The organism is Janthinobacterium lyxosi (assembly GCF_051380665.1).
Lineage (GTDB): Bacteria > Pseudomonadota > Gammaproteobacteria > Burkholderiales > Burkholderiaceae_D > Janthinobacterium.
In genome coordinates, this window is the sequence record NZ_JBNYXM010000011.1 from 172154 (window position 1) to 226929 (window position 54776).

The following is a 54776-nucleotide window of genomic DNA, read 5'->3' on the forward strand; positions in this document are numbered from 1 at the left end:
TGATGCTGAACCAGCGCAGCTGGCCATCGCGGTCTTTCATCGCATATTCGAGGTTGGAAAAGGGCAGGTGCGCTGCCAGGTTGGCGATATGCTGCTTGCCCCAGCGCGAATTGCGCATCTCCGGGTTGTTGTCCCAGCGCGTCATGCCGATGAAGCGTTCCAGCGGCATGTTCGACTTGTCCGTAAAACCGCTGGTGATGTGGGTGAAGCAAAAGTTGGCATCCTGTTCCCAGTACCAGTCCGAGGACAGGGCCAGCAGACGGCGGAAGCGTTTCTCGCTTTCCTGCAAGGCGCGTTCCGTGCGCTGGCGCGCCCGCACGTCGGCGCTGAGCAGTTCATTGCTGCGCTTGAGGTCGGCCGTGCGCTGTTCCACCAGCAGCTGCACGCGGCGCGAGCGCTGCGTCAGTGTCTGTACGAAGGCGGCCGTCAGCACGCTGAACAGCAAGCCCGTGATCAGGGTGAACAATGAACCCAGGTGGTCGGCCAGGAAGGGGCGCGGATGGGCCACCACGCGCACATGCCAGGGCCGGCCGGCGGAGGCAAAGGCCCGGTCATAATGGCTGTGATAGGCAAACTGCAGCCAGCGTGGCAGCGATTCCCAGGCGCCGCCCGCTTCGTCGGCAGGCGCCTGGCCATGCCGGAAGATCATCTGGCGCGGGTCGGCGCCAGCGTCCGCGTAGACGCTGAGTTCGAGCTGCGGGTCGCCCAGCAGGTCGGCGCCGGCAAGGATTTTCTGCACCAGTTCGCCGGCACGGACGATGGCCGCCGTATCGCCGATCAGCGCAGCGCGCCGCTGCTGCACCGTTTGCAGCGGCATGCCGTGGCGGTACACGGGGCGCACGATGACGAAGCCCTGCTGCGGTCCCTGCGCCAGGGCCAGCAGGCCGGTGGCGGTGGTCTGGCCGCTGATGATGGCCTGTTCCAGCGCGCGCGCCAGCAAGCCGTTCGGGCTGACGTTCAGGCCGAAGGCGGGGCGGTTGCCCTGCAAGGGTACGAGGTAGTCCACCACCAGGTAGCTGGCGCGCGTCGTGGCGGGCACGACGACGCCATCGCGCATTTCCGTCATGGCGTAATCGGGCACGATGCGCCGCAGTTCGGCCTCGAATGCGGCGCGCTGCGCATGCGGCACGATGCGGTGGAAATTGAAGGCCTGGATGAAAGGGTGGCGCTGCAGCAGCGGCGTGGTGAAGTCGTGGAACTGTGCGCGCGTGACGGGCACGACGGCAGCAAACAGCTGGTTGGTCGTGGTCAGCACTTCGACCGCGTCGTCGAGTCCCTGCTCGATGGCGGCCACGCGCGCGCCGGCGCGCTGCTGCAGGCTCAGGCTCATCTTGTCGTATTCGAGCTGGCTGATGGCGGCAAACAGTACGGCGGTGATGCTGACGCCGCAGGTAAAGGTCAGCGCGGCCGCGGCAGAAATCGACAATGGCAGGCGGCCACGCAGCATGTTTTTTCCTATCTCACTTCATGGATACTTGGATTCGGCGGTGCCTGCCGGCCCCGCGCAGGCCGTAGTTTGTCATAAACCACATCCATCGTGCGAATGATGCACCAAATTACTGCTAATAAGCAACAACATCCATGACCGGGGGAGACGACTTTCAGTCGCTGCCCGCGCCTGATTGCCGGCGCACCCGCCACAACTGCCATGCGGGTAGCAAGCGGTTCAGGAACGCCAGGCCGCACACCCGTCGCCAGCGCACCAGGCGCACGACGCGCAGGGCGCGGCCCGCCCCGAGCTTGTCTGGCCTGCCGGCGAAGACGATGCGGTTATTGCCGGCGATGCCGTCGAAGTGGCACACGGCGCCGCGGAAGGTGAGCAGCAGGCGCGCCAGCATGGCGGGGTAGTGCTCGTCATAACTGAACAGGTTGGCCACCAGCACGCCGCCGGGCAGCAGGGTGCGCAGGCAGTCCGCATAGAAGCGTGCGCTGCCCAGTGCCGGCGGCAGGCCCGTTTCATCGTAGCCATCGAGCAGCAGCACGTCGGCGCAGCCCGGATGCTGGCGGATATAGCTGACGGCGTCCGTTTCGATGATGCGCAGGCGCGCGTCGTCGGGCGGCAGCATGAACTGCTCGCGCAGGGCGATCACGTCGGCGCGCAATTCCAGCACCGTGATGCGCGCCTCGGGCAGGTGGCGGTGGCAGAACTTCAGCAGCGAGCCGCCGCCCAGCCCCACCATCAGGATGTGCCGGGGACGCGGCACGAACAGGGTGAAGCACATCATGGCGCGCGCATAGCGCAGCAGCAGATGGTCGGGGCGCGACAGCAGCATTTCGCTCTGGATCATGCCTGGCTGGAATTCCAGGCGGCGCCGGTCGCCGCAGGTATGCACCTGGGGCGCACGCAAGGGGGGTAATTTGCTATCCGACATAGGACGACTTCGCTGAGTGGACTGGGGGAGATGCTTTGTTGCATTCAGAGAAATCTGATAAGCTCCCGTGAGCATACCCGATTAATCCGCGCCGAGCATGTGTAATGGCACGCGGCGGCACGGCCGCGCAGTCGGGCACCATGGAGACAAGCATGTTTTTGGATCACCCCATCATTACGGCAACGAACAGCTTCACCGAGCCCGACCGCATCGAGCGGCTGACGCGCGTGTACGGTTACGCGGCGGCGCTGGCCGACGTGGCCGACAATGTTGGTTTCATTGAAAAAGTGGCACAGATCCACGATCACAAGGGCACCCTCATCGTGTTCTGGCATGAGGCGCCCAACGAAGTGGAAAAACAGTATTTCGTGCAGGCGTGGGCCAGCAAGGTCGGCGACGGCAGCACCAATGTCGAACACGAAATCTGACCCGGCGCGCCGCGCCTGCGCATCGATAGCGTAGCCCATGGATATCAAGACACTGGTATTGGCCCTGGCACTCGGCAACCTGAGCCTGTGCGCGGCGCTGTTCTTTTTCGAGTACGAGCGCAAGAAGTCGCTCAGCATGTCTACCTGGGCGGTAGCCAAGCAGTGCCAGGCCGTGGCCTGGTGTTTGCTGTATTTCCGTGGTGTGCTGCCCGATGTGCTGTCCATCTTGCTTGGCAACAGCCTGCTGTTTGCCGGCATGGCGCTCGATGCGGGCGCGCTGTGGCAGGCGGCCGGGCGCAGCGGCTGGCGCCGGTATGTCTTGCCGGCGCTGGGCCTGTCGGTGGCGCTGTTTGCCGCCTGCTATCTGTTTGACGTGGCGCCGCTGCTGCGCAGTGCCGGCGGTTCGCTGATCGTGGCCGGCTTTTTCCTCGCCGGTGTGGCCGCGCTGTGCCTCAAATGGCGCGAGGCGAGCATGCTGCGCCGTTTTCTCGTCGTCAGCATGGGCCTGCTGTCGCTGCTGATCGCCGCGCGCGGCGTGCTCGCTGCCGCCGTGCCCGCTTTTGACGCCGAGCTGCTGCAGCTGGCCGGTTTTGGCGCCCTGTACCTGATGATGCTGACGAACGCCTTCGGCTACCTGCTGTTGTCGCGTGAAAAACTGGGCGGCGAACTGGCGCGCCTGGAAGTGCTCGATGCGGCCACGGGCGTGCCGAACCGGCGCGGTTTTTACCAGGCGCTGGCGCCGTGGATGGCGCTGGCACGCCGGCCCGGCTTGCCGACGGCGCTGGTGGTACTCAATATCGACCATTTCAAGCGCGTCAACGACAGCTATGGCCATCCGGTAGGCGACGCGGTACTGAAAACCATCGTCGACACTTGCCGCCAGCAACTGCGCGACAGCGACCTGATGGGTCGCCTGGGCGGCGCCGAATTCGCTATCCAGTTGCCGCGCACGACCCTAGCCGATGCGCTGATGGTGGCCGAGCGCATCCGCGCCGCCGTCGAAGTGCTGCCCGTCAAGACGGAGCGCGCCGTGCTGCAGCTGACGGCCAGCCTGGGCGTGACCATCATCCGCGCCGAAGACAGCACCGTCAGCCTGTTCAAGCGGGCCGACGAGGCGCTGCAGGCGGCCAAGCAGGCGGGCCGCAACAGGGTGGTCGAGGCGCAGGGCGCCAGCACGCTGGACGTATAGCGATTCCTCGATTCCTATTTCTTGGGTGTTCCCAGCCAGCTGGGTTCCTTGCCGCATTCCTTGCTCAAGAACAAGGCGTCGAGGCCGGGATCGCAGCGCCTGTCAGGCGCCTTCATCGGCTCCACGCGCAACCATTCACTCCTGGGCAGGACCTTTTCTTCGCGTGGCGCCACCGGCGGCGCAGGCGGCAGGCTGTCTTGCCACCTTGACGCAGCGGCAGGCGCAGGCGGGGTGGCCCAGTTTGCATCAACCTGCACATCGGGGGCCTGTGGTTTGTTCGGGTCCTCGCGCGGCGCCTGCTTGTCTGCCTGTGCGGTGGCGCACAGGACGCTGGCGCAGACGAATAATACGTTGCGCATGGCTGCGCTGCTTGCAGGAGTCATGGTCTAATCCTTGGTCAGTGCCGGGAGGGCGTATCCTGCAGTATAACGGCAGCCGGAAGCAAAAACACAAGGAATTGCAACGATATGTTACCAAAGGGACTATAGTTGCTGGTAGCAAGCAGGTGCACTGCAGCAAGGTGATGAGGTGAGGGCGGCGGCACCCGAACGTGTGCATTGCCTAACTTTCATTTAAGCTAAGCAAGTTATGCTGTGGGGTGCACGCTAGGCCCCTCTTGTCGTCCGCACCGCAGTTCCCTTTTTTACTCTTGCCAGGCCCATAATGAAAATGCTTAAATCCCTGCCTGTATGGCCGCTTGCCGCCCCGCTTGCCGGCTGGTTGTTCCTGTTCGGTTCCACCTTCAATGTTGGCGGCGCCTACCAGATATTGCTGGTGGCTGGCCTGATCGGCAGCGTGCTGGCCGCCGTGTACCACGCGGAAGTGGTGGCGCACCGCATCGGCGAACCGTATGGCACCCTGGTGCTGGCGCTGGCCGTGACCCTGATCGAGGTGGCGCTGATCGTCTCGCTGATGCTGGCCGGCGGACCGGAAACGACGGGACTGGCGCGCGACACCGTGTTTGCCGCCATCATGATCATTTTGAACGGCATCGTCGGCATCTGCCTGCTGCTGGGCGCCGGGCGCCACCGGGAGCAGACCTTCGGCCTGCTGGGCGTGAGCGCGTCGCTGGCCACCCTGGCGGCCATCGCCATCCTGACGCTGGTGCTGCCAAATTACACCTCCAGCGCCGCCGGACCCTATTACAACTCCAGCCAGCTCATTTTCATCGCCGTCATCTCGCTGGTCCTGTACGGCACCTTCGTGCTGGTGCAGACGGTGCGCCACCGCGACTATTTCCTGCCCAAGGAAGCCGTCGGTGACGAAGAGGTGCATGCGGCGCCGCCGACGCCTACCGTCGCCTGGGTCAGCGCCGGTGCGCTGCTGGTGTGCCTGGGCGCCGTGGTGCTGCTGGCCAAGTCGCTGGCGCCCGCGCTGGAGACGGCGATTGCCGCCATGGGCGCGCCGAAAACCCTGGTCGGCATCGTCATCGCCGCCATCGTGCTGCTGCCTGAAGGCCTGGCCGCCGTGCGCGCCGCGCGCGCCAACCGTCTGCAAACGAGCTTGAACCTGGCGCTCGGCTCCGCACTGGCCAGCATCGGCCTGACGATTCCCGCCGTGGTGGTGGTATCGCTGGCTACCGGCCTGACGATCACCCTGGGACTCGATATCAAGTCGACAGTGCTGTTGTTGCTGTCGCTGATGGTGGCCACACTGTCGCTGGGTACGGGCCGCACCACGGTCATGCAGGGCACCGTCCACCTGGTGATTTTTGCGGTCTATTTGTTTACCACCATCGTGCCTTAAACGTCGCCGCCGCGCGACTTCTTGTCACAATCCTGTCACGCCGCTGTCATACGATGGGGGTAGTGTGGTAGGATTTTTAAATCGTTTAAATGATTTATATAGTTTAGCAACTGAGTTTGCCAACTTTTTCAGTTGGCACAGTAATGACAAGACAAGAGGCCAGTATGTATGCAGCGGTGGACCTGGGGTCCAACAGTTTTCGGTTACACGTCGGCAAGCATGATGGCGACACGATCCGCGTGGTCAAGAGCGTGCGCGACCCGATACGCCTGGCCGCCGGCCTGGATGCCAATGGCGACCTGACCGAGGAGGCCATGCAGGGGGCGCTGGCCTGCTTGCAGCGCTTTCGCGCCATCCTCGCCGGCTTCGAACTCGATGCCGTGCGCGTGGTGGCCACGTCGGCCATGCGCGTGGCGCGCAACGGCGCCGTCTTCCTGCCGCTGGCCGAGCAAGCCATCGGCTACCCGATCGAGATCATCTCGGGCGAGGAAGAGGGGCGGTTGATCTACATGGGCGTGGCCAATGCGCTGGCCATCCCTGGCGAACGCCGGCTGGTGATGGATATCGGCGGCGGCTCGACCGAACTGATACTGGGGCGCGGCAACGATATCGAGCGCGTCGAGTCCTTCAGCCTGGGCACTGTCAAGCAAAGCCTGTCGTTCTTCATCGGCGGGCGCATCGACGCGCCGTCGTTCGAGGCGGCCATCCTGTCGGCGCGCAGCCATTTCGAGGATGGCGCGCCACCGTTCGGTCCGCAGCACTGGAAGACGGCCTACGGCTCTTCCGGCACCATTCGCACGATCGCCGACATCATCGCCCGCAACAAGCTCGGTGATGGCTTGCTCACCAGTGCCGGCCTCGATGCGCTGGCGCGTCGCTTCATTGAACTCGGTCACACCAGCCGCATCGACATGCCCGGCCTGCGCCCCGACCGCGCCAGCACTATTGTCGGCGGCCTGGCCATCTTGATCGGCCTGTTCCGCGAACTGGCCATTCCCGTCATGACGCCGATCGAGGCGGGCTTGCGCATGGGCGTGATGTGGGATTTGTACCTGCGTTCGACCAAGCGCGACCGCCGCGAACAGTCGGTGCAGGGCTGCATGGAAAAATTTCATATCGACCAGCAGCGCGCCGGCCGGGTGGCCGAGCAGGCACTGACCATGTACGCGCAGCTCAAGCCCACGTCGGACGCCCTGGTGAAATGCCTGCGCTGGAGCAGCCTGCTGCACGAAGTGGGGCTGGCCGTGTCGCAGACGGGCTACCACAAGCACGCCTCCTACATCGTGGAAAACGCGGACTTGCCCGGTTTTACCACGCGCGAACAGAAGACCATGAGCCGGCTGATCCTGGCGCAGAAGGGCAATTTGCGCAAGATCGGCGAAGTGCTGTCGGACCCCGATTTTGCCAAGGCCGTGCTGGCGCTGCGCCTGTCGATTTTGCTCATGCATGCGCGCATCGAGGCCGATTTCAGCGAACTGCGCCTGCGCATGAAGAGCCGCATCGAGCTCGATATCAAGCGCGGCTGGGTGGCGCACCATCCCACCGTATCGTTCTGGATTGAAAAGGAACAGGAATTCTGGGATGAGGTCGGGGTCGATTTCACCATCCGTGCCAGCGCCTAGGAGGTCATGCCGCGTGCATGGCTTGATGTGCAGCAAGCAAGTTTTCAAAAAAGAGTATATATTGTTTATATTATTTATTTAGATTGGATAATCCATGACCAAAACCGTTCCAGTGAAAAAAGCCGACAGCGCGCCCGTATCGATGTTCCCCACCAGCGCCTCGATCAATGCGGCATCGGCCAAGGCCGCACCTGCCGCCAAGCCTGCCGTAAAGCCGGCAGCCAAGCCGGTGGCAAAAGCCGCCGCCAAGCCCGCCGCAGCAAAGCCTGTCGCTGCCAAGCCTGCCGCTGCCAAGGCGCCCGCCGCCAAGCCGGCGGCCAAGGCCGTGGTGGCCAAATCAGTTGTGGCCAAGCCAGTCGCCAAAGCCGCTGCCAAGCCGGCTACCAAGGCGGAGGTGAAAGCCGTTGCCAAACCGGCGGCCAAGGTTGCTGCGAAACCAGCCGCCAAGGCCGTCGCCAAGCCGGCAGTGAAAGCCGCCGTCAAACCGGTAGTCAAAGCCGCCGTCAAGCCGGCCGTCGCGAAAAAAGCGCCTGTCGCCAAGGTCGCCGTCGTCAAGGAAAAAGCCCGCAAGCCGAAACTGGTGCGCGACAGCTTCACCATGCCGGAAGCGGAGTATGAAGTTCTGGGCCAGGTCAAGAAAGCTTGCCTGAAGGCCGGTTTCGAGATCAAGAAAAGCGAATTGCTGCGCATCGGCGTGGCGTTGATCAGCCAGATCGACCTGGCGACCCTGCAAAACGTGCTGGCCGGCTTGCCGCAGCTGAAAACGGGCCGTCCGAAGAAGGATTGATGGCGCGAGCGGAGGCGCAGCCCCCCGCTTGCCGATTCTGGTTTACCATGGGGCCTGTGATAGTTCCCCCATGGTTGCCATGTCAGAAGAAACCAGTATTGATCGCGTCGGCTTTGTCGAGCGCGCCATCGTCCGCCACCACGCGGGCGACTCCACCGCCGCCATCGACCACGTCGCCGAGGAAATCCCCGTCGCGCTGGTCTTCAATGGCATTTCCCACGTCGTCATGATGGCCACCCCGCGTGACCTGGAAGCGTTTGCCTACGGCTTCGCGTTGACGGAAGGCGTGGTCGCTTCGGCTGACGCCATCTTCGACTGTGAAGTTTTCCTGCGCGCCGATTCCGCCGAAGTGGCGCTGACCATTGCGCAGGAGGATTTCGTGCGCCTGAAGGACCGGCGCCGCCAACTCACAGGCCGCACGGGCTGCGGCGTGTGCGGCATCGACAGTATCGACATGCTCGACTTGCGGCCCGCAGCGCTTCCGCCGTCCCTGATCCAGGTCGACTTGCCCGCCGCGCTGGCGCGCGCGTCTGCCGGCTTGCGCGAACACCAGGCGCTGATGCAGGCAACGGGCGGCGTGCACGCAGCCGCGTGGTGCGCGCCCGACGGCGATATCGTGCACGTATTCGAGGATGTCGGCCGGCACAATGGCCTGGACAAGCTGATCGGCCACCTCGCGCTGCACGATATCGACATGCGGCGCGGCTTCGTCTTCCTGTCCAGCCGCGGCAGCTACGAGCTGGCGCGCAAGGCGGCGCGCATGCAGATCCCCTTGTTGGCGACCATTTCCGCGCCCAGTTCGCTGGCCATTTCCATCGCCACGCAGGCGGGCATGAAGCTGGTGGGCTTCTGCCGCCAGGATGCGTACGTCGATTACACGCCCGGGATCATCTTGTAAGTTCCGCTGCGTTCCAGTAGCACGGGGACGGATTTCGACGTCGGCGTGCCGGCGCCGTCGGCCGTGCTGGCCAGCGGCACCAGTGCGTTCGTCTCCGGAAAATATGCGCCCAGGCAGCCGCGCGGGATGTCATAGGCGACCAGCCGGAAGCTCTCGGCGCGGCGCGCCACGCCATCGTCCCAGGCGCCAATCAAGTCCACCAGCTCGCCATCGGCAAAACCCAGCATGGCGATATCTTCCTTGTTGGCGAAGATGACCTTGCGCGTGCCGTACACGCCCCGATAGCGGTCATCCATGCCGTAAATGGTGGTGTTGTACTGGTCGTGCGAGCGCGTGCTCATCAAGACCATCAGGCGCTCGCCATGGCGCGCGCGGGCGCGGTGCAGCGGCGTGTCCAACTGCAGCGGGGCGACGAGGAAGCTGGCCTTGCCGCTGGCCGTCTTCCACACGCGCTCGCGCGAGGCCACCGTCAGATGAAAGCCGCCTGGAATGGCCACCCTGGCGTTGTAGTCGTAAAAATCGTCAAACACCTTTTCGATGTCGTCGCGGATGCGCGCATAGTCGGCTGCATATGCGCGCCAGTCCACCAGGCCGCAGCCGACCGTCGCTTCGGCCATGCCGGCCACGATGGCCACTTCCGAGCGCAGCTGCGGCGAAGCGGGCGCATTGCGGCCGTACGAGATATGCACCATGCTCATCGAGTCTTCCACCGTCACGCCCTGCGCCACGCCGTGTTGCAGGTCGATTTCCGTGCGCCCCAGGGTGGGCAGCAGCAGCGCTTCCTGGCCGAGGACCAGGTGGCTGCGATTGAGCTTGGTGGCCACCTGCACCGTCAGCGCACACTGGCGTAGCGCGGCGCAGGTGAGGGGCGTATCGGGCGTGGCGGCGGCGAAATTGCCGCCCAAGGCGATGAACACCTTGACGTCGCCGCGCTGCATGGCGGCGATGGTGGCCACCACGTCGTGGCCGTGCGCGCGCGGCGGATGAAAACCATACACCTGGCCCAGGCGGTCGAGGAAGGCCGCCGTGGGCTTTTCCTCGATGCCCACCGTGCGGTCGCCCTGCACGTTCGAGTGGCCGCGCACGGGACACAGGCCGGCACCGGGCTTGCCGATCTGGCCGCGCAGCATCATCAGGTTCGACAGCATGCGGATGGCCGCCACGCTGTGCTTGTGCTGCGTCAAGCCCATGCCCCAGGTGGCGATGATGCGCTGGCCCTTGACGAAGATGTCCGTCAATGCCTCGATCTGCGCGCGCGTCACGCCCGACTCCTGCAGCAGCAGTTGCCAATTCTCCCCGCGCAGGTCGTCGCGGAAGGCGTCGAAGCCGCTGCAATGCTGTTCAATGAAAACGTGATCGATGACGGCCGGGGCGCCGGCCGCCTGCGCCGCATCGTCATGCTCGACGACGCGCTTGGCGACGGCCTTGATCAGGGCGAAGTCGCCGCCCAGGGTCGGCTGCACGAACAGGCCGGCCAGGCGCGTGCTGCCCAGAGTCGTCATTTCCAGCGCGCTTTGCGGGTCCATGAAGCGCTGCAAGCCCCGTTCGCGCAGGGGATTGATGGAGACGATGCTGCCGCCGCGGCGCGCGCATTCGCGCAGTTCGCCCAGCATGCGCGGGTGGTTGGTGGCGGGATTCTGGCCGAAGATGAGGATGGTGTCGGCCAGCACGAAGTCGTCCAGTGTCACCGTGCCCTTGCCGATGCCCACCGTGGCCGGCAAGCCGCGGCTGGTCGCCTCGTGGCACATGTTCGAGCAATCGGGGAAGTTGTTGGTGCCGTACAGGCGTGCCATCAGCTGGTACAAAAAGGCGGCTTCGTTGCTGGCGCGGCCCGAGGTGTAAAACGCGGCCTGGTTCGGGTCGGGCAGGGCGCGCAGGTGGCGCCCCACGAGGGCGTAGGCGTCCTCCCAGGCGATGGGCACGTAGCGGTCGCTGGCCGCGTCGTAGACCATCGGTTCGGTCAGCCGGCCGTGCTGTTCCAGCGCGTAGTCGGACTGTTGCAGCAGCTGCGTCACGGTGGTGTTGGCAAACAGGTCCGGGCCGGCGCGGCGGCTGGTCGCTTCGGCGGCGACGGCTTTGGCGCCGTTTTCGCAAAAGGCAAACGTGGAAGCGTGGTTGCGGTCTGGCCAGGCGCAGCCGGGGCAGTCGAAGCCATCTGGCTGGTTTTGCGCCAGCAGGGCTTTCAGATTGCCGGGCGCCACCCGTTCCTGGCGCAGTCTGATGGCCACGTGTTTCAGGGCATCCCAGCCGGCGGCCGGCTTGGTATAGGGCGTGATATGGGCGACTTCTGGGGCTGCGTCCTGGTCTTTCATCCTGTCTTCCTGCTGGGCGTGTGTGGTAATTATGCACGATCCCCGAATGACATTGACTTGCGTCATGGAAATAACATTCGGCTGTCATTTTCCTGACATATTAGACAAGTACGCTGGAGTCGTCTTGATCACAGGGGGATGAAACCATGCAAAACATAAGCACGTCAAACGAAGCCAAGGCCCGGCCGGTTCAACTGGTGCTGAGCCAGGCCACGACAGCGGCGGAAGTGCGCGAAGTCCAGCGTTTGCGTTACAAGGTGTTTATCGAGACCATGGGCCTGACGTCGCTGGCCAATGCCGATGGCCTCGACAGCGATGAATTCGACGCGCATTGCGACCATTTGATCGTGCGCGACGCCGATACCCTGAAAGTGGTGGGCACCTACCGCGTCCTGAGCGCGGCCAAGGCGGCCAAGATCGGCCGGCTGTATTCGGAAAACGAGTTCGACCTGAGCCGCCTGAAGAACCTGCGCGGACGCATGGTCGAAGCGGGCCGTGCCTGCATCCACCCGAAATACAGGGGCGGCAGCGTGATCATGCTGCTGTGGTCGGGCCTGGCCGAGTACATGCGTCGCGAGCGCTGCGACTACCTGGTCGGCTGCGCCAGCATCAGCCTGGCCGATGGCGGGCATAACGCCGTCGCCGTGTACCAGGCGCTGGCGGAAAAACACATGGCGCCGGCCGAGTACCGCGTCACGCCGCACCTGCCTTTCCCTATCCACCAGGTGGAAGCGGCGCACAAGCCGCAGGTGCCGCCGCTGATCAAGGGTTATCTGCGTTCGGGTGCCTGGATTTGCGGCGAACCGGCCTGGGATCCTGATTTCGAAAGCGCCGACATGTTCATGATGATGCCGCTGGCGAATCTGGACGGGCGCTATGCGCGCCATTACGGAGTGGTGCCTGGCTAAGGCAATTCAGGTTCATGTCGGGCAGTGACGCCTGCAGCTGGCTGGCCAGCGCCTGCACGGCGCTGCGCAAGCCGGTCTCCGCGCTGTCGGGCGGCAGCAGTTCAAGCAGGAAGCGCAGCGGCAGCGTGATCGCTTCGGGTTCGCCGATGCGTAGCCGCGCTTCTTCCAGCGCGGCCAGGCAGGCGTCCGTCATGGCGCGCAGCGCCGGCGCGCCGAAGATTCCCCCGGCGCAGGCCAGGCGTGCCTGCAAGGCCCAGTAGCGTCCCAGCAGGGCCAGGCGTTGCGCCGTGGGCGCCAGCGCCACCAGCAGGTCGATATGCTGCCGGCCGTCGTGCAGCAGTTGCCGTCCCTGCGCCGGGTCGCCCGCATCGATGCCGCACAGGGCCGCGCCCTGGCGTATTTCCAGTTCTGCCCAGTGCGCCAGCGCGCGCAAGCCCACCTTTCCGTCGCCGCGCTGTGCGCCACCCGGTAGTGTTCGATGGCGCGCAGGGCGATGCTCAAGCCGCCATAGCCGGAACCGGACAGCAGGCTGGCCACGCGCAAGCCATGTTCGCCCATCGGCGGCGCGGCCACATGGCCGGCGGCGCGCACCTGCAGGCAGACGCACGCGTATTCGAGCAGGCCGCCGGCAAAGGCGCGCGCCAGTTCGCCCAGTGTGCCCAGGCCGATGACGATGGCGCCGCCGGGCCGGCGCGCCGCATCGGGCTGCCGCACCACCAGGGCAGAGTCGGGGCGTTGCGGAAAGCGTCCCAGCGCGTGGATTTCCTGCAGCTTGCCTGCCAGCAGGCGGCCCAGGCAGCTCATGCTGCCGCGCAGCGATTCGGACGCATAGCAGCCGCTCATGACGGGCGCGTCGGGCAAGTCCGCTTGCCCGTCGCCGGCGGCCAGTTGCGCCCAGGCGCCGGCATCGAAATAATCGATGCTGCCCGCTGCGGCCAGGGCAGCATGTCCAGCACGCCGGGAAAGGCGCGCACGAAGCCGAGAAACTGGCGCCGCGTGTGCTTCCAGCCTATCCAGCATGCCAGCATCTGCACCAGCCGGTCGCGTCCCAGCAGCACTTGCACCATCGCCTGCGTGCCCCGGTTGGCCGTGCCCACCTGCAGCAGGCGGCTGCCGGGCAGGGCGCCGAAGCGTTGCCAGCGGTCTTTCAGGGCCAGCCGCGCCACCAGCCCGCCCATGCCATGAGCAACGATGCGCAAGGGGAGTCCGCGCTGTTCGGCGTCGCGCATGGCCTCGTCGAGCACGGGCAGGAAGGCGTCCGCCGCCTGCGGGTGCAAGGCCAGCCCCACTTCGATGCTGGCGGGCGCGCCGTCGCGTGCCGCCGTTGCCGGCCCCGGATAGCGTGGCAGGTCCAGGCTGCTGGCCAGCAGCGAACTGCCGTCGCACAGCAGCAATTGCACCACGTCGGCCGGACCGATATCGAGTGCGATGCGGCAACTGCCGATGCCGCGCGTGCTGGACAGCACATGGGTCTGGCCATGCCAGCCGGGTGCGGCGGGGCAGTCGCTGGCGCTGGCGAGGGGATCGCGCGTGAACGTCAGGCGCAGCACGGGCGGCGCAAGAGGGTCGCTGGACATGCCGTTGGTTGAGATCACTGGTTAAAAGCTGACCTTGATACCTGCGGAGACTATGCGTGTTGTGTCAGATCAAGTTTGGATGGAAATGCTGGCTGGCGGGGCAATGCAGAGTAAAGGCGAGGAGGTGTGGCACTGGAGCGGGTGGGCAGAGAAACGGTCAGCATGGTTTGGGCTGGGTCTCTTCGCTATCGTGCTCGGATGTTGTTTGGTGAGCGAACTACGCGAATTGTATGGCAAAAGTTCATGGCGCCGGGGACCTGGGTACCTGGCATGGCATTACAACAGCGTGTGATTCAATGGACTGGCGTGGCGGACAGTTCCTTCAGTTCGCGGATGGTGATGTCCGATTTTTCATGCATGCGCAATAAAATTGTTGCACCGACCGACAGTTTGCCGTGACGAATCTTGCTGATGATGGGAGGCTGGACTTCCAGAACACGGCACAGTTCCGCATCATTTTTCAGGTTCATCTTCTCGATCAGGGTATCGAGCAGCTTGTTGGGTACAAAACTCGATGGTTCGAGCGCACGCGCCCGGTTCATCGCTTCAATCATTTCCAGCTTCTTTTGCCGAACGTTCATTTACTCCTCCTTCAGGTTATGCAAGGGACGAGACCACGTTATGCGGTCCCGGCTATAGTTCGTCATCGCAGTACGGCTATCCGGGTGACGTAACAACATTCGCGTTAAAACATTGATAACCAGGCAAGTGTTTTCAATAATACTACGATAACAAAACTCGTGACAGATAGTTAGTTAAATTAACTGTTTGTTTGACTAATTTGGTTGACGATTGTTGTATTTTGTAAGCCGTTTTTCGTCAGGATCATGGTTCTGTCCGCCATTTCGGCGGCGGCCAGCGAATGCGTGACCATGATCGCGCAACTGCCGTTGGCCTTGATTTCGGCGCGCAGCAATTGCAGGATGCTGTGCGCCGTATCGGGATCGAGGTTGCCGGTAGGTTCATCGGCCAACACCAGCGCCGGCTTGTGCACGAGCGCGCGGGCAATGGCCACGCGCTGCATTTCGCCGCCGGACAGTTGCTGCGGAAAGTCGCCGCCGCGTCCGCCCAGGCCGACCGCTTCGAGCATGCTGGCGGCACGCTCCTGGGGCAGTCCGTTGAGCAGCAGCGGCAGGGCCACGTTTTGCAGCAGGGTCAGGTGCGGCAAGACGTGGAAGGCCTGGAAAATAAAGCCCATGCGGGCGCGACGCAGCCGGGTGGCGGCGGCGTCATCTAGGCTGGACATGGCAATGCCGTCCACCAGGATAGGGTGCGCTTCGGCACCCGCATCGGGCGTATCGAGGCCGGCGATCAGGTTCAGCAAGGTCGACTTGCCGACGCCCGAGTCACCCATGATGGCGATGAATTCCCCCGCCTTGAAGCGGCAGGAAATGTTGGCCAGCACGGGACGGGCAGGGGCATAGGACTTTGACAGATGGCGCAATTCGAGCATGGTGTTAACGGTTATCGTAAAGGGCGGCACGCGGGGGAGAGGGGGGCCTGGGAACTGCAAAGGGGCGCGGATTATTTGGCCGGCAATGTGTAGTATACGACAGGCTTATCCTTTTTGCTTGGCAATACCAATTTTGTGTGCGCACTGCTGGTTTGACCTTAAGTTAGCTGTCGCACGGCTGGCTTGTGCGGATTCCGCTATGATGGGAAAAAGTCATCGGCAATGGCGTCCTCCATGCCCTGCGCGGCAGCAGGCAGCACGCGCGCATGCCAGGTGCCAGCCCAGCAAGCCCTTCGTGAATCTTGATAGACGACGCCAGCCCATGACCATGCCACTCGCGCAACAGCAGTCAGATTTGTATCCCGCCAGCAACGTCCGAGTGGCCAGCGCCACTTCTGCCACGGTAGTCGAGATCAGCAGCGGCCTGCTGGCGCGCGAGGCATGGACCTCGCCCAAGTACCTGTACGACGCGCTGGGCTCAAAGCTGTTCGAAGCCATTTGCGCCTTGCCCGAATATTATCCGACGCGCACCGAGGCGGCCATCTTCGCCCGCCACGGCGCCGAGATCGCGCACGCGGTGGGGCCGGGCAGCACCCTGATCGACCTGGGGGCGGGCAATTGCGCCAAGGCCGCCAGCCTGTTCCCCTTGCTGCACCCGGCCCAGTATGTGGCCGTGGATATTTCCTATGATTTCCTGAGTGAATCGCTGAACCGGCTGCAGCAGCGCTTTTCGCACATCGAGATGACGGGCCTGGGCCTGGATTTCTCCAGCCGCCTGGACTTGCCCGACAGCGTGCGCGAGGCGCGGCGGTTGTTCTTCTATCCTGGCTCGTCGATCGGCAATTTTACGCCTGAGCAGGCAATCGCCTTCCTGCGCCGCCTGCGCGCCAATGCGGACGGCGATGGCGGCCTGCTGATCGGCGTTGACCTGATCAAGGACGACGCCATCCTCGACGCGGCTTATGATGATGCGCTGGGCGTCACGGCCGCCTTCAACCTGAACATGCTGCGCCACGTGAACGGGCTGATCGGCGCGGACTTCGACGTGCGCGCCTGGCGGCACCATGGCTTTTTCAATGCCGACGAGCGCCGCGTCGAAATGCACCTGGAAGCGCGCAGCGAGCAAGTTGTCCATTGGAAAGGTGGCCAGCGGCGTTTCGCGAAAGGCGAACGCATCCATACAGAAGACAGCTACAAATACACGCGCGCAAGCTTCGTCGGCTTGCTGGAGCAGGCGGGGTTTTCCTCCGTGCAAGTCTGGACGGACCCGCAGCAGTGGTTTGCGGTTATCTATGCGCGCGTGATCAGAGACTAAAAGGCGACCATGCTGATCGATCATTACAACAAGGTGCGCAAATACTCGCTGCGGCTGGCCGAACCGCTGTCCGACGAGGATTGCGGCGCCCAATCGATGCCGGACGCCAGTCCCGTGAAATGGCATTTGGCGCATACCACCTGGTTTTTCGAAACGTTTATTTTGGAAAGCATGGAAGCGGCTTTCACGCCATTCCACCCCGCCTTCCGCATATTGTTTAACTCGTACTACAACGGCGTGGGCGAGAAGCATCCGCGCGCCCAGCGTGGCTTGCTGACGCGCCCCTGCATGGCGCAGGTGCGCGCCTACCGGATCGATGTCGATGCGCGCATCGCCCGCCTGCTGGCGGGCGAGCTGGCGCGTCCCGAGCGCGAACGGCTGACCATGCTGCTGGCGCTGGGCCTCGAGCACGAGCAGCAGCACCAGGAATTGCTGTTGACGGATGTCAAGCATCTGCTGGCGCAGAGCGCCCTGTCTCCCGCTTACCTGTCTTCCGCTTGCCTGGACAGCGCGGTTGCGCCAGCGCAAGAACACGCGCAGCCCACCGCCTGGCTCGCGTTTGAAGGCGGCCTGGCGCAGATCGGTCACGCGGGCGACGGTTTTTGCTTCGACAATGAATTGCCGCGCCATCCGCAATACGTGGCGCCGTTCGAACTGGCCAGTGCGCTGGTAACGAATGGCGAATACCTGGCCTTCATCGAGGCGGGCGGCTACCGCACGGCGCATTGGTGGCTGGCCGAAGGCTGGGACTGGGTGCGCAGCCAGCAGCTGGCATGCCCGTTGTACTGGCAGCGCGACGAGGCGGGTCACTGGCAGGAATTCACCTTGTTCGGGCTGCGCCCGCTCGACGTGCAGGCGCCGGCCACCCACTTGTCGCTGTTCGAGGCGGATGCTTATGCGCACTGGGCTGGCGCGCGTCTGCCGACGGAAGCGGAGTGGGAAGTGGCGGCGCGAGGTGTCGTGGTGCAAGTAGGCCAGCTGCATCCGGCCGCCGCTGCGCCGGGAGCGGGCTTGCGGCAAATGTTTGGCCACTGCTGGCAGTGGACCAGCAGCAGCTACGCGCCGTATCCCGGCTACCGCACGGCGCCCGGGGCGCTGGGCGAGTACAACGGCAAGTTCATGCTGAACCAGTATGTGCTGCGCGGCGCGTCGTGCGCCACGCCGGCCGGCCATGCGCGCGCCAGCTACCGCAATTTCTTCCCGGCCGGCGCGCGCTGGCAATTTTCCGGCATCCGCCTGGCGCGCCAGGTGGAATAAACAGCCTAGTGCAAGCGCGGGACGGCGGGCGCATCAGGGCGGGGCGGTGCCTTGGTGATGGTGTTCGGTTCCAGCTTGAACTGGCTGACGAGGGTTTCCAGTTCGCTCGCCTGTTCATGCATGGCTGCCGCAGCCGCGGCCGCTTCCTCGACCAGGGCCGCGTTCTGCTGCGTCGTCTGATCCATCTGCATGATGGCTGCGTTGATCTGCTCGATGCCTTCGCTCTGCTCGTGGTTGGCGACGCTGATTTCACCGACGATGGCGCTGACCCGGCCCACGCTGGCCACCACTTCATCCATCGTGGCGCCCGCCTGGCTGACCAGCTGCGCGCCTTGGCCGACCCTGTTGACGGAGTCGGCAATGAGTTCCTTGATTTCCTTGGCCGCCGCCGCCGAGCGTTGCGCCAGGTTACGCACTTCGGAGGCCACCACGGCAAAGCCGCGTCCCTGCTCGCCGGCACGCGCCGCCTCGACCGCCGCGTTCAGGGCCAGGATGTTCGTCTGGAAGGCGATGCCGTCGATGACGGCGATGATGTCGACGATCTTGCGCGAGGAAGCATTGATGGCATCCATGGTGCCGATCACTTCCGCCATGGCCGTGCCGCCGCGCTGCGCGATGGCGGAGGCGGAACGGGCCAGGCTGTCGGCCTGGCGCGCATTGTCGCTGTTGCTGCGCACGGTGCCCGTCAGTTCGATCATCGACGAGGCGGTTTCTTCCAGCGCGCTGGCTTGCGCTTCCGTGCGGGCCGACAGGTCGGCATTACCGCTGGCGATCTGGCTCGACGCCACGGCAATCGTGCCCGTGCCGCCGCGTACTTGCCCCACCAGGGTGGCCAGGTTGGTATTCATGTCGCGCAGCGCCTGCAGCAGCTGGCCCGTTTCATCCTTGCCGTCGGCCACGATTTTACTGCTCAGGTCGCCTGCGGCCACGGCTTGCGCCACGCGCAGCGCATACGCGATGGGCGTGGTGATCGAGCGCGTGACCCACCAGGCAAAGAGCACGCCCAGCAGCAGGGCGGCTGTGCCCAGGCTGGCCATCAGCAGATTGGCTGCGGAAATATTCTGCTGGATTTGCTGGCCGCCATGCACGACCACGCCACGCTGGATTTCATTCAAGTGGTTCACCGTTTTTTGCAACTGATTCAGGGCGGGCAGGGTATCGTCGCGCACATGCACGGCCGCTTCCGCGCGCTGTCCCCCTACCAGCAGCTTGTCGGCCTGGCTGAACGAGACGACATAGGCCTTGCGCTGCTGCTTCAGGGTGGCCAGCAGTTCCTTGCCTTCAGGCAGCACGATCAGGCGGTCGAGGATGGCCAGCGCATCGCTGATGGTGGCCTTGTTGGCATCGATTTCGCCGTGGATGGCGTTGGCGCGGGCGGGATCTTCATGGATGAAGAGTTCCAGCACCAGCGCCGCGTTCGAACGCGTAGTGCTGCGGATGGTGGCGATGGCGTCCGCCTTGGCCCAGTCTTTTTCGATAATGGACTCGCTGAGCGCGCCGATCTTGTCCAGGCGCAACAGTCCCGTACCCACCAGCACTGCCATCAGCAACAGCACCACGCCAAAACCGGCACCCAGGCGCACGCCTATCTTCATATCCGTCAATTTCATACTGATTCCCTCGGTAGCTAATGATCTGTCTCCGGTGGTCTTGTTATGAAACGATTATACGATAGGCAATACCTGTCTTGTGGTACTAATTGCCCAAAAGAAATGAAAAAGCGGCACGGCGATCAAGCCGTACCGCTTTTTCTCCCTATGAGGGATGCCAAAGTCGTGCTCAGGCGGCGCTGGCCGCCACGTCGGTCGTTGTGGTTTTTTCCGCGTCCGTCTGCCCGATGCGGCGGTTCACGGCCGACAAGACAGCCTTGAACGAGGCGGTGACGATATTGCTGTCGATGGCGGCGCCGAACAGGGTCGGGCCATTGTCGAGACGCAATTCCACGTAGCACGCCGCTTGCGCGTTGGCGCCGGAGCCGATCGAGTGCTCATGGTAATCCATCAGCTTGATGTCCAGACCCAGCGCATTGACGAAGGCATCGATGGGGCCGTTGCCGCCGCCTTGCAGGGCCAGCGGCGTCTGGCGGTGCGACAGGCTGATGTCGATTTGCACGGATTCATCGCTGCTGGTGTCTTCCACCATGCGGTGCGAAGCGTAGGTGTACGGCGCCGTCTGCTCCAGGTATTCCTTTTGGAAGATTTCATGGATATCCTGTGCGGCGATTTCGCGGCCCGTGGCATCGGCCACGGCTTGCACGGCGCGCGAGAATTCGATCTGCAGGCGGCGCGGCAAGACCAGGCCATATTCCTGTTCCAGCAAGTACGCCATGCCGCCCTTGCCGGACTGGCTGTTGACGCGGATCACGGCATCGTAGCTGCGGCCCAGGTCGGCCGGGTCGATCGGCAAGTACGGCACTTCCCAGATGCTGTCCGGTTGTTGCTTGGCGAAACCTTTCTTGATGGCATCCTGGTGCGAGCCGGAGAATGCCGTAAACACCAGGTCGCCCGCATACGGGTGGCGCGGGTGGACGGGCAGCTGGTTGCACTCTTCCACGCACTTGCGCACGCTGTCGATGTCGGAGAAATCCAGGCCCGGGTGCACGCCTTGCGTATACAAGTTCATCGCCAGGGTCACCAGGTCGACGTTGCCGGTGCGCTCGCCATTGCCGAACAAACAGCCTTCGACGCGGTCGGCGCCTGCCATGACGGCCAGTTCGGCCGAGGCGACGGCCGTGCCGCGGTCGTTATGCGGGTGCACGCTGATGATGATGGAATCGCGGCGCGCCAGTTTGCGCGACATCCATTCGATCTGGTCCGCATACACGTTGGGCGTGCTGCATTCCACGGTCGATGGCAGGTTGACGATCATCTTGTTGGCCGGCGTCGGCTTCCAGATGGCGCTGACGGCGTCGCAGATATGCTTGGAGAAATCGAGTTCCGTGGTGGAAAACGATTCCGGCGTGTATTCAAAGCCCCATTCCGTTTGCGGATGCTGCGCCACCAGCTGTTTTACGAGGGTGGTGCCGGTAGTGGCGATCTGCGTGATTTCTTCGCGCGACATGCCGAACACGACCTTGCGGAACACGGGCGCCACGGAGTTGTACAGGTGGACGATGGCGCGCTTGGCGCCGACGACGGACTCCACCGTGCGGCGGATCAATTCTTCGCGCGACTGCGTCAGCACGATGATGGTGACGTCGTCCGGGATGCGATTTTCATCCACGAGTTTACGCACGAAGTCGAAATCCGTCTGCGATGCCGATGGGAAACCCACTTCGATTTCCTTCAGGCCGATGGCGATCAGCATCTCGAAGAACCGCAGCTTCTTTTCCGCGCTCATCGGCTCGATCAGCGACTGGTTGCCGTCGCGCAAGTCGGTGCTCATCCAGATAGGCGGTTTGCTGATGATCTGGTTCGGCCATTGACGGTCGGTCAATTTGACGGGAGGAAAAGCGCGGTATTTGGAAGCTGGGTTCTGCAACATCATGATCGGGTACTCCTGAAGATAGGGGGAAATCAATGGTTGTGGCGCAAGCTTGCCGGGCGGCCACGCAACACTAGGCCAGGCAAGCGATCGGTAGCGGTAGCAGTGCGGCAGCGATGCCAGCAGGGGCGGTCGCAGTGGGGATTACGTGTACGAATGGGGATGGTGCAAACATCATCAAACCTTCCAGGGTTTTTGAAACACGCCGGCGTGTGGCCAGGCGAAGCAATGCGGCAAACTTATGCGCGTGCTAGGTGTAGTCGCGATAGCGACAGCAGGGAAGGGGAGGAATGTTTGAAGGAGGACATGCACTCAATGTAAGGGAAGTCGGGCCGGGCTGTCAAGCGTTTCCGTTCTACAAATAATGCACCTGTGCTGCCTCGTCCGGCATTTGCTGCGCCATGCGCGCCAGGATGCGCTGCAGGACGGCCGCATCGTGGGGCAGGCGTGCAGCGAAGGCTTGCCAGCCGCGCAGCTCCAGCTGTTGCGGCATTTCCACCAGGCCCGTGATGGCGTCCCAGAAAGCGTCCCAGTTCATGCCATACAAGGAAGGGAAATCCAGCGCGGCGGCCAGCGCTGCGTGCAGCTGGCGTGGCGAGTTGATATCGATCAAGTCGATTGCCACAAGAGCATGTCGATTCACACTATTCCCTTGAGCAAGTTCTGCATGTTTTCCCGCATGCCACCCACCACCGTCTCGTGCTGCGCCAGGATGGCGGGTGCATTCTGGAATGGTGCCGGATCGAGATACAGGCGCGGCAAGTCTGTCACGGCCACGCCGCGTGGGCCGCCGCGCAGGATGTCGTCGGCGTGTTTTGTGATGGAAGTCACGGTTGCCTGGATGCGCGGCGCGCCGTGCGCGGCCAGGCAGGCGGCCAGCCAGGCGAGGGCGCCGTCGGGCGGCTGGTGCGATAACTGTTGCGCAAACGGTGCGCTCAGGGCGCGGCTGTCGGTAAATTGCAATTCTTCGGACATATTGGACGGAGAGTAAAAACCCGGCGCCAGTCTAGCAGTGGTCTGGTAGATGAGGCGGCGCGCACGAACATTGTCAGCATAAACATTTAAGACTGCCTTCAGTGCCAGCGGCCCCGCTTGCGCTACAATCGACCCTCCTTTGTTGCCACTGCCGCGCGCGGTTCTCTTCTGCCACTATGTTCCCTAAACGCCTGACCCTGCTTGCCCTGGCCGCCTTTGCGCTGGCCGGCTGCGATACCACCGCCCCGAAACCCGTACAAGTATTGACGCCGCCCGAGCCCATCGTCGTCACGCCGCGCAAGATCAAGATTGGCCTGGCGCTGGGCGGTGGCGCGGCGCGCGGCTTCGCGCATATTGGCGTGATCAAGGCGCTCGAATCGCAGGGCATCCACGCCGACATCGTCACCGGCACCAGCGCCGGCAGCGTGGTGGGCGCCCTGTATGCGGCGGGCAACTCCGGCTTTACCCTGCAAAAGATGGCGTTCGATATGGACGAGGCGGCCATTTCCGACTGGGCCTTGCCCCTGTTCGGCAAGTCGTCCGGTGTATTGAAGGGCGAGGCGCTGCAAAGCTATGTCAACAAGGCAGTCGGCGGCGTGCCGCTGGAAAAACTCAAGATACCGTTTGGCGTGGTGGCGACCGATTTGAAGAATGGCCAGCCGATCCTGTTCCAGCGTGGCAACACCGGCATGGCCGTGCGCGCCTCGTCGGCCGTTCCCGGCGTGTTCCAGCCCGTGACGATCGCCGGCCACACCTATGTCGATGGCGGCCTCGTCGCTCCCGTGCCAGTGCGCTTTGCGCGCGACATGGGCGCCGATTTCATCATCGCCGTGAATATCTCGTCGCAAACGGATACGCAGAAGGCCATCAGCTCGATGGAAGTGCTGATGCAGACGTTTGCCATCATGGGCCAGCGCATCAACCAGTTCGAGCTGAAGGATGCGGACGTGGTGATCCAGCCCAGCCTGGGCACCATGAAGGGCAACGATTTCAACAGCCGCAACCAGGCGATCCTGGCAGGCGAGCAGGCGACCTTTGCCGTCATGGCGCAGCTCAAGCAAAAGCTGAAAGCCAAGCGCGAACAGTAAGGGCTAGCGCCGCTGCGCATTTCGTATACAATTTTGATTCAACATAACAAGGATGCACCATGCAATCGAAACCGATTTTGACCCTGGACGACGTAAAGAAAATCGCTGCCGCTGCCGAAGCGGAAGCGGTCAAGAATAACTGGGCCGTCACGATCGCCATCGTCGACGACGGCGGCCACTTGCTGTGGCTGCAGCGCATGGATGGCGTGGCGCCGATTTCGTCGCACATCGCCCCATCGAAAGCCAAGACGGCCGCCCTGGGCCGCCGCGAATCGCGCATCTATGAAGAGATGATCAATGGCGGCCGCGTGTCGTTCCTGAGCGCGCCGGAAATCGACGGCTTGCTCGAAGGCGGCGTGCCTATCGTGTTCGACGGTCACTATCTGGGCGCCGTCGGCGTCTCGGGCGTGAAATCGGCAGAAGATGCGCAAATCGCCAAGGCCGGTATCGCCGCTTTAACGGCCTAAGTAGTCGCCGCAGTTGCAGAACCAGCCGCCCCGCGCAAGCCAGGCGGCTTTTTCATGGGGCGCCGGTTTTATGTTGCTGCGCAAAAAAATGCCGCCCACTCTACATTTTCTTCCTTGTGGAAAAGCTTCCTTTTGGTTATAATTCAAAGGTTTAGCCAATCACACATATACCGTAGCGACTACCCATCCCCTCATTCAAAATGACCGTTGAAACACCCTGAGTGCATCTGGCTCGGGTAATTAGGCGGTCGGTCTGACGTGGCGCAGCTACGGTAACTTTATCAGGAGTTGCCCTTGCCGCCATTTTTTTCTGGCCCTGCCGTTCCAGCCATATTAGCGCTTGCTGATGGAACGATCTTTAAAGGTTTTTCGATCGGTGCCGCCGGTCATACCACGGGCGAGGTTGTTTTCAATACCTCCATGACCGGGTATCAGGAAATCCTTACCGACCCAAGCTATTGCCGCCAGATGGTCACCCTGACCTATCCGCATATCGGCAATACGGGCGTCAATCCGGAAGACGTCGAGTCTTCCAAGGTACACGCCGCTGGCCTCATCATCCGCGATCTGCCATTGCTGGCATCCAATTTCCGTTCCACGCTTTCCCTGTCCGATTACCTGAAAGCTGAAAATATCGTCGCCATCGCCGGCATCGATACACGCAAGCTCACGCGCATCCTGCGTGAAAAAGGTGCGCAGGGCGGCGCCATCCTCGTTGGCACGCAAGGCAATGAGCCATCCGCCGCGCAAGCGCTGGAACTGGCCCGCTCCTTCCCCGGCCTGGCCGGCATGGACCTGGCCAAGGTCGTATCAAGCAAGGCCGCCTACGAGTACCGCGAAACGGAATGGACGCTGGGCGAAGGCTATGGCCAGCTGGCCGACGCGGACGCGAAATACCACGTGGTCGCCTTCGACTACGGCGTCAAGCGCAACATCCTGCGCATGCTGACGGCACGCGGCTGCAAAGTCACCGTGCTGCCGGCGCAAGCCACGGCGGCCGACGCACTGGCACTGAATCCGGACGGCATCTTCCTGTCGAACGGTCCTGGCGACCCGGAACCGTGCGACTACGCCATCGCTGCTACCCGCGAATTGATCGAAAAGGGCATCCCGACCTTCGGCATCTGCCTCGGCCACCAGATCATGGCGATCGCTTCCGGCGCGAAGACGCTGAAGATGAAGTTCGGTCACCACGGCGCCAACCACCCGGTACAAGACCTGGAAACCAAGCAAGTCTTGATTACCTCGCAAAACCACGGTTTTGCCGTCGACGCGGCAACCTTGCCCGCGAATTGCCGCGTGACCCATGAATCGCTGTTCGACGGCTCCCTGCAGGGCTTTGCCCGCACGGACAAGCCGGCCTTCTGCTTCCAGGGCCACCCTGAAGCGTCGCCGGGCCCGATGGATGTTGCTTACCTGTTTGACCGCTTCATCAACTTGATGGCTGCGGAGGAGAAAAAGAAAAATGCCTAAACGTTTAGATATTAAAAGTATTCTGATTATTGGCGCTGGCCCGATCGTGATCGGCCAGGCCTGTGAATTCGACTATTCCGGCGCGCAAGCGTGCAAGGCCCTGCGCGAAGAGGGCTACAAAGTCATCCTGGTCAACAGCAATCCTGCGACTATCATGACGGATCCGGAAATGGCCGACGTGACCTACATCGAACCGATCACCTGGTCGGTCGTTGAGCGCATCATCGCCAAGGAGCGTCCTGACGCCATCCTGCCGACGATGGGCGGCCAGACGGCGCTGAACTGCGCGCTGGACCTGTTCAACAATGGCGTGCTGGCGAAATACAACGTCGAGCTGATCGGCGCCTCACCTGAAGCCATCGACAAGGCGGAAGACCGTTCCAAGTTCAAGGACGCGATGACCAAGATCGGCCTCGGTTCGGCCAAGTCGGGCGTCGCGCATTCGATGGAAGAAGCGTGGGCCGTGCAGCGCACGCTGGGCTTCCCGACCATCATCCGTCCATCGTTCACCATGGGCGGTTCCGGCGGCGGCATCGCCTACAACGAAGAAGAATTCGAAACCATCTGCAAGCGCGGTCTGGAAGCTTCGCCGACGAAAGAGCTGCTGATCGAAGAATCGTTGCTGGGCTGGAAAGAGTACGAGATGGAAGTGGTGCGCGACAAGGCGGACAACTGCATCATCATCTGCTCGATCGAAAACCTCGACCCGATGGGCGTGCACACGGGCGACTCCATCACGGTGGCGCCAGCGCAAACGCTGACGGACAAGGAATACCAGATCATGCGCAATGCCAGTCTGGCAGTGCTGCGCGAGATTGGCGTCGACACCGGTGGCTCGAACGTGCAATTCTCGATCAACCCTGTCGATGGCCGCATGATCGTCATCGAGATGAACCCGCGCGTCTCGCGTTCGTCGGCGCTGGCATCGAAAGCGACGGGTTTCCCGATTGCGAAAATCGCCGCCAAGCTGGCCGTCGGTTACACCCTGGACGAGCTGCGCAATGAAATCACGGGCGGCGCCACGCCGGCCTCGTTCGAACCGTCGATCGATTACGTTGTCACGAAGATCCCCCGTTTCACGTTCGAGAAATTCCCCACCGCCGACCATCACCTGACGACGCAGATGAAATCGGTCGGCGAAGTGATGGCGATTGGCCGTACCTTCCAGGAATCGTTCCAGAAAGCCTTGCGCGGCCTGGAAGTGGGCGTGGACGGCATGAACGAGAAAACCAAGGACCGCGAAAAGATCGAAGAAGAACTGGGCGAGCCTGGTCCTGAACGCATCTGGTACGTGGGCGATGCGTTTGCCCAGGGCTTCACCCTGGAAGAAGTGCACAACCTGACCAAGATCGACCCATGGTTCCTGATCCAGATCAAGGAAATCGTCGACCTGGAACTGTGGCTGGACACGCAGAAGCTGGAAAACCTGGACAAGAACACCCTGTACAAGTTGAAACAGAAGGGCTTCTCGGACCGCCGCCTGGGCTTCCTGCTGCAGACGACCGACACGGCCGTGCGCCAGCAGCGCCATGCGCTGAACATCCGTCCCGTCTACAAGCGCGTCGATACCTGCGCAGCGGAATTTTCGACCGACACGGCGTACATGTATTCCACGTACGACGAAGAGTGCGAATCGAATCCGACCGACAAGAAAAAGATCATGGTGCTGGGCGGTGGCCCGAACCGTATCGGCCAGGGTATCGAATTTGACTATTGCTGCGTCCACGCGGCCCTCGCCATGCGCGAAGACGGCTACGAGACCATCATGGTCAATTGCAACCCTGAAACGGTTTCAACCGATTACGATACCTCGGACCGCCTGTACTTTGAGTCCTTGACGCTGGAAGACGTGCTGGAAATCGTCGCCATCGAAAAACCGGTGGGCGTGATCGTGCAATACGGCGGCCAGACGCCATTAAAACTGGCGCTGGACCTGGAAGCGAATGGCGTACCGATCATCGGCACTTCGCCCGACATGATCGATGCGGCCGAAGACCGCGAGCGTTTCCAGCAACTGCTGCACAAGCTGGAATTGCGCCAGCCGCCTAACCGCACCGCGCGCACGGAAGCCGACGCTTTGGCGCTGGCGCAGGAAATCGGTTACCCGCTGGTCGTGCGTCCATCGTACGTGCTCGGTGGGCGCGCCATGGAAATCGTGCATGAGCAACGCGACCTCGAGCGCTACATGCGCGAAGCGGTCAAGGTCTCGCACGATTCGCCAGTATTGCTGGACCGCTTCCTGAACGACGCCATCGAGTGCGACGTCGATTGCATCTCCGACGGCGAAACGACGTTTATCGGCGGCGTGATGGAACACATCGAACAGGCTGGCGTACACTCGGGCGACTCGGCTTGCTCGCTGCCGCCGTATTCGCTGGCACCGGAAACCATTGAAGAACTGAAGCGCCAGACGGCGCTGATGGCCAAGGGCTTGAACGTGGTCGGCCTGATGAACGTGCAGTTCGCCATCCAGAAGCAGGAAATTGACGGCGAAATGAAAGATGTCGTCTTCGTGCTGGAAGTGAACCCGCGCGCTTCGCGCACCGTGCCTTTCGTCTCGAAAGCCACGGGCTTGCAACTGGCGAAAATTGCTGCTCGCTGCATGGTCGGCCAATCGCTGGCCTCGCAAGGCATCACGCAGGAAGTCGTGCCGCCATATTTCAGCGTCAAGGAAGCCGTGTTCCCGTTCGTCAAGTTCCCGGGCGTGGACACCATCCTGGGCCCTGAAATGAAATCGACAGGCGAAGTCATGGGCGTGGGCTTGACGTTCGGCGAAGCGTTTGTGAAATCGCAACTGGGCGCTGGCGTGAACCTGCCAAAATCGGGCAAGGTCTTCATCAGCGTGAAAGCGTCGGACAAGCCGCGCGCCGTGCAAGTGGCGCGTGACCTGGTCGAGTCCGGTTTCACCGTGGTCGCCACCAAGGGCACCGCCGCCGTGATCGCTGCTGCCGGCATCGCCGTCACGCCAGTGAACAAGGTGATCGAAGGCCGTCCGCATATCGTCGACATGATCAAGAACCATGAAATCGTGCTGGTGATTAACACCGTGGAAGAGAAACGCAGCGCCATCGTCGATTCGCGGGCCATCCGCACCTCGGCCCTGGCCTCGCGCGTGACGACCTACACCACCATCGCGGGCGCGGAAGCGGCCGTCGAAGGCATCCGCCATCTGGATGAGTTGCGCGTGTACGATCTGCAAGGCCTGCACAAGACCTTGAACTAAGCGTGTCATTTGCAGTGGCCGCCGTTAGGCGGTACACTGCATGCTTATCAACCACAGAGTTCCGTGCAGAGCAGCGCGCGGCCTCTGTGGTTTTCACTTGGTGCATCCGTTAACCGTGACGAAACACGGACAACGGCGCCGATAACTAGCAGATAGTAGAGATAACATGACCTCAGTCCCATTGACCACATACGGCGCAGAACTTCTGAAAGAAGAGCTGCATCATTTGAAGACCAAGGAACGCCGCATCGTCATCGATGCGATCGCTGAAGCGCGTTCGCACGGCGATCTGTCGGAAAATGCCGAGTACGATGCCGCCAAGGAACGCCAGGCCTTCGTCGAAGGCCGCATCGCCGAGCTCGAAGGCAAGCTGGGCGCAGCGCAAATCATCGACCCGACCGCGCTCGACGCGGAAGGTCGCGTGGTCTTTGCCTCGACCGTGAACCTGGAAGACCTGGAATCGGGCCAGAAAGTCACTTACCAGATCGTGGGCCTCGATGAAGCCGACCTGAAAAAGAACAAAGTGTCCGTGACGTCCCCGATCGCCCGCGCGCTGATCGGCAAGTACGCCGGCGACGTGGTGGAAGTGCAGGCGCCGTCCGGCCCGCGCGAATACGAAATCCTGGAAGTGCTGTACATCTGATGCTCGCCCGCGTGCGCCTCCTCGTTGCCACCCTGTGGGCCGGCAGCCTGTGGACCATCGGTTTCATCGTGGCACCCACGCTGTTTGGCACCCTGAGCGACCGCGTGCTGGCAGGCAATATCGCCGGCAGCATGTTCCGTGCCGAGGCCTGGCTGTCCATCGCCTGTGCGTTGATACTGCTGGCCTTGCTGCAGTGGAGCCCCGGCGCGCTGGAGCTCAAGCGCAGGCGCCTGCTGGCCGCGCTGGTGCTGTCGATGCTGGTGTGCGCGCTGCTCAGCCATTTTGGTATCTCGCCCCTGATGGCCGAGCTCAAGGCGCAAGCGCCGTCGGGCATCATGGACGAGGCCATGCGCAGCCGCTTCGGCATGCTGCATGGCGTGTCGACCTTGATCTTTGCCGTGCAGAGCTTGCTGGCGGGCGTATTGATCTGGAAACAACAGTAATTGTTTTAACCCCAGGGGCAAAAAAATCCGGGGTCAGTCTCTTCGAGATTGGATTTCTTCCCATTGGGACGAAATTCCCCGTCGGGTCTGACCCCAGCCTTTGCTGTTGGGGTGGTTGTAATAAAAAAGCGGAGCAGGGAATATCCCGTGCTCCGCTTCTTGTTTCAAGCCCGGCAGCCTTGCGGTTGTCGGGTGAACAGGCTTACTTGCTGCCCAGTGCGCTTTTCTTGGCGCTTTTCTGACGTGGCTTGGCACGCTTGATGGAACCGCCTTCGGTAACGCGCTCATTGCCCTTGATCATGACTTTCGTCACGCTGGGGCGCTTGGTGCCGCTGGCGCTGGCCTTGACGATGGTCACTTCGCGCATGCCTTTGCCGGCGCTGACCTTCTCCTTAACCACTTCTTTTTTCGGACGGTAGATTACCAGCAGTTTGCCAATATGTTGTACCGGGGCGGCGCCGAGATTGCCGCAAATCGTATCGTACATTCCGACGCGGGCTTCGCGGTCGTCGCCGAACACGCGGACTTTAATCAGACCGTGCGAATCCAGGCCAAGGTCGATCTCTTTGAGGACAGCAGGTGTCAAGCCCGCTTCGCCAATGATGACGATAGGCTTCAGCGCGTGTGCTTCGGCGCGCAGTGCGCTGCGCTCTACGGGTGTAAGTTTTAGCATAATAATATTTAGTAATTCCCTTAAAAGCAGTATTCTACGCGAATGGCAAAGAAGAAATTAAACAAAAACTGGTTGCACGACCACATAAATGATCCTTATGTGAAGTTGGCGCAAAAAGAGGGCTACCGCGCCCGGGCAGCATACAAGCTCAAAGAAATCGATGAAGACGAAAAACTGATCAAGCATGGCCAGGTAATTGTCGACCTTGGTTGCACTCCTGGCAGTTGGGCTCAGTATCTGCGGCGCAAGCTGGCCGGCAAGGACGGCGGCGGGGTCAATGGTACCCTGATTGGCCTGGACATGCTGGAAATGGAGCCGATCGCCGATTTTCACTTCATCCAGGGCGATTTCCGCGAAGCGCGCGTGCTGCGCCAGCTGGAAGTGGTGTTGCAGGGACGCAAGGTCGACGTGGTCCTGTCGGACATGGCGCCGAACCTGTCGGGCATCGCCACGGCGGACGCCGCGCGCATGGAGCATTTGATCGACCTGGCCATCGAATTTTCCCAATTGCATTTGAAACCATCTGGCGTGTTGCTGGTGAAATGCTTCAAAGACATGGGTTTCAGCCAGATCGTGGAGAAATTCCGCGCCGAATTCAAGGTCGTGGTGCAGAAAAAGCCCAAGGCCAGCCGCGATAAATCGTCAGAAATCTTCCTGATGGGGCGTGGTCTCAAGAATCCGCTGAAAAATGCCGTACAAGAAGATGATTCCGCCCTTGATATTTAAGCGGGAATCCGCACATGGGAACGAGAAGTGCAGTAGCGTCTGATGGCATAAAAGCCTAAATTGTTTATACTGCATTTTTTTTGCGTGAACGCGGTTTTTTCGCGCGCACGGATCGGCGGGCTTTGGCACGGCCCGCTTATTGCGAGTAAAATCGTGTTTCTAGCTATTGGTAAAGAGATGCACACTGCATCCAAGGAGTCTTCGTGAATAACATGTTTTCCAAATCTGCCATCTGGGTAGTCGTATTGCTGCTGTTGTTCATGCTGTTCAAGCAATTCGACAGTCATGGCGCCACAGGCGGCAGCAAGGCCATCGCTTATTCCGATTTGCTGGATGAAGTCAAAGGCAAGCGCGTCAAGGAGGTAGTGATCGAAGGTTCGTCGATTACCGCCAAGCTGATGGACGACACCAAGGTGCGTACCACCGCCACCAGTCTCGACAAGGGCCTGATCGGCGACCTGCGCGACAATGGCGTGCATTTCGATGTGCGCCCGCCTGAGGAGGCGTCGTTCCTGCAAACTATTTTTGTATCCTGGTTCCCCATGCTGCTGTTGATCGGCGTCTGGGTGTTCTTCATGCGTCAGATGCAAGGCGGCGGCAAGGGCGGGGCGTTCTCGTTCGGCAAGTCGAAGGCGCGCATGATGGATGAAGCCAGCAACACCGTCACCTTCGCCGATGTCGCCGGTTGCGACGAAGCGAAAGAAGAAGTCAACGAAGTGGTCGACTTCCTCAAGGACCCGAGCAAATTCCAGAAACTGGGCGGCCGCATTCCCCGCGGCGTGCTGATGGTCGGTCCTCCGGGCACGGGTAAAACCCTGCTGGCGCGCGCCATCGCCGGCGAAGCCAAGGTGCCTTTCTTCTCGATTTCCGGTTCCGACTTCGTGGAAATGTTCGTTGGCGTGGGTGCTTCCCGTGTCCGCGACATGTTCGAGAACGCGAAAAAGCATTCGCCATGCATCATCTTCATCGATGAAATCGACGCTGTCGGTCGTCACCGCGGTGCCGGCATGGGCGGCGGCAATGACGAGCGCGAACAGACCCTGAACCAGTTGCTGGTCGAGATGGACGGTTTTGAGGCGAACTCCGGCGTGATCGTCGTGGCCGCCACCAACCGCGCCGACGTGCTCGACAAAGCCTTGCTGCGTCCGGGCCGTTTCGACCGCCAGGTCACCGTCGGCTTGCCCGATATCCGCGGCCGCGAGCAGATCTTGAACGTGCACATGCGTAAAGTACCTATCAGTACCGATGTGAAAGCCGATATCCTGGCCCGCGGCACCCCTGGTTTCTCGGGTGCGGACCTGGCCAACCTGGTCAATGAGGCAGCCCTGTTTGCCGCCCGCCGCAGCAAGCGCCTGGTGGAAATGGCCGACTTCGAAGATGCGAAAGACAAGATCTACATGGGTCCTGAGCGTAAATCGATGATCATCCGCGAGGAAGAACGTCGCAATACGGCTTACCATGAGTCCGGTCATGCGGTGGTGGCCAAGCTGCTGCCGAAAGCCGATCCCGTGCATAAAGTGACGATCATGCCGCGCGGCTGGGCCCTGGGCCTGACCTGGCAGTTGCCGGAACACGACAACTTGTCCGCCTACAAGGACAAGATGCTGGAAGAAATTTCCATCCTGTTCGGTGGCCGTATCGCCGAAGAGATTTTCGTGGGACAGATGTCCACCGGCGCGTCGAACGACTTCTCGCGTGCCACCAAGCTGGCCCGTTCCATGGTGACCCGCTTCGGCATGTCCGACAGCATGGGCGTGATGGTCTACGAAGACAGCGAAAATGAAGGTTTCTTCGGTGGCGCCACCAAGACGATCTCGGAAGCGACCCAGCAAAAGGTCGATGCTGAAATCCGCAACATTCTCGACAAGCAATATGCTTTGGCGCGCACCTTGCTGGAAAGCAATCGCGACAAGGTCGAAATGATGACCAAGGCCTTGCTGGAATGGGAAACCATTGATGCAGAGCAAATCAATGACATCATGGCCGGCCTGGAGCCGCGCCCACCGAAAGTCATCCCGCCACGCCGCAATGCGGGTGGTGACAGCGGCACGGGCGGCATCTCGCCAAACGTGACGGCGCCGGCCTGATAGCGACCACTGCTTGATAGGTGGCATGCAATGGCATGGTAAGAGCGAGGGTAAGGAGCAATCCTTACCCTTTTTCGTTGCCGCAGCAGTCTTTTCCTGACGACTAAAAAGAGTTACATGCGACATTATTTGCAATTCGGCCGCTTCGGCTTCAACCTGCAGGGCACGCAGGCGCTGGTGATGGGCATCCTGAACATCACGCCCGATTCCTTTTCCGATGCGGGCCAGTATCAACACCTGGAATTTGCCCTCTCGCGCGCCGAGCAGATGATGCTTGATGGCGTCGATATCATCGATATCGGCGGCGAATCGAGTCGTCCCGGCGCGCCGCCGTTGCCGCTGCAGGACGAGTTGCAGCGCGTCATGCCGGTGCTGTACGCCTTGCGCGACTGCGGCAAGCCCCTGTCCGTTGACACGTACAAACCCGAAGTGATGCGCGAAGCCATCCTGGCGGGTGCCGACATGATCAACGACATCAACGGTTTCCGTGCGCCAGGCGCCATCGAGGCCGTGCAGGATAGCGATTGCGCGCTGTGCATCATGCACATGCAAAGCGTGCCGCAAACCATGCAGTATCAACCCCAATACGAGGATGTGGTGCGCGAAGTCATTGCATTCCTGCACCAGCGCATCGACACCCTGACAGCGGCCGGCATCGCCCGCGAGCGCCTGTGCATCGATCCCGGCTTTGGCTTTGGCAAGACGGTGGAACAGAACTATGCCTTGCTGCGCGCCACGCGCCAGTTGCGCAGCGAACTGGACCTGCCCGTGCTGGCGGGCCTGTCGCGCAAGTCGATGATAGGCGCCGTCACAGGACGTCCCGTCGAGCAGCGCCTGGCCGGCAGTGTTGCCGGTGCGCTTGCTGCGGTAGCGCAAGGTGCAGAAATTATCCGTGTGCATGATGTCGCTGAAACCGTCGATGCGCTGAAGGTCTGGCGCATGGCGCACTGAAGCTGTAAGATTCATTATAAACAACAAAAAGAGAAATTTATGACGCGTAAATATTTTGGCACCGATGGCATTCGCGGCTTGGTGGGCACGGCTCCGATCACTCCTGATTTCGTCATGCGCCTCGGCTATGCGGCCGGCAAGGTGCTGGCCAAGTCGCAAGGCGGCAAGGCGCGCCCGACGGTGCTGATCGGCAAGGACACGCGCATTTCCGGCTACATGCTGGAAGCGGCGCTGGAAGCGGGCCTGTCGGCCGCCGGCGTGGATGTGATGCTGGCCGGCCCCATGCCCACGCCGGCGATTGCCTACCTGACGCGGGCGCTGCGCCTGTCGGCCGGGGTGGTCATTTCCGCCTCGCACAATCCCTACCATGACAATGGCATCAAGTTCTTTTCCGGCCAGGGCACCAAGCTGCCCGACAGCGTGGAACTGGAAATCGAAGCGGCGCTCGACGAGCCCATGGCTTGCGTGCCATCGGACAAGCTGGGCCGCGCCAAGCGCCTGGACGATGCCCAGGGCCGTTACATCGAATTTTGCAAGAGCACCTTCCCAAACGAGCTGGACTTGCGCGGCCTGAAGATCGTCGTCGATTGCGCGCACGGCGCCGCCTACCATATCGCCCCGCACGTGTTCCATGAGCTGGGCGCGGAAGTCATCGCCATCGGCAACAAGCCCGATGGCTTCAACATCAATGCTGGCTTTGGTGCCACGGCAACAAAGGCCATGGCCGAAGCCGTCATCGAGCATGGCGCGGACCTCGGCATCGCCCTCGACGGCGACGCCGACCGCCTGATCATGTGCGATGCCACGGGGCGTTTGTATAACGGCGACGAGTTGTTGTATGTCATGGTCAAGGACCGTCTGGCGACGGGTCCCGTGGCTGGCGCCGTGGGAACGTTGATGACCAACATGGCGCTGGAAGTGCTGTTCAAGCAGCAAGGCATCGGCTTCGCCCGCGCCAAGGTGGGTGACCGCTACGTGCTGGAAGTCATGAAGGAAAAGGGCTGGATACTGGGCGGCGAGGGCTCGGGCCATTTGCTGTGCCTGGACCGCCATACGACGGGCGACGGCATCGTCTCCGCGCTGCAAGTCTTGTCCGCGCTCAAGCGCAGCGGCCAGAGCCTGCAGCAATGCCTGGCCGAACTGGTGCTGTTCCCCCAAACCCTGATCAACCTGCGCGTGGCGCCCGGTTTCGACTGGCAAAAAAATGCCGCCATGGTGGCCGAGAAAGAACTGGTCGAGGCTGAATTGGGCGACACGGGCCGCGTGCTGATCCGCGCTTCGGGCACGGAACCGCTGATCCGCGTGATGGTCGAGGCGAAAGACAAGGAGATGGCCGAATCGATGGCGCGCCGAATCGCCGACAAGGTCGCTGTTTAAAGGCAGGGATCGATAGTTATTTCCATCTAATTCGTCTATGGCAATTGACGAAATTGGGTGGGGGCGTTATTATCTTGTCTTCGGAGTGTGGCGCAGCCCGGTAGCGCACCTGGTTTGGGACCAGGGGGTCCAAGGTTCGAATCCTTGTACTCCGACCAAAGTCATAAACGGGCTGTCAGAAATGACAGCCCGTTTTCTATTCCGCGCAGGCATTTCATTGCTGGCGCGCATGGACTAAAATACTGCACCTTTCCGCCCATCGTTCAACGGATAGGACAACGGTCTTCTAAACCGTGAATGGGGGTTCGATTCCCTCTGGGCGGACCAGTTTCATACTGGCCACGGCTTGCGTCATGCGGCCGCATTCTTCTCTTTTCCTGTCTCTCCGCATGCGGCCCTAAGGTTGCGCAAACAGCACCACGCTCAGCAAATACAGCAGCGGCACCGCGCACAGCAGCGCAGACAATACCGACAGCATTTTCTTGCTCGCCAGACGTGCCAGGCGCAGCCGTTCGCGCACGGGCAAATGCTGGCGCAGCACGCTACGTGCGCGCGACTGGAATGGGGATTCATGCATGGAGGCTCCTTCGCAAGGGTGTCGGTGGTGCCAACCAGCATAGCGAAAGCGGCATAAAGGCGGTGTAAAGAGTGCGCAGCGCGGCGCAAGCGCGCTGTAAACATGGGTGCGCCGGCGCCGTGTTGCAGGTCTTGCTTGATGCTCCTATTTTGCCTGGCGGCGGCGCGCCATGACACCGAGCAGGCCCAGGCCGGCGAGCAGCAGGGCATAGGTTTCCGGTTCCGGCACGGCGGAAATGAAGGCCCTGTAATTGCTCAGATCCTTGGGCAGGCCGGCCACCGTGAAGGTGGTGCCGGCAGCCACGGGGGCTGCCCAGTGGAAGACCAGTTCGCCTTGGCCGAAGTGGATGGCCAGGAAGTCATAGGCGGCCGCGCTCGTATAGGAATTGACGCCGCCACTCAAGCCTGCCGTGGTGCCGGCAGTGCAGCCCGAGGTGGCATTGTCGCAATACGATACGGCCGCACCCAGGCTGGTGCCGAAGACGCCATTGATATATCCCTGGATGTCGGATGGGCTTTGCGGTACGAGATTGTCGTCATAGTATTTCACCTGCAGTGCCGGCGACGGCGTGTAGGTAACGGTGCTGCCGGCGATGATGAAGCCGCTGGCCGGCCCCACATCCACCCAGGTGGCAGCCTGTGCTGCACCGGCCAGTACGGTCATCGCGGTCAGCATGGATGCCCGGATGGCAATGCTCTTTATGCTTTTCATGAAAATCCCCTTTGTTGAAGGCAGTCGCTTCATATTGTTGGGACGCGTCCCTGCATGCCTGAGAGGTCATCCCATCGCCCGTTTTTAGCTATTTCCTGCGCGTAGCGAGTACGCAGATGAAAGCTTATCCCTGATGTAAATTAATGCAATTTAAATAATTCTATTGGTTTAGTTGATAACGTCGCATACCGCTATGTATGGCTGTGCTAGCGATAGCCGACATGAGGTCAGGAACTGGCGTGACAAGGCGCGCCAGTTTGTGCTGGCGGCGTCTCGGCTTGGGAAGGAGGGGAGGCGGGGCTTCAGTCGCTGTTATTGCTGACGCCAAACAGGCGGTCCTTGGCATTGAGCAGCTTTTGCACCTTGGCGCCCATTTTCATCAGTTGCGCCATCGATTCGGGCGACAGGCGCTGCAAGTCGTCGAACCAGGTGTTGGCCAGGTCGACCAGTTCATACATTTCGCGCATGCGCTCCTGCGCATACTGGTCCACGGCTTCCGTGGCCGGCGCCAGCAGCGCTTCGCGCAGCACTGTCAGGGTGGGCGCCACTTCACGGCGCCGGCGTTCGGCGGCCACGACGCGGAAGATTTGCCACACATCGCCCAGCGAGGAAAAATACTCGCGCCGGTCGCCGGGGATGCGCGACTGGCGGATCAAGCCCCAGCCCTGCAATTCCTTCAAGCCGATGCTCACATTCGAGCGTGAAAAACTCAGGTGTTCCGCGATTTCGTCCGCGTGTAAAGGATGCTCCGCGACAAACAACAAGGCGTACACTTGCCCCACCGTACGATTAAAGCCCCAGCGGCTGCCCATCTCGCCGAAATGGCTGACGAAGGTCAGGATCAGCGGCGTCATGTGGATATGTTGAGTTTTCATAATTATCTGAATTTTTTCACGCCACACCCGTAGGGTCAATTGATATATGTCATGTTTCGCAGTATTATACAAAAAATCGAACTTACAGAAAATTCTGAAAACTAAAAAAATATAGAGATGCCGACCACGCCACTGTCTTTGCCCCGCTTTATGCTTCCCCGTGCCGCCAGCCTGGCGCAAGGCGGCGCCGCCTTGCTGTGGCTGCCGCAAGCGGCCTTGCTGGCCTGGGCCGTGCAAGCCATGCTCGACGGTGCACCCTGGCGCGCAGCCCTGCTGCCGGCCGCGGGCGTGCTGCTGCTGGGCGTGCTGCGTGCCGGCTGCGAAGCGTGGGGCGCGCGGCGCATGTATGCGGCGGCGCGCGAGCACCTGTCTGGCCTGCGCGCGCAAGTGGCGCTGGCGCTGGCGCGCCGTTCGCCGCTGGACCGCCAGCGCGCGCAGTCGGGCCAGGCGGCCAGTGTCATCGCCGAGCAGGCCGAAGCCATCGTGCCGTATCTGGTGCGCTACAAGCCTGCGCGCTGGAAAGTCATGCTCGTGCCGCTCGTGATCCTCGCCGTGGTGACGCCCCTGTCGTGGATCGCCGCATTGATCCTGCTCATCGCCGCGCCCCTGATTCCCGTCTTCATGGCCCTGGTGGGCATGGGTGCGCAAGCGGCCAGCCGCGCGCAGATGGTGGAAATGGGCAGCATGAACGCCTTCCTGCTGGACCGCCTGCGAGGCCTGGCCACCTTGCGCGCGCTCGACGCCGTCGATGCCACGGCCGAACGGCTGGACGCCTCGTCGCAATCCGTGCGCCGGCGCACGATGGTGGTACTGCGCATCGCCTTCCTGTCGTCTGCCGTGCTGGAACTGTTTTCCGCGCTGGGCGTGGCCATGGTGGCGGCGTTTATCGGTTTCTCCTTGCTGGGCAGCATCAATTTCGGCACCTGGGGCCGGGAACTGAGCCTGGGGCAGGGCTTGTTCATCCTGCTGCTGGCGCCCGCGTTCTTCGAGCCCCTGCGCGAACTGGCCGCCGTCTGGCACGACAAGGCGGCCGGCGAAGCGGGCCTGGCCGGCCTGCACGACCTGGCTGCCGATGGCGTGCCCCTGCCTGGCGCCGGCGTGGAGGTGGTTGCCGTTTCCGCCGCCGCCATGGCGGTGGCAGCACCGCCCGCCATTGACATCCGTGAACTGCGCTTTACCCATCCCGGCGAAGCGCCCGTATTCGACCGCTTCGACCTGACCGTGCGTGCCGGTGAACACGTGGCTCTGCTGGGCGCCAGCGGCGCCGGCAAGACCACCTTGCTGTCCTTGCTGGCCGGCTTGCTGCCCGCCAGCGGTGGAGAGATACGCATTGGCGGCGTGCGCCTGACCGACAGTACCGTCAATACCTTGCGCCAGCGCATGGCCTGGATGGGCCAGCGCCCCCACGTGTTTGCCGCTTCCGTCAGCCAGAATGTGACCCTGGGCCGCATCGGCGCCAACGCCGCGCACGTGACGCAGGCGCTGCACCTGGCCGACCTGGCTGCCGTGGCGCAGGCGCAGCCGGCCGTCATGCTCAGCGATGGCGGCCAGGGCTTGTCCGGCGGCGAAGCCGTGCGTCTGGCGCTGGCCCGCGTGGCTCTGCACCCGCATGCCGACCTGCTGCTGGTCGATGAACCGACGGCCCACCTGGACAGCGAAACGGCGGCGCGCGTCACGGACGCCTTGCTGGCATTGGCCAAGGGCAAGACGATGATCGTTGCCACGCACGACCCGGTGCTGGCTGGCCGCCTGCAGCGCACGGTGCAGGTCGATGCGCAGGCGCAGGAGCAGAAGGAAGAGGCGCGCGCATGAAAACTTCTCTCATATTGAATCCCGTCCTGCGGCAATTGCTGCTGGCCCAGCCAGGCAAACTGATCGGTGGCGCCATGCTGGCGGCCCTGACAGCGGTGGCCGGCATGGCCTTGCTGGGCTTGTCCGGCTGGTTCATCACGGCCACTTCGATTGCCGGCCTGCACGCCTCCACCGCGATCCTGTTCGACGTGTTCGGCCCGTCGGCCGGCATCCGCCTGCTTGCCATCGGCCGCACGGGCTCGCGCTATGCGGAGCGCCTCGTCACGCATGACGCCACGTTCGCTGCGCTGGTCTGCATCCGCGTGCAACTGTTTCGCGGCTGGTCGCGCCCGGAAGCGGCCAGCCGCTTGCTGCGCCAGCCCGCCAAGCTGCTGTTCCGCCTGACGGCCGATATCGACGCGCTCGAATCACTGTATTTGCGCCTGCTGGTGCCGGCTTTTACGGCACTGTGCGCGGCCTTGCTGGCCGGCGTGGCGCTGGGCGTGATGCAATGGCAGCTGGGCCTGGGCCTGGCCGCATGGCTGCTGGCCGCTGGCGGTAGCATCAGCTGGCTGGTGGCGCGCGGCGCCCGCCGTCCCGCCATCGTGCGCTCGCGCGCCATTGAAAAACTGCGTTCCGGCACCATCGACCTGGTGGCGGGCCAGACGGACTTGGTGATGGCGGGCCGCATCGACGCCCAATGCGCGGCGCTGGGGCAAATCGATCGCTCGCTGGCGCAAGCCGATTTCGCCTTGCTGCGCCTGGAGACGGCTGCCGGCGCCGCGTATGGCGTGGCCGGCAGCGTGACCCTGGCCGGTGTGCTGCTGGCCGTGGCCGCGCTGGTGCAGCAGCAAACGCTGAATGTGCCGCTGGCGGCGCTGGCCCTGTTGATCGCCTTGACGGCCGTGGAGCCGTTTGCGGGCTTGCGCCGCGGCGCGCTGGAAGCGGGGCGCATGTTGCTGGCCATGCGCCGCCTGGCGCCGCGCCTAGATGGGCAGGACGTGCCGCCGCCGTCCGTTGGTGCCGCGCCGGGCTTGCGCCTGGAACACGTCAGCGGCGCGCACGCAGGCAGCCATGTTGCAATTTTGCATGATATTTCCCTGCACATCGCGGATGGCGAGCGCGTGGCCTTGATCGGCCCCAGCGGCGCGGGCAAGTCCACCTTGCTGGCCCTTGCCGCGCGCGAGCTGGCGCCATTGTCGGGTTCCGTCAGCGCACCGCGCGCCTGTTTGTTCACCCAGAAGACGGAACTATTCCAGGACAGCCTGCGCGACAACCTGCGCCTGGCCGATCCGTCCGCCAGCGATGCGCAGCTGTGGGCGGCGCTGCAGGCGGCCGGCCTGGATGACGAGGTGCGGGCCTTTGCGGGCGGCCTCGACACACAGCTGGGCGAGGGCGGCCTGGGCTTGTCGGGCGGGCAGGCGCGGCGCTTGGCGCTGGCGCGGTTGTTCCTGCACGAGTCGACCCTGTGGCTGCTGGACGAAGCCACCGAGGCGCTCAATGCGCAGGCGGCAATCGATGTCCTGCAGCGCCTGCGCGCGCGCTGCGACGGACGCAGCTTGCTGATCGCCACCCACTTGCGGCGCGAAGCGGCGCTGGCGGACCGGCTGGTCAGCCTGCGCGATGGCCGCATCGTGGGCGACGCGCGCCGTGGCACACAAGCCTTCGAGGCGGCGCTGGCCGGCTTGCGCGGCGATTGATGGGCGGGCGGCACAGCCCGATAGCTTACAGCAGCAGAAGCTATCGAACAGCCGCATGTAGATACCAGGTTTACAATTACATTAGGGAAACACCAAGGAAATCATATGGACTTCGATATTGTCGCTTTATCCAGACTGCAGTTCGCGCTGACAGCTCTGTACCACTTTATATTCGTTCCGTTGACGATAGGCCTGTCAGTGATCCTCGCCATCATGGAGACGGTTTACGTGATGACGAACCGCCCCATCTGGCGCGACATGACCAAGTTCTGGGGTGTCTTGTTCGGCATCAACTTCGCCATGGGCGTGGCGACGGGCATCGTCATGGAATTCCAGTTCGGCATGAACTGGAGCTACTACAGCCATTATGTGGGCGACATTTTCGGCGCGCCGCTGGCCATCGAAGGTTTGATGGCCTTCTTCCTGGAAGCGACCTTCGTCGGCCTGTTCTTCTTCGGCTGGGACAAGCTGTCGAAGCGGGGCCACCTGGTCACCACCTGGCTGGTGGCCATAGGCTCGAACTTCTCGGCCCTGTGGATCCTGATCGCCAACGGCTGGATGCAAAATCCCGTCGGCGCGGCCTTCAATCCGCAGACCATGCGCATGGAAATCACGGATTTCGGTGCCGTGCTGACGAATCCTGTTGCACAGGCGAAATTCGTGCACACGGTGTCGGCCGGTTATACGGCGGCGTCGATTTTCGTGCTGGGTATTTCCGCCTGGTATCTGCTGAAGGGTCGCCACGTGCAGCTGGCCAAGCGCTCGATGACGGTGGCTGCCTCGTTTGGCCTGGCCGCCTCGCTGTCGGTGGTGGTGCTGGGCGATGAAAGCGGTTACCTGTCGTCCGAACACCAGAAGATGAAACTGGCCGCGATTGAGGCCATGTGGACCACGGAGCCGGCGCCGGCCGCCTTCACGGCTTTCGGCTTCCCCGACGCGAAAGCGCGCGAGACGCATTACGCCGTGCATATCCCGATGGTGATGGGCTTGATCGGCACGCGTTCGCTGACGACGGAAATCCCCGGCATCGAGCAACTGGTCGACCGCGGCGAGCTGCTGATCAAGGATGGCATCAAGGCGTATGACGCGCTGCAAACCATCCGCAGCGTGGCGCCGGGCGCGCCCGTGCCGCAAGAGGCGAAGGACATGTTCGAATCGAAAGGCCAGTCCATGGGTTACGCCTTGCTGCTGAAACGCTATGTCGACGACCCGCGCCAGGCCACGCCCGAGCAGATCCGCAAGGCCGCGCTCGACACCGTGCCGCCCGTGGGGCCATTGTTCTGGTCCTTCCGCGTGATGGTGGGCCTGGGCATGTTCTTTATCTTGCTCACCGGCACGTTCTTCATCCTGTCGACGCGCCGCACGCTGGACAAGCACCGCTGGCTGTTGAAGCTGGCCGTGTTCGCCATCCCGCTGCCGTGGGTGGCGATTGAAGCGGGCTGGATCGTGGCCGAAGTGGGCCGCCAGCCGTGGGTGATCGAAGGCGTGCTGCCGACGGCCGTGGCCGTCTCTAACCTGGGCGCGACTACCTTGCTGATCACGATTGCCGGCTTTGCCGCCATCTACACCGTGCTGTTGATTATCGAAATGAAGCTCATGCTCAAGGCTATCCGCAAGGGGCCGGAAGAGACGGCGCCGGCCCCCGCGCCAGCGGCCGCAGCCATTCCTACTCAACGCGCCTAAGGAGGGCCAGACCATGATTTTGCATGAAATGATTTCTTACGAAACACTGCGCCTGATCTGGTGGCTGCTGATCGGCATCTTGCTGGTGGGCTTTGCCATCACGGACGGCTTCGACCTGGGCACGGGTATCCTGCTGCCCTTCGTTGGCAAGACGGACCTGGAACGCCGCGTCGTCATCAACAGCATCGGTCCCGTGTGGGAAGGCAACCAGGTGTGGCTGATCCTCGGCGGCGGCGCCATCTTTGCGGCCTGGCCGCAGCTGTACGCCGTCTCGTTCTCGGGCTTTTACCTGGCCATGTTCGTCATCCTGGTGGCGCTGATTGTGCGTCCCGTGGCGTTCAAGTTCCGCAGCAAGCGCGAAGACCCGCGCTGGCGCGCCCGCTGGGACGCGGCCCTGTTCGTGGGCGGCTTCGTGCCGGCCCTGATCTGCGGCGTGGCCATCGGCAACGTGCTGCAGGGCGTGCCGTTCCGTTTCTCGCCGGACATGCACATCTTCTATGACGGAAGTTTCTTTGCGCTGCTCAACCCGTTCGCGCTGCTGTGCGGTCTCGTCTCGGTGGCCATGCTGGTGATGCACGGCGCCACCTGGCTGCAGCTGAAAACGGACGGTGCCGTGGCCGAACGGGCGCGCCGCTACGGCAGCGTGGCGGCGATCGCGACAGTCGTGCTGTATGCACTGGCTGGCGTGGCCCTGTGGCTGTGGGTCGATGGCTACCGCATCAGCAGCACGGTGGTGGTCGATGGTCCGTCGAATCCGATGCTGAAAACGGCGGAAGTGCACGTGGGCGCCTGGTTCCTCAACTTTGCCGCCCATCCCTGGACCTGGATCGCTCCAGCGCTGGGTCTGCTTTGCCCTCTGCTGGCGTTCGCCTTCCAGCGCGCGCGCCGCGAAGTGCCGGCCTTGCTGGCCAGCGCGGCTGGCATCGCCGGCATCATCCTCGGCGTGGGTGCAGCCATGTTCCCGTTCATCCTGCCCTCATCGATCGACCCGCGCGCCAGCCTGACGGTGTGGGACTCCTCGTCCAGCCACACGACCCTGTTCATCATGCTGGTCGTCACGGCCGTCTTCATCCCCCTCATCGTGGCGTACACGACGTGGGTATATAAAGTGCTGTGGGGTAAGGTTGATGGAAAAGCCATCGAAGACGACAGCGGTCACGCCTACTAAGAATTAAGGAAAGGATATAACTATGTGGTATTTCGCCTGGATACTGGGTCTTCCGCTGGCGGCGACCTTCGCCGTGCTCAATGCAATGTGGTATGAAATCGCCGATGGCGACACGACGCCCGAGCACTACCGCGACACGCCCAAGTAGACGCGTGTCGGCTTGACTGGCCCCGCCCCGTGCTCATGCATCGGGCGGGGCTTTTACTTTGATCAAAGCAAAATGAATTCGCCGCGGATGCGCAGCTTCATGCCGCGCGGCGCGTCGGCGCCTGCCGCCACGGCCCAGGCAGTGACCCATTGCGCGCAGCGTTCCCGCTCGGCCGCATCGTGCAAGCGTTGCAAGCGTTGCAAGCGCGCATCGGCCCGGTCGATGCGCTGGGCCAGGTACAGGCGCTGATCCATGGGGTCCGTCTTCTTGCTGTAATGCTGCATGGTGATTCCTTTCCGCGTGGTAACTTCGTTCGGTCATGGCATAGCCATGTACGCGGGGGCGGGGCGTCTGGATTCAGTTCAGAAAAAAAAGCCACCGCAAGGGTGGCTGGTCTGGTTTCGCGATGGACGTGCCCTCAGGCGGGCGTCTTGCCGACCGGTTTTGGGGTGGCAATGGCGATCGGATCGCTGGCGGGAAAGCTTTCTTTCAGCGCTTCATCCAGCGCTTGCTCGGCATGGCTTTCGCTGGCCGGCGTGGGCGAATCGCGCTCCGGTGGCGGGGCGGGCGTGGTGGCGGCGTTGGTGCTCGAATGCATGGTGAATCCCCCTGCGGTAGTGCGCCACGCGGCCGGAATGGCCGTGGCGCGTGCTGATGCCTCCAGCCTAGCACATGGCGCAGCGCGCCCGCTGCGCCTGCCCAAGGGGATGAGGGCGGCGTCTGCTACACTGCGTTCCACTTTTATCGACGGAACCGCCATGACTTCCCTTCCTTTGCCGTACCGCGCCACCGCCACCCAAGCCTGTGCCTGGCTGGCGCAACAGACTGGCACGCCGTGGACCCTGGCGCGCCTGCTGGAGCAGGGCGGCTTGCCGTTTGTCTGGCTCGATTACAGCGAAGAGTGGGCCGAGCTGTTCCACGACGGCGTGACGCGCTATGCAGCGCCCGTCGTGTTCATCGGCGACAAAGAACACCTGGCCTCGGGCGCCGATGATGTCTGGCTGCGTTTTACGCGCGACTCCGGCAATATCTCCATCGAACTGAAGGCACCGGGTTTGCGCGTGCCGCTGGACGGCTTGCACTTCCAGGAGCGCGATCTGTTGCGTTTGCTCAAGGAGTTGCAGCATCCGCAGCCGGCCGAGCCGGAAGCCGGAGCTGACAACGCAGCACCGTTTGTCTTGCCCAGCGCCTTGAAGGGCCTGGGGCGCGAGCAAATTCTGATCGCCTTTGCCGGCGTGGGCAAGGTCGACCTGGACCAAGGCATGGCCAGTGGTGTGGGCATCTTTGGCGACGATGGCGCGCGTGTGCGCAAGAATTCGCGGGGCGGCAAGAACAGCCACCTGTGGCATCCCGTCACCCTGGCGTTCGGCCTGCACGATGTGCACCGCGTGCCGATGGCGCACCTGAAGAAGGCGTTCGCCACGCAGCCCTTGCTGCGCGAATGGAAGGCGGACTGGCTGGAATCGCTGCGTTTGCTGGGCGAGTGACGGGTCGCAGCGGTCCTACAGCTCGATCGGCGCGACTTCGGTGCCGATATCGGGCGCCGCGTAATGCATGCTGAAATACACGAAAGCGGCGATATTGAGGGCGACGGTGATCCAGAACAGCACGCGAAACGAACGCTTGCTGGACTTGTGGCGCAGCCACTGCTGGGCCAGCACGGCGCCAGGCCAGCCGCACAGCAGTCCCAGCAGCAGCAGGGTGCGCTCCGAGGTGCGCCAACGTCCCTGTTTGGCGGCTGACTTGTCGATCGCATAGGCGACGAAACAGCTCAGGCTCAGCACGCCATACACGAGGGCGACCAGGGCGGGGATGTGGAAAAAGAACGTGGCCAGCAAATACAGGACAGCAAACAGCAGGATGGACAGATACGGCATAATTTTTGATATGTTTGCTTGAATGGATGGCGTGGCCATCCGGGAGTGACAGGAACAGGCGGCTAGAACAAGCAACCTTGTGCCGTATCAACATGCACGGCGCGGCGGCGGGCGTGGCCCGTCTTCAGTGCTTCGCGGTCGCTGGACAGGGCGATGCCTTCCAGGGCCAATAAGGTTTCCTTGGCCTGCAGGCCGCCTGCAAAGCCCGTCAATTCGCCCGCGGCGCCGATCACCCGGTGGCAGGGGGCGATGATGGAAATGGGATTCTTGCCATTGGCGGCGCCTACGGCGCGCACGGCGGCGGGACGGCCGATCTGGCGCGCGATCTCGCCATAGCTGCGCGTCTGCCCGTACGGTATCGTCAGCAGCGCGCGCCAGACTTCCTGCTGGAATGACGTGCCAGCAAAATCGAGCGGCACGTCGAATTGCTGGCGGGTGCCGGCGAAATACTCGCCCAGCTGGCGCGCCGTTTCCTGCAGCACGGGGCAACTGTCATCGACGCGCATCGCGCCCAGGCGCACGCGGTTCGGCTTGTCGTTTTCCCACAGGATGGCGGCCAGCGCCGCCCCGCGCGCCACCAGGGTCAGTTCGCCCACGGGCGAGGGCATCACGAGGCAGTCGTATTCCATGTTTCTTCCTTGATCAGATAGCGCCAGTGTAGCAGGATGGCGGCAGCGTGCATGTCGCGTGCAGGATAGCGTGTAGGATAGTGCTTTTCGGCACGGAGCACTTGCTGTGACAAACATTCCCACCTATGACGCCATCCGCGCGATTGCCGTGCGGCTGGTGCAGGAACACTATCCCACGGCCGTGGCGGCCATCATCGGCGGTTCGTTTGCCACGGGCCGGCAGACGCCCAGTTCCGATATCGACTTGCTGCTGCTGTTCGACCACGTCGATTGCGCCTGGCGTTCGACCATCGTGGCCGAAGGGCGCACGGTAGAGCTGTTCGCGCACGACCTGGCCACGTTCAAGTATTTTTGCAAGGAAATGGATGCACCGGGCGGCACGGTGCCGCTGGCGCGCATGGTGCTGGAAGGGGAAAATATCGCCGCCTCCGGCGAGCATTACGCGCAATTGCTTGCGTTGGCGCAAGCCATCGCCGCCGCCGGGCCACCCGTACTCGACATGGACAACTTGCAGCGGCGCCGCTATGCCATCACCACCTCGCTGGAAGACCTGGTCGACAGCCGGCATCCGGGCGAGGCACTGGCCGTGGCTTGCCAGCTGTATGAAGCGCTGGCCGACCTGCACTTGCGCGCGGCGGGCGAATGGAGCGGCGGCGGCAAGCACCTGTTTCGCCGCTTGCTGGCGTTCGATGCAGCCATTGCCGGGCAGCTGGACGGTGCGCTGCGTCTGGTCGCCAGCGACCTGGCGGCGGGCCAGCGCGCGTTCGAACACGTCACCGCCGCCGTGCTGGCGCCCGTCGGCGGCCCCTTGCTCGATGGATTTACCTTGCTTGCCCCCGCGCACTGGCGTGCTTAAAACGCCGTGCGCACGGCCAGGCTGATATTGCGCGGCTCGCCCCAGAATACGCCGTCGAAGAAGCCCACGTTGCGGTAGTATTTCTTGTCGAGCAGGTTGTTGACGTTCAGCTGCACGCTGGCATGCTTGCTGAGCGCATAGCTGGCCATGGCGTTGACCAGCGCATAGCCCGCTTGCGGGATGTTCGTCATCTCGCTTGACGGCGGGCGGCCGTACCACGATTCGCTGTAGATGGCGCTTTGCGCCGTCATGCTGGCACCCGCTTTCAGCCCTGCCAGACGGCCGTCGAAGCGGTAGCTGGTGGCCAGGCGCAGCAAATGGCGCGGCTGCGTGGTGGCGGCGCGGCGGCCATCGGCCTCGGCCGCATGCAGATAGGTATAGCCGCCGCTCGCTTCCCAGGCCGGCGTGAGCTGGCCGGAAACGTCGAACTCGATGCCCTTGGCCGTCACGCCAGCGCCATTGGCCACCATGGCCTGGCCGCCGTCGGGCAGCAAAAAGCCGGGCGGTACCGTGCGGTCGAGTTCCGCCAGGTTCTTTTTCTTCGTGTGGAACAGGGCGGCCGATGCGTTCAGCTTGCCTTCATAGAATTCGCCCTTGATGCCCAACTCGGCATTGTCGCCCGTTTCCGGCGCCAGGAACTGGTTGTTGCGGTCCTTGCTCGATTGCGGGTTGAACAGCTGCGTGAAGCTGGCGTAGGTCGAATATTGCTTGTTGATGTCGAACACGGCGCCCACATACGGCGTGACTTCATTGCGTGTTTCCACGAAGTCGCCGCTGCCCGTGTACACGCCTTGCGTATTGTAGTTGCGCGTATCCGTACGGTAAGTACTGCTGCGCGCGCCGATGATCAGGTGCAGCGGGTCGGCCAGGCTCAGGCGGGTGGCCACATAGCCGCCCGCCAGGCGCGTCACGGTTTCCGTGTGCGAGCCGTCCGGGTGGAACACGGGACGGGGAATGTTGCCCGTCCAGTTGCGGTAATCGGGGATAAAATCCGGGTAATTGATTTCCGCTTCGCCTCCCAGCGAGCGCGAGCGCTGGTTGCCGCCGTTCCAGCCGACGATGGCCGTGTGCTTGCGCCCCAGCAAGGTGAAGGGACCGCTGGCGTACACGTCGAAATTGTCGCCCGTGTTCTTGCCTGCGCCCCAGGCGCCCGTCCACAGATGCATGCCTTCGCCCGTGGCGGGATCGGGATAACCTTTGCCCGCATAGAGAACGGTGGTGCGGTTCGTGCTTTCCGTACGCGCATAGCCCAGGTGCAGATTCCAGTTGCCGGGCAGGCGCTGGTCCAGCGACGTGAACACCGTGTGCTGCTTGTTGGCCCAGCTGCTCCATGGCGTCGTCCAGCTGGTGTTGCGCGGCAAGTTCGCCAGGCTGCCATCCGCGTTCCAGTAGGGCACGGCGCCCCAGGTGGCGCCTGTGGGCTGGTTATCCTGGAAGTCGACACCGGCCGTCAGCAGGGTGCCGGGACGCACGTCCGCCTCGACGATGAGCATGCCGACCGTCTTGCGTTCGTGATACATGTCCAGGTAGGAATCGCGTTTTTGCCAGGCCAGGGCCGTGCGCGCACGCACGCTGCCCTCCGCGTTCAGCGGCGTGGAGAGGTCGGCCTCGAAGCGCTGGTCATCCCAGCGGCCCATGATGAGGCCGGCGCTGGCCTGGAAGGTTTTCGTGGGACGCTTGCGTATCATGTTGATGGTGGCCGAAGGGTCTCCCTTGCCGCCCATCAAGCCGGTGGCGCCGCGCACGACCTCGATGCGGTCATACAGGATGGTGTCTTGCAACGGCGCATTGCCGCCGCGCGCCATGCCGTCGATCTGGATATTGTTGATGCCGAAGCCGCGCGCACTAAAGGTCGTGCGTTCCGTGTCGTTCTGGCCCACCTGGATGCCTGTCGTCTGCGCCAGCGCCTGGTCCAGGCGCACGGCGCCCAAGTCGTCGAGCAGCTGGCGCGTGATCACGCTGACCGATTGCGGCGTCTCGCGCAGGGACAGGTCCATGCGCGTGGCGCTGCGCGTTTCGCCTGCCGTGTACGCTTGCGTGCCTTCCGTCGTCGCTGTCGACTGGCCTGTCACGGTGACGGCCGGCATGGTCACGTCGGCCGCAGCGGGGTCGGCGGCCTGTGCCGGCAGGGCCACGCCAGCGGCAAGGCTGAGCAAGGCGATTTGTAACAGGCGGGGGAGGGGGCGCAAGGCGGGCTGGCGCGAAGAAGAGAAGACGGTAGTCGATTGCATCATTTTCCTGGAATATTTTTAGTCGTGTTTTCCTATCTCGTCTGGCGAGGTGCGCAGTAGCTGGGGGATGGCATGACGCTGGCCCGTGGTCTGGCTTGGATAGCAGTTCCACCGCAAGGCCCGGCGCGGTCGGGCAGTGGAAAAGAAGGGCGCGCGATTCCTCCTCACTTTCGTGAATAAGAATCATTATCAATATAAATGCTATTTGCCAAATAATCAAGCGTGCGCACCAAAAGAGTGCGGCAGGCCAATGGCGGCACATCGTCCGGCCTTCTGCGATAATGCAGGGGCTGATAAAATATTTCCCTCATTGAAAGAAATGCATGCGTACATGGATCGCTTGTGCCGGATGGTTGTGTGTCGTGTCGCTGGGCCAGGCCCAGGAACACGCGCCGCCGCCGGCTGTTCCCGTGCCGCTGCAAAGCGCCAGCATGCCGCCCGCCGCCGCTGTCGTGCCGCCACCCCTTGTGCCGCCGCCCGTTGCGCCTGCCACACCCGCTACGCCAGCAGAGGACGCCTCGCCCTCGCAAACGGTGACGATCACGGCCAATAGCGACGCCAAGGCGCCGCGCATACGTTTCACGGCTTACCGCGAGAGTTATCTGACGGCCAGGAAAGTGTGGCAAGTGTCGAGCGGTAGCGTGGTCATGGCCCTGCGCCTGATTCCGGCCAAGCTGAGCGCCACCATCGACGATGTGCGCGTGGCCCTGCAAGGCAATGGCGCCCCCGTGCCGATCAAGGTGTCCGACGGCGGGGTGTTTGTCGTGCCGCTCAACGATGACATCGCCGCGCAGGATGGCACCTTCCTGGTGAACAAGGGCAGGGGCGAGCTGACGGCAAATATCGTGCTCCAGCCATCCGTGGCGCGCGATGCGTGGAACGTCACGCGCGTGGGGCAAGTCTTGCACGACGCGCGGCGCGCCGTGCGGGCCATCACGCCGTGGTACAAGCGGCCGTTTGCCAACGATGTGCAATCGCTGGCCTTTTGCACGGCCGAGCGGGGCAGCGCCTTACAGTTGATGGATGGCGAGCAACTGATCGCCACCTTGCCCATGCACGAGCCGGCCGTCAACGACATCAGCCAGCCCGTGTTTTGCAAGATTTTCGACGGCGAAGACAAGTACCCGGGACATTACCGCGTGGTCTTGCCCGAGCAAGCCACGGTGCTGCTGCTGTAGGTCTAGTTGGGCTGGCGTTGCGCCAGCTCCAGGGCCGCCGCCAGGGCCAGGTCCATGGTGGCCTGGTGAAAGATCAGCCATTGCGGCAAGAGCGAGAGCGCATGGCGTCCCTGCTCCAGGTCGCCTTCATCGACGGCGGCCCAGGCATGGTGCAAGCCGCTGAGCACGCGCGCATGCTGTTCGCGGTGGTTGGCCAGCGAGGGAAAGTCGATTTGTTCCATCAAATCCTCTTCCTCGCGGAAATCGCGTTCGACGGCCGCAATCAGCTCGCGAAACGCCACGCTGAAATGCTGGTCGCTCAACTGTCCCAGCCGCGCCAGCTCCTGAAACAGCGCCTCATGCGCCTCGTCGATGGCGGGAACGCCCAGCGCCATCTCATCCTTCCAGTCCGATTTACCCATGCCGATGCTCCCGGTTAAGTCCGTCGCGATGCGAAGCGGACTGTTCCAGTGTGGGCGTAGCGAAGGTTGAAATCCATGATCTGGATCAAAAGTATGGTGAAGAGGGGGAGGGGAAACATGGAAAAAATGTGGATGGAGGAACAATTTCCCATCCGCAATAAAACGGATTGAACGATGCGCCTTGTTACCGAGCGCGTACTATTGCTTCGGCCAATGGTTCCACATGGCATGGGCATCGACATTCGGTACTTGCAGCTGCTGTCCTGCCGACAACTGCATCGTATCCCTCAGCACGAGGGGTGCGAGCAGCAAGGCCGACAGGGCAAGGCAGGCCAGCACTTTGAGCGTCAACATGGTCGTCTCCTGATGAGCCGGTGGCGGCGCGGGGATGCGGCGCCTGCCGGTCACTTCATTCGCGTACGCATTATCTTTACTACCATGCTTGCAGTGTAGCCCACTTGGTCGGAACTTCAACTTACTGCTGTGATGCACCGCACAAGTTCGCCTGTTGCCAGGGGCTTATTTGGCCTTGCGGTTGCGCCGCGGCTTGCCTGCCGCGGGCAGGAAGGAATCGAACCATACTTGCGTCAATTGGCGCGTATTTTTCGCCGCTTCGCGCTTGACGGCGGCCGTGGCGTGGCCGCGCGCCGTGTTGGCGATGCGGTTGGCCGCGCTCAGGTACATGCTCATCCAGGGGTTTTTCATGGCTAGCCTCGCAGACAGTGAGTGGGGCGGCGATCGTGCCGCCATGTCCCCACTTTAGTCCGATGGCTGGCCCTGACTGTGCGCCTGCCCACATAGCCGGGCGGCGCCGAGGGCGGACTGATGTATATCAATACACGTCAATACACGTCGCGGCGGTAGCGTCCGGCCGCCAGCAGGGCATCGAGGCCATCCTGCCCCAGCACTTCTTGCAGTACAGCATCGATTCCTGCCGCCATGCCGTGCAGGCTGCCGCATACGTAGACGATGGCGCCTTGCGCCAGCCAGTCGCGCAGTTCATCGGCATGGTCGCGCAAGCGGTCCTGCACATATTCCCGTGTTTCACTATCGCGCGAAAAGACGCGGTCCAGGCGCGCCAGGTGACCAGCGTCCAGCCAGCCTTGCAACTCTTCGCCGCAGACGCTGTCAAAAGCATGCTGGCGCTCGCCGAACAGCAACCAGTTGCGTGCCAGCCCAGCCCGCCGGCGCGCGCGCAGGTGCGCGCGCAAGCCGGCCAGGCCGGAACCGTTGCCGATATAAATGCAGGGCAGGTCGACCAGTGTTGGCGCGAAGGCGGGATTGGCTTGCAGGCGCAGGCGGATGCTGCCGTCCAGCGGGGCGAAGCGCGTGAGCCAGCCGGAACAGATGCCATGGCCCTGGTTCTCGCCGCCTGCATGGCGTTCCTGGCGCACCAGCAACTGCACTTCGCCATCGGATGGCAGCGACGCGAGCGAGTAGCTGCGCGGCGCATGTTGCGCACCCTGCGCGTCGCCATCGCTGCCGTCCGCGTTGCACCCGATGATTTCCGCCAGCGCGCCCGCTTCCCAGGTGGCACCGGCCGGTCCCGTCAAGGTGATTTCATGCAGCTCGCCGCCCAGGCTGCCGGGGTTGAGCAGCACGCGGCGCAGCAAGCGCCACTCTGCATATGACGCCTGTTCCTGCACGCCGATGGCATCGATGGCGCTGCCGCTACAGCGGGCCAGCGCTTTGGACCAGTCGGCCAGGGCGGCGGGGTCGTGCTTGTCCACTTCGATCAGGGGGAACAGGGGCGTGGCGCCCAGCGCGCGCAATTGCCGCTCCAGCGCATGACCGAAGCCGCAGAAGTCACTGTAGTGGCGGTCGCCCAGGGCCAGCATGCCAAATTCAAGGCCTGCCAGCGGCGTGCCCGCCGTTTGCTGCAACAGGCGCGCGAAGCGGCGCATGCCGTCCGGCGCTTCGCCTTCGCCAAAGGTGCTGGCAACGACCAGGGCCCGTTCATACTGGCGCAATTGCGCGGGATCAAAGCGGTCCAGCGACTGCACATCGACGGCCACACCCGCCTGCTGCAGGGCGCGCGCGCTTGCCAGGGCCAGGCGCTCGGCCTGGCCCGACTGGCTGGCGTAGGCTACCAGCGTGGGCAGGCCAGTAGCCATATTGCCGGGAGTGCCGGCCAGCAGAGCCCGCTGCGCCTGCACAGCCCGTTTCGCCTTGCGGCGGCCCAGGTACAACATCCAGCCCGTGATGGCGAACAGGGGCAGGCCCAGGCTGGCCACGGTGACGATGATGCGGCCCGGCAAGCCGAAATACGTCCCCATATGCAGCGGATAAATGATGTTGACGAGGCGCGCACCCAGCGCCTGCTGGCTGTACGGCTCGTTTTCCGTGAGCGTGCCATCGGCCGGGGAAATGCTTATGCGGCTGCGTGCCCGTTCGTGTGGCGCGTCGCTGGCCAGCCACGTGAATTGCACGGCTTCGCCGGCGCGCGTGGGCAGGCGCACGCTGGCCAGGCTCCAGCCGGGGGCGTGCTGCTGGAAGCTGCTCCAGGCCAGGCTGAGGTCGACGGCGGGCGTATGGTCCTTGGCTGGCCCCTTTTTCGCGGGCGCCTGTGCCATCCTTGACGGCTTGCCAGCCCAGGCGTCGATATTGTCGCGCACCACGTCATAGCTCCAGTAAATGCCCGTCAGGGTCAGCGCCACGTACACCACCAGGCACCAGGTGCCGGCCACGGCGTGCAGATTCCACAAAAACGAGCGGCCTTTTAATGCAGGATCGAAAGTCAGCCAGGTGCGCCAGTCCAGCGGACGGCGGGGCCAGCGCAGGTACAGGCCGGAGAGTGCCAGGCCCAGCAGGCACAGGGCCAGCGCGCCCGCCACTTGGCGGCCCGGATCGCGCGGCAGCAGCAGCCAGCGGTGCAATGACTCCGTCCACTCGAAAAATCCCGCGCCCATCAACGCGGGCTGGATCGCACCCGTGTACGGATGGACATAAATGGACTCGCCGCGCCGCTGGCCCTCCTTAGCCGCGAAGAACAAACGGGGCGCCACGCCCGCTTCTGCATACATGGTGATCGAGGCGACGCGCTGGCCGTGTTCCGTCGCGGCGATGTTGCTCAGCTGGGCTGGTGTCAGCGGCGCGCGGGTTTCCACGGGAACGTGGCGCACGCCGGGGTTCATGACATCGAGCAATTCCTCCTTGAAGGCCAGGGTGGCGCCACTCAGGCCGATGATCACCAGTACCGTGCCGGCCGTGATGCCGATAAACCAGTGCAGTTGAAACCACACCTGCTTCCAGCGCCAGCGCCAGTGCCAGCGCCCTTGTTGCGGGGCGGCGGCAAGCTGGCGCCGCTGGCTGGTCTCTGGCGCATCGTCGGCGCTGGCGCGCAGCTGGGGTTGTGGCAGGGAGGAGAATGAAATGGACGCCTCCCTCCCGATTCAGGCGATTCGGGCGAAGTAGGTCTGGTAGCGGGTAGCACGATAGGGGGGATCCTCACGGGCCTACGGCGTCAAAGCGCCTAAAG

General features: G+C 62.9%; 53 protein-coding genes and 2 tRNA genes (1 of these 55 cut by a window edge). 29 read left to right on the forward strand and 26 right to left on the reverse strand.

The genetic code is table 11. The features are described 5' to 3' along the window. Both ACQ4WP_RS14180 and ACQ4WP_RS14185 read right to left on the reverse strand, forming a co-directional pair. Window positions 1-1447, reverse strand: the 5' portion of a protein-coding gene (locus tag ACQ4WP_RS14180; protein WP_436521583.1) for a bifunctional diguanylate cyclase/phosphodiesterase. 1439 nt of this gene lie to the left of the window's left edge; 1447 of the gene's 2886 nt are visible here — the first part of the coding sequence; the start codon lies at window positions 1445-1447; the stop codon falls past the left edge of the window. Between the two features lie 154 nt (window positions 1448-1601). Then, window positions 1602-2372 (reverse strand): spermine/spermidine synthase domain-containing protein, encoded by a 771-nt coding sequence (locus ACQ4WP_RS14185; RefSeq protein WP_436521585.1) that lies wholly within the window; start codon window positions 2370-2372, stop codon window positions 1602-1604. 152 nt (window positions 2373-2524) lie between these two features. On the opposite strand from ACQ4WP_RS14185, the gene ACQ4WP_RS14190 reads away from it, so the two are divergent. Then, complete coding sequence (locus ACQ4WP_RS14190; RefSeq protein ID WP_436521587.1) at window positions 2525-2800, forward strand: hypothetical protein; 276 nt, start codon at window positions 2525-2527, stop codon at window positions 2798-2800. 37 nt (window positions 2801-2837) lie between these two features. After that, window positions 2838-3989, forward strand: a complete 1152-nt coding sequence (locus ACQ4WP_RS14195; protein WP_436521589.1) for a GGDEF domain-containing protein — start codon at window positions 2838-2840, stop codon at window positions 3987-3989. A gap of 14 nt (window positions 3990-4003) precedes the next feature. Here the strand turns inward: ACQ4WP_RS14195 and ACQ4WP_RS14200 are convergent, their stop codons facing one another. Beyond that, window positions 4004-4348: a hypothetical protein gene (locus ACQ4WP_RS14200; RefSeq protein ID WP_436521591.1), complete on the reverse strand. Its 345-nt coding sequence runs from the start codon at window positions 4346-4348 to the stop codon at window positions 4004-4006. Between the two features lie 304 nt (window positions 4349-4652). Here ACQ4WP_RS14200 and ACQ4WP_RS14205 point away from each other — a divergent pair, with 304 nt between their 5' ends. From ACQ4WP_RS14205 to fdhD, 4 genes are all read left to right on the forward strand, one after another. Next, complete coding sequence (locus tag ACQ4WP_RS14205; protein WP_071077959.1) at window positions 4653-5735, forward strand: calcium:cation antiporter; 1083 nt, start codon at window positions 4653-4655, stop codon at window positions 5733-5735. A gap of 164 nt (window positions 5736-5899) precedes the next feature. After that, the gene (locus tag ACQ4WP_RS14210; protein ID WP_436521684.1) at window positions 5900-7357 is read left to right on the forward strand and encodes a Ppx/GppA phosphatase family protein; all 1458 of its coding nucleotides are present in this window, start codon (window positions 5900-5902) and stop codon (window positions 7355-7357) included. A 94-nt stretch (window positions 7358-7451) separates the two neighbouring features. Continuing rightward, on the forward strand, window positions 7452-8144 hold the full coding sequence (locus tag ACQ4WP_RS14215; protein ID WP_436521593.1) for a hypothetical protein: 693 nt from the start codon (window positions 7452-7454) through the stop codon (window positions 8142-8144). A 79-nt stretch (window positions 8145-8223) separates the two neighbouring features. Then, window positions 8224-9042, forward strand: coding sequence for a formate dehydrogenase accessory sulfurtransferase FdhD (fdhD, locus tag ACQ4WP_RS14220; protein WP_436521595.1), 819 nt, complete (start codon window positions 8224-8226; stop codon window positions 9040-9042). Here the strand turns inward: fdhD and ACQ4WP_RS14225 are convergent. After that, window positions 9018-11354 carry an FdhF/YdeP family oxidoreductase gene (locus tag ACQ4WP_RS14225; RefSeq protein ID WP_436521597.1) on the reverse strand — a complete coding sequence of 779 codons (2337 nt, stop codon included), beginning with the start codon at window positions 11352-11354 and terminating at the stop codon, window positions 9018-9020. The genes fdhD and ACQ4WP_RS14225 overlap by 25 nt on opposite strands. Window positions 11355-11500: 146 nt before the next feature. On the opposite strand from ACQ4WP_RS14225, the gene ACQ4WP_RS14230 reads away from it, so the two are divergent. Beyond that, on the forward strand, window positions 11501-12262 hold the full coding sequence (locus tag ACQ4WP_RS14230) for a GNAT family N-acetyltransferase (RefSeq protein ID WP_436521599.1): 762 nt from the start codon (window positions 11501-11503) through the stop codon (window positions 12260-12262). Here the strand turns inward: ACQ4WP_RS14230 and ACQ4WP_RS14235 are convergent. The 5 genes from ACQ4WP_RS14235 to ACQ4WP_RS14255 all read right to left on the reverse strand — a co-directional run bounded on the left by ACQ4WP_RS14235 (window position 12195) and on the right by ACQ4WP_RS14255 (window position 15292). Further along, the gene (locus tag ACQ4WP_RS14235; protein ID WP_436521601.1) at window positions 12195-12455 is read right to left on the reverse strand and encodes a hypothetical protein; all 261 of its coding nucleotides are present in this window, start codon (window positions 12453-12455) and stop codon (window positions 12195-12197) included. The two genes, ACQ4WP_RS14230 and ACQ4WP_RS14235, sit on opposite strands and share 68 nt — an antisense overlap. Next, a complete protein-coding gene (locus ACQ4WP_RS14240) occupies window positions 12452-13105 on the reverse strand; it encodes a hypothetical protein (RefSeq protein ID WP_436521603.1) in 654 nt (217 codons plus the stop codon). Before ACQ4WP_RS14240 ends, ACQ4WP_RS14235 begins: the two co-directional genes overlap by 4 nt. Further along, window positions 13102-13839: a hypothetical protein gene (locus ACQ4WP_RS14245; protein ID WP_436521605.1), complete on the reverse strand. Its 738-nt coding sequence runs from the start codon at window positions 13837-13839 to the stop codon at window positions 13102-13104. Before ACQ4WP_RS14245 ends, ACQ4WP_RS14240 begins: the two co-directional genes overlap by 4 nt. A gap of 293 nt (window positions 13840-14132) precedes the next feature. Further along, complete coding sequence (locus ACQ4WP_RS14250; protein WP_034786045.1) at window positions 14133-14420, reverse strand: hypothetical protein; 288 nt, start codon at window positions 14418-14420, stop codon at window positions 14133-14135. 179 nt (window positions 14421-14599) lie between these two features. Then, window positions 14600-15292 carry an ABC transporter ATP-binding protein gene (locus ACQ4WP_RS14255; RefSeq protein WP_436521607.1) on the reverse strand — a complete coding sequence of 231 codons (693 nt, stop codon included), beginning with the start codon at window positions 15290-15292 and terminating at the stop codon, window positions 14600-14602. Window positions 15293-15614: 322 nt separating this feature from the next. On the opposite strand from ACQ4WP_RS14255, the gene egtD reads away from it, so the two are divergent. Beyond that, window positions 15615-16607: an L-histidine N(alpha)-methyltransferase gene (gene egtD, locus ACQ4WP_RS14260; protein WP_436521609.1), complete on the forward strand. Its 993-nt coding sequence runs from the start codon at window positions 15615-15617 to the stop codon at window positions 16605-16607. A 9-nt stretch (window positions 16608-16616) separates the two neighbouring features. After that, window positions 16617-17864, forward strand: coding sequence for an ergothioneine biosynthesis protein EgtB (egtB, locus tag ACQ4WP_RS14265; RefSeq protein WP_436521611.1), 1248 nt, complete (start codon window positions 16617-16619; stop codon window positions 17862-17864). Between the two features lie 5 nt (window positions 17865-17869). Here egtB and ACQ4WP_RS14270 read toward each other — a convergent pair whose 3' ends face one another. From ACQ4WP_RS14270 to ACQ4WP_RS14285, 4 genes are all read right to left on the reverse strand, one after another. After that, window positions 17870-19474, reverse strand: coding sequence for a methyl-accepting chemotaxis protein (locus ACQ4WP_RS14270; protein WP_436521612.1), 1605 nt, complete (start codon window positions 19472-19474; stop codon window positions 17870-17872). A 169-nt stretch (window positions 19475-19643) separates the two neighbouring features. Further along, on the reverse strand, window positions 19644-21350 hold the full coding sequence (gene leuA / locus ACQ4WP_RS14275; protein ID WP_436521614.1) for a 2-isopropylmalate synthase: 1707 nt from the start codon (window positions 21348-21350) through the stop codon (window positions 19644-19646). A 352-nt stretch (window positions 21351-21702) separates the two neighbouring features. After that, window positions 21703-21972: a barstar family protein gene (locus ACQ4WP_RS14280; protein WP_436521616.1), complete on the reverse strand. Its 270-nt coding sequence runs from the start codon at window positions 21970-21972 to the stop codon at window positions 21703-21705. A gap of 14 nt (window positions 21973-21986) precedes the next feature. After that, on the reverse strand, window positions 21987-22322 hold the full coding sequence (locus ACQ4WP_RS14285) for a hypothetical protein (protein ID WP_436521618.1): 336 nt from the start codon (window positions 22320-22322) through the stop codon (window positions 21987-21989). Between the two features lie 176 nt (window positions 22323-22498). Here ACQ4WP_RS14285 and ACQ4WP_RS14290 point away from each other — a divergent pair, with 176 nt between their 5' ends. The 6 genes from ACQ4WP_RS14290 to ACQ4WP_RS14315 all read left to right on the forward strand — a co-directional run bounded on the left by ACQ4WP_RS14290 (window position 22499) and on the right by ACQ4WP_RS14315 (window position 29659). Then, window positions 22499-23410: a patatin-like phospholipase family protein gene (locus ACQ4WP_RS14290; RefSeq protein ID WP_436521620.1), complete on the forward strand. Its 912-nt coding sequence runs from the start codon at window positions 22499-22501 to the stop codon at window positions 23408-23410. 59 nt (window positions 23411-23469) lie between these two features. After that, entirely contained in the window at window positions 23470-23877 is a 408-nt protein-coding gene (locus ACQ4WP_RS14295; RefSeq protein WP_436521622.1) for a GlcG/HbpS family heme-binding protein, read from the forward strand. A gap of 294 nt (window positions 23878-24171) precedes the next feature. Continuing rightward, on the forward strand, window positions 24172-25350 hold the full coding sequence (carA, locus tag ACQ4WP_RS14300) for a glutamine-hydrolyzing carbamoyl-phosphate synthase small subunit (protein ID WP_096234936.1): 1179 nt from the start codon (window positions 24172-24174) through the stop codon (window positions 25348-25350). Next, a complete protein-coding gene (carB, locus tag ACQ4WP_RS14305) occupies window positions 25343-28573 on the forward strand; it encodes a carbamoyl-phosphate synthase large subunit (RefSeq protein WP_436521624.1) in 3231 nt (1076 codons plus the stop codon). The genes carA and carB overlap by 8 nt, the downstream gene beginning before the upstream one ends. 166 nt (window positions 28574-28739) lie before the next feature. Then, entirely contained in the window at window positions 28740-29216 is a 477-nt protein-coding gene (greA, locus tag ACQ4WP_RS14310; protein WP_426073060.1) for a transcription elongation factor GreA, read from the forward strand. Next, a complete protein-coding gene (locus tag ACQ4WP_RS14315) occupies window positions 29216-29659 on the forward strand; it encodes a DUF4149 domain-containing protein (protein ID WP_436521626.1) in 444 nt (147 codons plus the stop codon). Before greA ends, ACQ4WP_RS14315 begins: the two co-directional genes overlap by 1 nt. 202 nt (window positions 29660-29861) lie before the next feature. On the opposite strand, the gene ACQ4WP_RS14320 is transcribed toward ACQ4WP_RS14315, so the two are convergent. Continuing rightward, entirely contained in the window at window positions 29862-30332 is a 471-nt protein-coding gene (locus ACQ4WP_RS14320; protein WP_010397237.1) for a YhbY family RNA-binding protein, read from the reverse strand. Window positions 30333-30374: 42 nt separating this feature from the next. Between ACQ4WP_RS14320 and ACQ4WP_RS14325 the strand changes: the two genes are divergently transcribed. From ACQ4WP_RS14325 to ACQ4WP_RS14350, 6 genes are all read left to right on the forward strand, one after another. Then, window positions 30375-31058, forward strand: a complete 684-nt coding sequence (locus tag ACQ4WP_RS14325; RefSeq protein ID WP_096234939.1) for an RlmE family RNA methyltransferase — start codon at window positions 30375-30377, stop codon at window positions 31056-31058. A gap of 203 nt (window positions 31059-31261) precedes the next feature. Further along, on the forward strand, window positions 31262-33145 hold the full coding sequence (ftsH, locus tag ACQ4WP_RS14330) for an ATP-dependent zinc metalloprotease FtsH (RefSeq protein ID WP_436521628.1): 1884 nt from the start codon (window positions 31262-31264) through the stop codon (window positions 33143-33145). A gap of 117 nt (window positions 33146-33262) precedes the next feature. Further along, window positions 33263-34096 (forward strand): dihydropteroate synthase, encoded by an 834-nt coding sequence (gene folP, locus ACQ4WP_RS14335; RefSeq protein ID WP_436521630.1) that lies wholly within the window; start codon window positions 33263-33265, stop codon window positions 34094-34096. A gap of 39 nt (window positions 34097-34135) precedes the next feature. Beyond that, window positions 34136-35473: a phosphoglucosamine mutase gene (glmM, locus tag ACQ4WP_RS14340; protein ID WP_436521632.1), complete on the forward strand. Its 1338-nt coding sequence runs from the start codon at window positions 34136-34138 to the stop codon at window positions 35471-35473. A gap of 81 nt (window positions 35474-35554) precedes the next feature. After that, window positions 35555-35631: transfer RNA gene (locus ACQ4WP_RS14345), tRNA-Pro, on the forward strand. 94 nt (window positions 35632-35725) lie between these two features. Further along, window positions 35726-35800 (forward strand) — tRNA-Arg (locus ACQ4WP_RS14350). 70 nt (window positions 35801-35870) lie between these two features. On the opposite strand, the gene ACQ4WP_RS14355 is transcribed toward ACQ4WP_RS14350, so the two are convergent. The 3 genes from ACQ4WP_RS14355 to ACQ4WP_RS14365 form a co-directional block, all read right to left on the reverse strand. Further along, a complete protein-coding gene (locus tag ACQ4WP_RS14355) occupies window positions 35871-36050 on the reverse strand; it encodes a hypothetical protein (RefSeq protein WP_436521634.1) in 180 nt (59 codons plus the stop codon). Window positions 36051-36194: 144 nt separating this feature from the next. Continuing rightward, window positions 36195-36761 (reverse strand): PEP-CTERM sorting domain-containing protein, encoded by a 567-nt coding sequence (locus ACQ4WP_RS14360; RefSeq protein WP_436521636.1) that lies wholly within the window; start codon window positions 36759-36761, stop codon window positions 36195-36197. A gap of 302 nt (window positions 36762-37063) precedes the next feature. Continuing rightward, window positions 37064-37636: a GbsR/MarR family transcriptional regulator gene (locus tag ACQ4WP_RS14365; RefSeq protein ID WP_436521638.1), complete on the reverse strand. Its 573-nt coding sequence runs from the start codon at window positions 37634-37636 to the stop codon at window positions 37064-37066. Window positions 37637-37753: 117 nt separating this feature from the next. On the opposite strand from ACQ4WP_RS14365, the gene cydD reads away from it, so the two are divergent. The 5 genes from cydD to cydX all read left to right on the forward strand — a co-directional run bounded on the left by cydD (window position 37754) and on the right by cydX (window position 44126). After that, window positions 37754-39448: a thiol reductant ABC exporter subunit CydD gene (cydD, locus tag ACQ4WP_RS14370; protein WP_436521640.1), complete on the forward strand. Its 1695-nt coding sequence runs from the start codon at window positions 37754-37756 to the stop codon at window positions 39446-39448. Next, on the forward strand, window positions 39445-41127 hold the full coding sequence (locus ACQ4WP_RS14375) for an amino acid ABC transporter ATP-binding/permease protein (protein WP_436521642.1): 1683 nt from the start codon (window positions 39445-39447) through the stop codon (window positions 41125-41127). Before cydD ends, ACQ4WP_RS14375 begins: the two co-directional genes overlap by 4 nt. Before the next feature lie 105 nt (window positions 41128-41232). Beyond that, window positions 41233-42810, forward strand: a complete 1578-nt coding sequence (locus ACQ4WP_RS14380) for a cytochrome ubiquinol oxidase subunit I (protein ID WP_436521644.1) — start codon at window positions 41233-41235, stop codon at window positions 42808-42810. Between the two features lie 13 nt (window positions 42811-42823). After that, window positions 42824-43978, forward strand: coding sequence for a cytochrome d ubiquinol oxidase subunit II (gene cydB / locus ACQ4WP_RS14385; RefSeq protein ID WP_436521646.1), 1155 nt, complete (start codon window positions 42824-42826; stop codon window positions 43976-43978). A 22-nt stretch (window positions 43979-44000) separates the two neighbouring features. Next, window positions 44001-44126, forward strand: a complete 126-nt coding sequence (gene cydX, locus ACQ4WP_RS14390; protein ID WP_436521648.1) for a cytochrome bd-I oxidase subunit CydX — start codon at window positions 44001-44003, stop codon at window positions 44124-44126. Window positions 44127-44188: 62 nt separating this feature from the next. On the opposite strand, the gene ACQ4WP_RS14395 is transcribed toward cydX, so the two are convergent. After that, the gene (locus tag ACQ4WP_RS14395; RefSeq protein ID WP_436521650.1) at window positions 44189-44410 is read right to left on the reverse strand and encodes a hypothetical protein; all 222 of its coding nucleotides are present in this window, start codon (window positions 44408-44410) and stop codon (window positions 44189-44191) included. 134 nt (window positions 44411-44544) lie between these two features. Further along, the gene (locus ACQ4WP_RS14400) at window positions 44545-44724 is read right to left on the reverse strand and encodes a hypothetical protein (protein ID WP_436521652.1); all 180 of its coding nucleotides are present in this window, start codon (window positions 44722-44724) and stop codon (window positions 44545-44547) included. A gap of 160 nt (window positions 44725-44884) precedes the next feature. Here ACQ4WP_RS14400 and ACQ4WP_RS14405 point away from each other — a divergent pair, with 160 nt between their 5' ends. Beyond that, window positions 44885-45613 carry a hypothetical protein gene (locus ACQ4WP_RS14405; RefSeq protein ID WP_436521654.1) on the forward strand — a complete coding sequence of 243 codons (729 nt, stop codon included), beginning with the start codon at window positions 44885-44887 and terminating at the stop codon, window positions 45611-45613. Window positions 45614-45628: 15 nt separating this feature from the next. On the opposite strand, the gene ACQ4WP_RS14410 is transcribed toward ACQ4WP_RS14405, so the two are convergent. Next, the gene (locus ACQ4WP_RS14410; RefSeq protein WP_436521656.1) at window positions 45629-46003 is read right to left on the reverse strand and encodes a DUF1294 domain-containing protein; all 375 of its coding nucleotides are present in this window, start codon (window positions 46001-46003) and stop codon (window positions 45629-45631) included. Window positions 46004-46065: 62 nt separating this feature from the next. Then, the gene (locus ACQ4WP_RS14415) at window positions 46066-46632 is read right to left on the reverse strand and encodes a methylated-DNA--[protein]-cysteine S-methyltransferase (RefSeq protein ID WP_436521658.1); all 567 of its coding nucleotides are present in this window, start codon (window positions 46630-46632) and stop codon (window positions 46066-46068) included. 106 nt (window positions 46633-46738) lie between these two features. On the opposite strand from ACQ4WP_RS14415, the gene ACQ4WP_RS14420 reads away from it, so the two are divergent. Beyond that, window positions 46739-47488, forward strand: coding sequence for a nucleotidyltransferase domain-containing protein (locus ACQ4WP_RS14420; RefSeq protein WP_436521660.1), 750 nt, complete (start codon window positions 46739-46741; stop codon window positions 47486-47488). Here the strand turns inward: ACQ4WP_RS14420 and ACQ4WP_RS14425 are convergent. Continuing rightward, window positions 47485-49719, reverse strand: coding sequence for a TonB-dependent siderophore receptor (locus ACQ4WP_RS14425; protein ID WP_436521662.1), 2235 nt, complete (start codon window positions 49717-49719; stop codon window positions 47485-47487). The genes ACQ4WP_RS14420 and ACQ4WP_RS14425 overlap by 4 nt on opposite strands. A 323-nt stretch (window positions 49720-50042) precedes the next feature. Between ACQ4WP_RS14425 and ACQ4WP_RS14430 the strand changes: the two genes are divergently transcribed. Then, window positions 50043-50897: a hypothetical protein gene (locus ACQ4WP_RS14430; RefSeq protein ID WP_436521664.1), complete on the forward strand. Its 855-nt coding sequence runs from the start codon at window positions 50043-50045 to the stop codon at window positions 50895-50897. Between the two features lie 2 nt (window positions 50898-50899). Here the strand turns inward: ACQ4WP_RS14430 and ACQ4WP_RS14435 are convergent, their stop codons facing one another. From ACQ4WP_RS14435 to ACQ4WP_RS14450, 4 genes are all read right to left on the reverse strand, one after another. Then, window positions 50900-51298 (reverse strand): bacteriohemerythrin, encoded by a 399-nt coding sequence (locus ACQ4WP_RS14435; RefSeq protein ID WP_436521666.1) that lies wholly within the window; start codon window positions 51296-51298, stop codon window positions 50900-50902. 198 nt (window positions 51299-51496) lie between these two features. Next, window positions 51497-51652 (reverse strand): hypothetical protein, encoded by a 156-nt coding sequence (locus ACQ4WP_RS14440; protein ID WP_436521668.1) that lies wholly within the window; start codon window positions 51650-51652, stop codon window positions 51497-51499. A gap of 165 nt (window positions 51653-51817) precedes the next feature. After that, a complete protein-coding gene (locus ACQ4WP_RS14445; RefSeq protein WP_436509283.1) occupies window positions 51818-52003 on the reverse strand; it encodes a hypothetical protein in 186 nt (61 codons plus the stop codon). Window positions 52004-52140: 137 nt separating this feature from the next. Further along, window positions 52141-54540 carry a PepSY domain-containing protein gene (locus tag ACQ4WP_RS14450; RefSeq protein WP_436521670.1) on the reverse strand — a complete coding sequence of 800 codons (2400 nt, stop codon included), beginning with the start codon at window positions 54538-54540 and terminating at the stop codon, window positions 52141-52143. Between the last annotated feature and the right edge of the window lie 236 nt (window positions 54541-54776).

Excerpts from the sequence above, each read along its gene's own strand:
- ACQ4WP_RS14185 (WP_436521585.1), bottom strand. The coding sequence starts at position 2,372 with ATGTCGGATAGCAAATTACCCCCCTTGCGTGCGCCCCAGGTGCATACC.
- ACQ4WP_RS14190 (WP_436521587.1), top strand. The coding sequence starts at position 2,525 with ATGTTTTTGGATCACCCCATCATTACGGCAACGAACAGCTTCACCGAG.
- ACQ4WP_RS14195 (WP_436521589.1), top strand. The coding sequence starts at position 2,838 with ATGGATATCAAGACACTGGTATTGGCCCTGGCACTCGGCAACCTGAGC.
- ACQ4WP_RS14200 (WP_436521591.1), bottom strand. The coding sequence starts at position 4,348 with ATGCGCAACGTATTATTCGTCTGCGCCAGCGTCCTGTGCGCCACCGCA.
- ACQ4WP_RS14205 (WP_071077959.1), top strand. The coding sequence starts at position 4,653 with ATGAAAATGCTTAAATCCCTGCCTGTATGGCCGCTTGCCGCCCCGCTT.
- ACQ4WP_RS14210 (WP_436521684.1), top strand. The coding sequence starts at position 5,900 with ATGTATGCAGCGGTGGACCTGGGGTCCAACAGTTTTCGGTTACACGTC.
- ACQ4WP_RS14215 (WP_436521593.1), top strand. The coding sequence starts at position 7,452 with ATGACCAAAACCGTTCCAGTGAAAAAAGCCGACAGCGCGCCCGTATCG.
- fdhD (WP_436521595.1), top strand. The coding sequence starts at position 8,224 with ATGTCAGAAGAAACCAGTATTGATCGCGTCGGCTTTGTCGAGCGCGCC.
- ACQ4WP_RS14225 (WP_436521597.1), bottom strand. The coding sequence starts at position 11,354 with ATGAAAGACCAGGACGCAGCCCCAGAAGTCGCCCATATCACGCCCTAT.
- ACQ4WP_RS14230 (WP_436521599.1), top strand. The coding sequence starts at position 11,501 with ATGCAAAACATAAGCACGTCAAACGAAGCCAAGGCCCGGCCGGTTCAA.
- ACQ4WP_RS14235 (WP_436521601.1), bottom strand. The coding sequence starts at position 12,455 with ATGACGGACGCCTGCCTGGCCGCGCTGGAAGAAGCGCGGCTACGCATC.
- ACQ4WP_RS14240 (WP_436521603.1), bottom strand. The coding sequence starts at position 13,105 with ATGAGCGGCTGCTATGCGTCCGAATCGCTGCGCGGCAGCATGAGCTGC.
- ACQ4WP_RS14245 (WP_436521605.1), bottom strand. The coding sequence starts at position 13,839 with ATGTCCAGCGACCCTCTTGCGCCGCCCGTGCTGCGCCTGACGTTCACG.
- ACQ4WP_RS14250 (WP_034786045.1), bottom strand. The coding sequence starts at position 14,420 with ATGAACGTTCGGCAAAAGAAGCTGGAAATGATTGAAGCGATGAACCGG.
- ACQ4WP_RS14255 (WP_436521607.1), bottom strand. The coding sequence starts at position 15,292 with ATGCTCGAATTGCGCCATCTGTCAAAGTCCTATGCCCCTGCCCGTCCC.
- egtD (WP_436521609.1), top strand. The coding sequence starts at position 15,615 with ATGACCATGCCACTCGCGCAACAGCAGTCAGATTTGTATCCCGCCAGC.
- egtB (WP_436521611.1), top strand. The coding sequence starts at position 16,617 with ATGCTGATCGATCATTACAACAAGGTGCGCAAATACTCGCTGCGGCTG.
- ACQ4WP_RS14270 (WP_436521612.1), bottom strand. The coding sequence starts at position 19,474 with ATGAAATTGACGGATATGAAGATAGGCGTGCGCCTGGGTGCCGGTTTT.
- leuA (WP_436521614.1), bottom strand. The coding sequence starts at position 21,350 with ATGATGTTGCAGAACCCAGCTTCCAAATACCGCGCTTTTCCTCCCGTC.
- ACQ4WP_RS14285 (WP_436521618.1), bottom strand. The coding sequence starts at position 22,322 with ATGTCCGAAGAATTGCAATTTACCGACAGCCGCGCCCTGAGCGCACCG.
- ACQ4WP_RS14290 (WP_436521620.1), top strand. The coding sequence starts at position 22,499 with ATGTTCCCTAAACGCCTGACCCTGCTTGCCCTGGCCGCCTTTGCGCTG.
- ACQ4WP_RS14295 (WP_436521622.1), top strand. The coding sequence starts at position 23,470 with ATGCAATCGAAACCGATTTTGACCCTGGACGACGTAAAGAAAATCGCT.
- carB (WP_436521624.1), top strand. The coding sequence starts at position 25,343 with ATGCCTAAACGTTTAGATATTAAAAGTATTCTGATTATTGGCGCTGGC.
- greA (WP_426073060.1), top strand. The coding sequence starts at position 28,740 with ATGACCTCAGTCCCATTGACCACATACGGCGCAGAACTTCTGAAAGAA.
- ACQ4WP_RS14315 (WP_436521626.1), top strand. The coding sequence starts at position 29,216 with ATGCTCGCCCGCGTGCGCCTCCTCGTTGCCACCCTGTGGGCCGGCAGC.
- ACQ4WP_RS14320 (WP_010397237.1), bottom strand. The coding sequence starts at position 30,332 with ATGCTAAAACTTACACCCGTAGAGCGCAGCGCACTGCGCGCCGAAGCA.
- ACQ4WP_RS14325 (WP_096234939.1), top strand. The coding sequence starts at position 30,375 with ATGGCAAAGAAGAAATTAAACAAAAACTGGTTGCACGACCACATAAAT.
- folP (WP_436521630.1), top strand. The coding sequence starts at position 33,263 with ATGCGACATTATTTGCAATTCGGCCGCTTCGGCTTCAACCTGCAGGGC.
- glmM (WP_436521632.1), top strand. The coding sequence starts at position 34,136 with ATGACGCGTAAATATTTTGGCACCGATGGCATTCGCGGCTTGGTGGGC.
- ACQ4WP_RS14355 (WP_436521634.1), bottom strand. The coding sequence starts at position 36,050 with ATGCATGAATCCCCATTCCAGTCGCGCGCACGTAGCGTGCTGCGCCAG.
- ACQ4WP_RS14360 (WP_436521636.1), bottom strand. The coding sequence starts at position 36,761 with ATGAAAAGCATAAAGAGCATTGCCATCCGGGCATCCATGCTGACCGCG.
- ACQ4WP_RS14365 (WP_436521638.1), bottom strand. The coding sequence starts at position 37,636 with ATGAAAACTCAACATATCCACATGACGCCGCTGATCCTGACCTTCGTC.
- cydD (WP_436521640.1), top strand. The coding sequence starts at position 37,754 with ATGCCGACCACGCCACTGTCTTTGCCCCGCTTTATGCTTCCCCGTGCC.
- ACQ4WP_RS14375 (WP_436521642.1), top strand. The coding sequence starts at position 39,445 with ATGAAAACTTCTCTCATATTGAATCCCGTCCTGCGGCAATTGCTGCTG.
- ACQ4WP_RS14380 (WP_436521644.1), top strand. The coding sequence starts at position 41,233 with ATGGACTTCGATATTGTCGCTTTATCCAGACTGCAGTTCGCGCTGACA.
- cydB (WP_436521646.1), top strand. The coding sequence starts at position 42,824 with ATGATTTTGCATGAAATGATTTCTTACGAAACACTGCGCCTGATCTGG.
- cydX (WP_436521648.1), top strand. The coding sequence starts at position 44,001 with ATGTGGTATTTCGCCTGGATACTGGGTCTTCCGCTGGCGGCGACCTTC.
- ACQ4WP_RS14395 (WP_436521650.1), bottom strand. The coding sequence starts at position 44,410 with ATGCAGCATTACAGCAAGAAGACGGACCCCATGGATCAGCGCCTGTAC.
- ACQ4WP_RS14400 (WP_436521652.1), bottom strand. The coding sequence starts at position 44,724 with ATGCATTCGAGCACCAACGCCGCCACCACGCCCGCCCCGCCACCGGAG.
- ACQ4WP_RS14405 (WP_436521654.1), top strand. The coding sequence starts at position 44,885 with ATGACTTCCCTTCCTTTGCCGTACCGCGCCACCGCCACCCAAGCCTGT.
- ACQ4WP_RS14410 (WP_436521656.1), bottom strand. The coding sequence starts at position 46,003 with ATGCCGTATCTGTCCATCCTGCTGTTTGCTGTCCTGTATTTGCTGGCC.
- ACQ4WP_RS14415 (WP_436521658.1), bottom strand. The coding sequence starts at position 46,632 with ATGGAATACGACTGCCTCGTGATGCCCTCGCCCGTGGGCGAACTGACC.
- ACQ4WP_RS14425 (WP_436521662.1), bottom strand. The coding sequence starts at position 49,719 with ATGCAATCGACTACCGTCTTCTCTTCTTCGCGCCAGCCCGCCTTGCGC.
- ACQ4WP_RS14430 (WP_436521664.1), top strand. The coding sequence starts at position 50,043 with ATGCGTACATGGATCGCTTGTGCCGGATGGTTGTGTGTCGTGTCGCTG.
- ACQ4WP_RS14435 (WP_436521666.1), bottom strand. The coding sequence starts at position 51,298 with ATGGGTAAATCGGACTGGAAGGATGAGATGGCGCTGGGCGTTCCCGCC.
- ACQ4WP_RS14440 (WP_436521668.1), bottom strand. The coding sequence starts at position 51,652 with ATGTTGACGCTCAAAGTGCTGGCCTGCCTTGCCCTGTCGGCCTTGCTG.
- ACQ4WP_RS14445 (WP_436509283.1), bottom strand. The coding sequence starts at position 52,003 with ATGAAAAACCCCTGGATGAGCATGTACCTGAGCGCGGCCAACCGCATC.